54 protein-coding genes and 1 riboswitch (2 of these 55 running past the window's edge) are annotated in these 56,922 nt (G+C 66.8%); of the genes, 24 read left to right on the top strand and 30 right to left on the bottom strand.

The annotated features are described in order from the left end of the window. From rplI to rpsF, 4 genes are all read right to left on the bottom strand, one after another. Positions 1-153, bottom strand: partial view of a 50S ribosomal protein L9 gene (gene rplI / locus LK10_RS05820; RefSeq protein ID WP_043120906.1) — the 5' portion only. The gene continues 300 nt to the left of window position 1, outside the view; only the first 153 of its 453 coding nucleotides appear in the window; the start codon lies at positions 151-153; the stop codon falls past the left edge of the window. Between the two features lie 19 nt (positions 154-172). Next, positions 173-412, bottom strand: a complete 240-nt coding sequence (rpsR, locus tag LK10_RS05815) for a 30S ribosomal protein S18 (RefSeq protein ID WP_010144869.1) — start codon at positions 410-412, stop codon at positions 173-175. A gap of 62 nt (positions 413-474) precedes the next feature. After that, on the bottom strand, positions 475-1,086 hold the full coding sequence (locus tag LK10_RS05810) for a single-stranded DNA-binding protein (protein WP_043120903.1): 612 nt from the start codon (positions 1,084-1,086) through the stop codon (positions 475-477). 61 nt (positions 1,087-1,147) lie between these two features. After that, positions 1,148-1,453: a 30S ribosomal protein S6 gene (gene rpsF / locus LK10_RS05805; protein ID WP_043120900.1), complete on the bottom strand. Its 306-nt coding sequence runs from the start codon at positions 1,451-1,453 to the stop codon at positions 1,148-1,150. 273 nt (positions 1,454-1,726) lie between these two features. Here rpsF and LK10_RS05800 point away from each other — a divergent pair, with 273 nt between their 5' ends. Further along, entirely contained in the window at positions 1,727-2,401 is a 675-nt protein-coding gene (locus tag LK10_RS05800) for a DUF1345 domain-containing protein (protein WP_081998305.1), read from the top strand. A 6-nt stretch (positions 2,402-2,407) separates the two neighbouring features. Here the strand turns inward: LK10_RS05800 and LK10_RS05795 are convergent, their stop codons facing one another. The 7 genes from LK10_RS05795 to LK10_RS05765 form a co-directional block, all read right to left on the bottom strand. After that, positions 2,408-3,697: a M18 family aminopeptidase gene (locus tag LK10_RS05795; protein ID WP_043120897.1), complete on the bottom strand. Its 1,290-nt coding sequence runs from the start codon at positions 3,695-3,697 to the stop codon at positions 2,408-2,410. 21 nt (positions 3,698-3,718) lie between these two features. After that, complete coding sequence (locus tag LK10_RS05790; protein WP_043120895.1) at positions 3,719-4,450, bottom strand: glutamine amidotransferase; 732 nt, start codon at positions 4,448-4,450, stop codon at positions 3,719-3,721. Between the two features lie 178 nt (positions 4,451-4,628). After that, complete coding sequence (locus tag LK10_RS05785; protein ID WP_408021434.1) at positions 4,629-5,081, bottom strand: phage holin family protein; 453 nt, start codon at positions 5,079-5,081, stop codon at positions 4,629-4,631. A gap of 50 nt (positions 5,082-5,131) precedes the next feature. Next, positions 5,132-5,857, bottom strand: a complete 726-nt coding sequence (locus LK10_RS05780; RefSeq protein WP_043120893.1) for a response regulator — start codon at positions 5,855-5,857, stop codon at positions 5,132-5,134. Beyond that, the gene (locus LK10_RS05775; protein ID WP_231567628.1) at positions 5,854-7,170 is read right to left on the bottom strand and encodes a histidine kinase; all 1,317 of its coding nucleotides are present in this window, start codon (positions 7,168-7,170) and stop codon (positions 5,854-5,856) included. Before LK10_RS05775 ends, LK10_RS05780 begins: the two co-directional genes overlap by 4 nt. 22 nt (positions 7,171-7,192) lie before the next feature. Further along, positions 7,193-8,065 (bottom strand): ABC transporter permease subunit, encoded by an 873-nt coding sequence (locus LK10_RS05770; protein ID WP_043120890.1) that lies wholly within the window; start codon positions 8,063-8,065, stop codon positions 7,193-7,195. Further along, positions 8,062-9,054: an ABC transporter ATP-binding protein gene (locus LK10_RS05765; protein ID WP_081998304.1), complete on the bottom strand. Its 993-nt coding sequence runs from the start codon at positions 9,052-9,054 to the stop codon at positions 8,062-8,064. The genes LK10_RS05770 and LK10_RS05765 overlap by 4 nt, the downstream gene beginning before the upstream one ends. Positions 9,055-9,216: 162 nt before the next feature. Next, positions 9,217-9,387: riboswitch (M-box (ykoK) riboswitch) on the top strand. 223 nt (positions 9,388-9,610) lie between these two features. Here LK10_RS05765 and LK10_RS05760 point away from each other — a divergent pair. Then, positions 9,611-11,326, top strand: a complete 1,716-nt coding sequence (locus LK10_RS05760; RefSeq protein WP_231567626.1) for an NRAMP family divalent metal transporter — start codon at positions 9,611-9,613, stop codon at positions 11,324-11,326. A 77-nt stretch (positions 11,327-11,403) separates the two neighbouring features. Further along, positions 11,404-12,666: a magnesium transporter MgtE N-terminal domain-containing protein gene (locus LK10_RS05755; RefSeq protein WP_043120886.1), complete on the top strand. Its 1,263-nt coding sequence runs from the start codon at positions 11,404-11,406 to the stop codon at positions 12,664-12,666. 48 nt (positions 12,667-12,714) lie between these two features. Here LK10_RS05755 and LK10_RS05750 read toward each other — a convergent pair whose 3' ends face one another. Beyond that, positions 12,715-13,278 (bottom strand): hypothetical protein, encoded by a 564-nt coding sequence (locus LK10_RS05750; RefSeq protein ID WP_043120883.1) that lies wholly within the window; start codon positions 13,276-13,278, stop codon positions 12,715-12,717. A gap of 245 nt (positions 13,279-13,523) precedes the next feature. Between LK10_RS05750 and LK10_RS05745 the strand changes: the two genes are divergently transcribed. From LK10_RS05745 to LK10_RS05730, 4 genes are all read left to right on the top strand, one after another. Next, positions 13,524-14,114: a hypothetical protein gene (locus LK10_RS05745; protein ID WP_043120881.1), complete on the top strand. Its 591-nt coding sequence runs from the start codon at positions 13,524-13,526 to the stop codon at positions 14,112-14,114. An 87-nt stretch (positions 14,115-14,201) separates the two neighbouring features. Continuing rightward, positions 14,202-14,945 (top strand): YcnI family protein, encoded by a 744-nt coding sequence (locus tag LK10_RS05740; RefSeq protein ID WP_043120880.1) that lies wholly within the window; start codon positions 14,202-14,204, stop codon positions 14,943-14,945. Beyond that, positions 14,942-15,520 (top strand): copper resistance CopC family protein, encoded by a 579-nt coding sequence (locus tag LK10_RS05735; RefSeq protein ID WP_043120878.1) that lies wholly within the window; start codon positions 14,942-14,944, stop codon positions 15,518-15,520. The genes LK10_RS05740 and LK10_RS05735 overlap by 4 nt, the downstream gene beginning before the upstream one ends. Before the next feature lie 129 nt (positions 15,521-15,649). Then, the gene (locus LK10_RS05730; RefSeq protein ID WP_043121049.1) at positions 15,650-16,864 is read left to right on the top strand and encodes a S53 family peptidase; all 1,215 of its coding nucleotides are present in this window, start codon (positions 15,650-15,652) and stop codon (positions 16,862-16,864) included. Between the two features lie 209 nt (positions 16,865-17,073). Here LK10_RS05730 and LK10_RS05725 read toward each other — a convergent pair whose 3' ends face one another. From LK10_RS05725 to LK10_RS05710, 4 genes are read right to left on the bottom strand one after another with little or no spacing between them, the layout of a single operon-like run. Then, positions 17,074-18,327, bottom strand: a complete 1,254-nt coding sequence (locus LK10_RS05725) for an MFS transporter (protein ID WP_052206998.1) — start codon at positions 18,325-18,327, stop codon at positions 17,074-17,076. Beyond that, positions 18,324-20,339: a penicillin-binding transpeptidase domain-containing protein gene (locus LK10_RS05720; protein WP_408021433.1), complete on the bottom strand. Its 2,016-nt coding sequence runs from the start codon at positions 20,337-20,339 to the stop codon at positions 18,324-18,326. The genes LK10_RS05725 and LK10_RS05720 overlap by 4 nt, the downstream gene beginning before the upstream one ends. A 52-nt stretch (positions 20,340-20,391) precedes the next feature. Further along, positions 20,392-20,775: a D-ribose pyranase gene (rbsD, locus tag LK10_RS05715; protein WP_043120876.1), complete on the bottom strand. Its 384-nt coding sequence runs from the start codon at positions 20,773-20,775 to the stop codon at positions 20,392-20,394. Then, positions 20,772-21,731, bottom strand: a complete 960-nt coding sequence (locus LK10_RS05710) for a ribokinase (protein ID WP_052206997.1) — start codon at positions 21,729-21,731, stop codon at positions 20,772-20,774. The genes rbsD and LK10_RS05710 overlap by 4 nt, the downstream gene beginning before the upstream one ends. A gap of 323 nt (positions 21,732-22,054) precedes the next feature. Here LK10_RS05710 and LK10_RS05705 point away from each other — a divergent pair, with 323 nt between their 5' ends. The 13 genes from LK10_RS05705 (at position 22,055) to LK10_RS05645 (ending at position 36,401) form a co-directional block, all read left to right on the top strand. Further along, positions 22,055-23,092 carry a zinc-dependent alcohol dehydrogenase family protein gene (locus tag LK10_RS05705; protein ID WP_231567625.1) on the top strand — a complete coding sequence of 346 codons (1,038 nt, stop codon included), beginning with the start codon at positions 22,055-22,057 and terminating at the stop codon, positions 23,090-23,092. Then, positions 23,089-23,757 (top strand): DUF2291 family protein, encoded by a 669-nt coding sequence (locus tag LK10_RS05700; RefSeq protein ID WP_043120874.1) that lies wholly within the window; start codon positions 23,089-23,091, stop codon positions 23,755-23,757. The genes LK10_RS05705 and LK10_RS05700 overlap by 4 nt, the downstream gene beginning before the upstream one ends. Positions 23,758-23,759: 2 nt before the next feature. Further along, on the top strand, positions 23,760-25,304 hold the full coding sequence (locus tag LK10_RS05695; protein ID WP_043120872.1) for a sugar ABC transporter ATP-binding protein: 1,545 nt from the start codon (positions 23,760-23,762) through the stop codon (positions 25,302-25,304). A gap of 31 nt (positions 25,305-25,335) precedes the next feature. Next, positions 25,336-26,466, top strand: coding sequence for an ABC transporter permease (locus tag LK10_RS05690; protein ID WP_052206996.1), 1,131 nt, complete (start codon positions 25,336-25,338; stop codon positions 26,464-26,466). 43 nt (positions 26,467-26,509) lie between these two features. Further along, on the top strand, positions 26,510-27,499 hold the full coding sequence (locus LK10_RS05685) for a D-ribose ABC transporter substrate-binding protein (RefSeq protein ID WP_043120869.1): 990 nt from the start codon (positions 26,510-26,512) through the stop codon (positions 27,497-27,499). A 98-nt stretch (positions 27,500-27,597) separates the two neighbouring features. After that, positions 27,598-29,337, top strand: coding sequence for a dihydroxyacetone kinase family protein (locus tag LK10_RS05680; RefSeq protein ID WP_043120866.1), 1,740 nt, complete (start codon positions 27,598-27,600; stop codon positions 29,335-29,337). A gap of 1 nt (position 29,338) precedes the next feature. Further along, a complete protein-coding gene (locus tag LK10_RS05675; protein WP_043120863.1) occupies positions 29,339-29,812 on the top strand; it encodes a ribose-5-phosphate isomerase in 474 nt (157 codons plus the stop codon). Beyond that, positions 29,805-30,632, top strand: a complete 828-nt coding sequence (locus LK10_RS05670; protein WP_231567624.1) for a triose-phosphate isomerase family protein — start codon at positions 29,805-29,807, stop codon at positions 30,630-30,632. The genes LK10_RS05675 and LK10_RS05670 overlap by 8 nt, the downstream gene beginning before the upstream one ends. Before the next feature lie 9 nt (positions 30,633-30,641). Continuing rightward, positions 30,642-31,460 carry a DeoR/GlpR family DNA-binding transcription regulator gene (locus LK10_RS05665; RefSeq protein WP_043120860.1) on the top strand — a complete coding sequence of 273 codons (819 nt, stop codon included), beginning with the start codon at positions 30,642-30,644 and terminating at the stop codon, positions 31,458-31,460. A gap of 49 nt (positions 31,461-31,509) precedes the next feature. After that, entirely contained in the window at positions 31,510-32,622 is a 1,113-nt protein-coding gene (locus LK10_RS05660) for a zinc-binding dehydrogenase (RefSeq protein ID WP_043120857.1), read from the top strand. A gap of 153 nt (positions 32,623-32,775) precedes the next feature. Next, positions 32,776-33,957 carry a M24 family metallopeptidase gene (locus LK10_RS05655; RefSeq protein WP_043120854.1) on the top strand — a complete coding sequence of 394 codons (1,182 nt, stop codon included), beginning with the start codon at positions 32,776-32,778 and terminating at the stop codon, positions 33,955-33,957. A 3-nt stretch (positions 33,958-33,960) separates the two neighbouring features. After that, complete coding sequence (locus LK10_RS05650) at positions 33,961-35,214, top strand: aminotransferase-like domain-containing protein (protein WP_043120852.1); 1,254 nt, start codon at positions 33,961-33,963, stop codon at positions 35,212-35,214. After that, positions 35,211-36,401 (top strand): M20 family metallopeptidase, encoded by a 1,191-nt coding sequence (locus LK10_RS05645; protein ID WP_231567622.1) that lies wholly within the window; start codon positions 35,211-35,213, stop codon positions 36,399-36,401. The genes LK10_RS05650 and LK10_RS05645 overlap by 4 nt, the downstream gene beginning before the upstream one ends. A 303-nt stretch (positions 36,402-36,704) precedes the next feature. On the opposite strand, the gene ehuA is transcribed toward LK10_RS05645, so the two are convergent. The 8 genes from ehuA to LK10_RS05605 all read right to left on the bottom strand — a co-directional run bounded on the left by ehuA (position 36,705) and on the right by LK10_RS05605 (position 45,693). Next, a complete protein-coding gene (ehuA, locus tag LK10_RS05640) occupies positions 36,705-37,535 on the bottom strand; it encodes an ectoine/hydroxyectoine ABC transporter ATP-binding protein EhuA (protein WP_269429487.1) in 831 nt (276 codons plus the stop codon). Continuing rightward, positions 37,519-38,175, bottom strand: a complete 657-nt coding sequence (ehuD, locus tag LK10_RS05635; RefSeq protein WP_043120848.1) for an ectoine/hydroxyectoine ABC transporter permease subunit EhuD — start codon at positions 38,173-38,175, stop codon at positions 37,519-37,521. Before ehuD ends, ehuA begins: the two co-directional genes overlap by 17 nt. After that, positions 38,172-38,870, bottom strand: coding sequence for an ectoine/hydroxyectoine ABC transporter permease subunit EhuC (gene ehuC / locus LK10_RS05630; RefSeq protein WP_043120847.1), 699 nt, complete (start codon positions 38,868-38,870; stop codon positions 38,172-38,174). The genes ehuD and ehuC overlap by 4 nt, the downstream gene beginning before the upstream one ends. A gap of 33 nt (positions 38,871-38,903) precedes the next feature. Beyond that, on the bottom strand, positions 38,904-39,794 hold the full coding sequence (ehuB, locus tag LK10_RS05625; RefSeq protein WP_043120845.1) for an ectoine/hydroxyectoine ABC transporter substrate-binding protein EhuB: 891 nt from the start codon (positions 39,792-39,794) through the stop codon (positions 38,904-38,906). Positions 39,795-40,022: 228 nt separating this feature from the next. Next, a complete protein-coding gene (locus LK10_RS05620; RefSeq protein ID WP_043120843.1) occupies positions 40,023-41,459 on the bottom strand; it encodes an MFS transporter in 1,437 nt (478 codons plus the stop codon). A 166-nt stretch (positions 41,460-41,625) separates the two neighbouring features. Continuing rightward, positions 41,626-43,041 (bottom strand): amidase, encoded by a 1,416-nt coding sequence (locus LK10_RS05615; protein WP_043120842.1) that lies wholly within the window; start codon positions 43,039-43,041, stop codon positions 41,626-41,628. A 205-nt stretch (positions 43,042-43,246) separates the two neighbouring features. Further along, positions 43,247-44,482 (bottom strand): M24 family metallopeptidase, encoded by a 1,236-nt coding sequence (locus LK10_RS05610; protein ID WP_052206995.1) that lies wholly within the window; start codon positions 44,480-44,482, stop codon positions 43,247-43,249. 32 nt (positions 44,483-44,514) lie between these two features. Beyond that, on the bottom strand, positions 44,515-45,693 hold the full coding sequence (locus LK10_RS05605; protein ID WP_043120839.1) for a mandelate racemase/muconate lactonizing enzyme family protein: 1,179 nt from the start codon (positions 45,691-45,693) through the stop codon (positions 44,515-44,517). Positions 45,694-45,921: 228 nt separating this feature from the next. On the opposite strand from LK10_RS05605, the gene LK10_RS05600 reads away from it, so the two are divergent. Continuing rightward, positions 45,922-46,605, top strand: a complete 684-nt coding sequence (locus tag LK10_RS05600; protein WP_043120836.1) for a GntR family transcriptional regulator — start codon at positions 45,922-45,924, stop codon at positions 46,603-46,605. 148 nt (positions 46,606-46,753) lie between these two features. Here LK10_RS05600 and LK10_RS05595 read toward each other — a convergent pair whose 3' ends face one another. The 3 genes from LK10_RS05595 to LK10_RS05585 are packed head-to-tail and all read right to left on the bottom strand — an operon-like array spanning position 46,754 to position 52,529. Then, positions 46,754-48,244, bottom strand: a complete 1,491-nt coding sequence (locus LK10_RS05595; protein ID WP_043120833.1) for an NAD-dependent succinate-semialdehyde dehydrogenase — start codon at positions 48,242-48,244, stop codon at positions 46,754-46,756. A gap of 18 nt (positions 48,245-48,262) precedes the next feature. Next, positions 48,263-51,244 carry an FAD-binding and (Fe-S)-binding domain-containing protein gene (locus tag LK10_RS05590; protein ID WP_043120831.1) on the bottom strand — a complete coding sequence of 994 codons (2,982 nt, stop codon included), beginning with the start codon at positions 51,242-51,244 and terminating at the stop codon, positions 48,263-48,265. Between the two features lie 7 nt (positions 51,245-51,251). Continuing rightward, positions 51,252-52,529, bottom strand: coding sequence for an aspartate aminotransferase family protein (locus tag LK10_RS05585; protein WP_043120829.1), 1,278 nt, complete (start codon positions 52,527-52,529; stop codon positions 51,252-51,254). A 45-nt stretch (positions 52,530-52,574) separates the two neighbouring features. Here LK10_RS05585 and LK10_RS05580 point away from each other — a divergent pair, with 45 nt between their 5' ends. Next, positions 52,575-53,597 carry a D-2-hydroxyacid dehydrogenase gene (locus LK10_RS05580; protein ID WP_052206994.1) on the top strand — a complete coding sequence of 341 codons (1,023 nt, stop codon included), beginning with the start codon at positions 52,575-52,577 and terminating at the stop codon, positions 53,595-53,597. Between the two features lie 70 nt (positions 53,598-53,667). On the opposite strand, the gene LK10_RS05575 is transcribed toward LK10_RS05580, so the two are convergent. Together LK10_RS05575 and LK10_RS05570 are read right to left on the bottom strand one after the other, a co-directional pair. Continuing rightward, entirely contained in the window at positions 53,668-54,144 is a 477-nt protein-coding gene (locus LK10_RS05575; protein WP_043120828.1) for a RidA family protein, read from the bottom strand. A 9-nt stretch (positions 54,145-54,153) separates the two neighbouring features. Then, positions 54,154-54,657 (bottom strand): DUF3830 family protein, encoded by a 504-nt coding sequence (locus tag LK10_RS05570; protein WP_043120826.1) that lies wholly within the window; start codon positions 54,655-54,657, stop codon positions 54,154-54,156. 100 nt (positions 54,658-54,757) lie between these two features. Between LK10_RS05570 and LK10_RS05565 the strand changes: the two genes are divergently transcribed. Then, positions 54,758-55,471: a maleate cis-trans isomerase family protein gene (locus tag LK10_RS05565; protein WP_043120825.1), complete on the top strand. Its 714-nt coding sequence runs from the start codon at positions 54,758-54,760 to the stop codon at positions 55,469-55,471. A gap of 86 nt (positions 55,472-55,557) precedes the next feature. On the opposite strand, the gene LK10_RS05560 is transcribed toward LK10_RS05565, so the two are convergent. After that, the gene (locus LK10_RS05560) at positions 55,558-56,313 is read right to left on the bottom strand and encodes a maleate cis-trans isomerase family protein (protein ID WP_043120823.1); all 756 of its coding nucleotides are present in this window, start codon (positions 56,311-56,313) and stop codon (positions 55,558-55,560) included. A gap of 58 nt (positions 56,314-56,371) precedes the next feature. On the opposite strand from LK10_RS05560, the gene LK10_RS20745 reads away from it, so the two are divergent. Further along, on the top strand, positions 56,372-56,922 hold the 5' portion of the coding sequence (locus LK10_RS20745) for a RidA family protein (protein ID WP_052206993.1). Its footprint extends 4 nt past the window's final position; the window shows 551 of its 555 coding nt (coding positions 1-551); the start codon lies at positions 56,372-56,374; its stop codon lies off the right edge, out of view.

The following is a 56,922-nucleotide window of genomic DNA, read 5'->3' as shown; positions in this document are numbered from 1 at the left end:
GATCGCCTCGACGTGCGCCTCGCCACCCCGCGTCCAGCGCAGCGCGAAGCCACGCGGGAAGAGGTAGTTGCGGGCGTAGCCGTCCTTGACCTCGACAACGTCACCAGGGGTGCCGAGTCCGGTCACTTCCTGGGTGAGGATGATCTTTGCCATGGTTCTTTAGCTTCCCTTCTCAGCCGCGGCCAGCGCCGGAGTAGGGGAGCAGGGCAACCTCGCGGGCGTTCTTGATCGCCTGGGCGATCTTCCGCTGCTCCTGCACGGTCACGCCGGTCACTCGGCGGGCGCGGATCTTGCCGCGGTCCGAGATGAACTTGCGCAGCAGGGCGACGTCCTTGTAGTCGATGACGGTGATGTCAGCGGCCTTCAAGGGGTTGGACTTTGGTTTCGGCTTACGGATTTCAGCCTTGGCCATCGTGGAGCTCCTTTTGTCTCGCGGAGCCCGTGGTCATGCCACGGGATGGTTGATGTAAGTGATCAGAAAGGCGGCTCGGAGTCAGGGCCACTGCCCCAACCGCCCGAGTTGCTGACGCCCGGGGTTGCCCACGGATCGTCATTCTGCGCGCCGCCGCCGCTCCAACCGCCGGAGCCACCCTGGTTCTGCGAACCTTGGTTGCCTCCGTAACCGCCGGAGTTGCCGCCACCGAAGTTCCCCCCGGAGTTGCCGCCGCCGAAGTTGCCCCCGGCATTGCCGCCGCCGAAGTTCCCACCCTGACCGCCGGAGCGCTGGGTGCGGTTCACTTTGGCAGAGGCATAGCGCAGGCTCGGGCCGATCTCGTCGACCTCAAGCTCGATGACGGTGCGCTTCTCGCCTTCCTTGGTCTCGTAAGAACGGCTCTTGAGCCGGCCGCTGACGATCACGCGCATGCCCTTGGTGAGCGACTCTGCAACGTTCTCGGCAGCCTCACGCCAAATGGATGCGCGGAGGAACAGGGTCTCCCCGTCCTTCCACTCATTCGATTGGCGATCAAAGGTGCGCGGCGTGGAAGCCACGGTGAAGTTGGCCACGGCAGAACCCGACGGTGTGAACCGGAGTTCCGGATCGTTGGTCAGATTGCCGATGACCGTAATCGTGGTTTCGCCTGCCATGCTGCCTCCTGGTCCGAGCCTTGGACGTTCTTACGGATGAGCGAAGAGATTCACGCCAAGACTACTTGGCGGAAACCTTCTGGTCTTCAGGGCGGATGATCTTGGTGCGCATGATCGTCTCGTTGAGGTTCAGCTGACGATCAAGCTCCTGGGCCGTGGCCGGCTCAGCGGTGAAGTTGACGACGGCGTAGATCGCCTCGGTCTTCTTCTTGATCTCATAAGCGAGACGACGACGACCCCAGATGTCCACCTTGTCGACGGTTCCACCGTCGGTGGTGATCACACTCAGGAACTTGTCCAGCGACGGCTGAACGGTACGCTCGTCGATCTCGGGATCGATAAGGACCATCAGTTCGTAAGCACGCATGTGTGAACCCACCTCCTTTGGGCTAAGCGGTTGCGGTCTCTCCGCAACAGGAGGTTCATTTGCGTTTGCCAATGCTCCGCACAGGTTTGCATCCTGCGGCAGCACAGACTTCCCTATACTACCGGATCCGCGCCTGCCCTCCGGTGACTTCAACACTAGGGCCGCCCGCCGTCGTCGTCCGTTCCCCCTTCAGGGGTTGTGGACGACACGCCGTGGCGATTGGTGTGCAGGAACAGTCAGGGCTCACGAAGGTAGGAGTGCGAGGATCGCCGCATGATGACACAGCCCGGTTCTCTCCGCTCGACGCGCGCTGTGAGCGCCAGCCGCCGCATGTGGGCGATGGTCGCCCTAGGCATAGTCGCCGCGATCCTCACTGGACTCTTCTCGTCTTGGTGGCACGCCGCCGCCGCTGGCTGGGGCGCCGCGGCCCTTCTGTACGACATCTGGGTTCTCTCGAGGATCCTCCCCATGGACGCGGAACAGACGAAGAACCACGCCCGAGAAGAGGACCCGCGCAGGGGAACCCGCGACTTCCTCATCCTCTCCGCGAACGTCGCCGCAATTGTCGCCGTCATCATGGTCATGGTCTCCGGCAATCAGGACAAGGGGGCGGGAAAGGTCACCCTCGCCCTGCTCGCCATCCTCGTCGTTGCCGCGTCCTGGCTCCTGTTGCATACGATCTTCATCCTGCGCTACGCAGAGCTGTACTACAGCACGACCCAACCCGGGGGCGTCGAGTTCAACCAAGACGAGCCGCCCAAGTACAGCGACTTCGCATACCTCGGCTTCACCCTTGGCATGACGTTCCAGGTTTCGGATACGAACCTGACGACGACGCAGATCCGCACCGAAGCGCTCAAACAGGGGATCCTCGGCTACGTCTTCTCGACCGTCATCCTCGCCGCGACCATCAACCTCGTCATCGGGCTCGCGACCCAGAGCGGCTGAAAGCCCTCAACTGACGAAGAAGCGCTCGGCGACGAGCGCGAGGCGCCAAGGATCCAGCACGCCTGCGAGTTCACGCGCGGAATGCATGGAAAGGAGCGGGACGCCGACGTCGACCGTGCGGATCCCAAGCCGAGTCGCCGTGAGCGGCCCGATGGTGGAGCCGCACGGGACGTCATTGTTCGAGACGAACTCCTGGTAGGGCACCTCGGCCTCCGAGCACAGCCGCGCCCACAGGGCAGCGCCGGCGGCGTCGGTTGCGTACCGCTGCTGGGCGTTGATCTTGAGCAGTGGGCCCCCGTTGAGCACCGGGCGGTTCGCCGGATCATGCTTTTCCGGATAGTTCGGATGGATCGCGTGGCCCGCGTCCCCCGAAACGTGCCAGGAGGCGGCGAACGCACGACGGCGATCAGTCGCCGTCGTGCCGAGCCCGTCGCCGAGGCGGGCCAAGACGTCCTCGAGGAAGGGCCCGCAGGCCCCCGAGCGCGTTGACGAACCGACCTCCTCGTGATCGAAGGCGGCAAGGACCGGGATGACCGGCTCGCCGGACCACTCCCCCGTGTCCTCAAAGGCCCGGCCGAGCGCCGTGAGCCCTGCGTGGACCGAAGAGAGGTTGTCGAGCCGACCGGACGCGAGGAATTCACCGTCCGTACCGAAGACCGCGGGCTCCTGCGCGTCTGCGACCACGATGTCGTACCCTCCCACGTCTCCCGGATCGACCCCGGCCTCGCGGGCCAGCAGACCGAGCAGGTCCGCTCGGTCTGGATCGCCAAGTCCCCACACCGGGTTCATGTGCCGCTGCCTGTCGAGCTTGAGCCCATCGTTCACCGAGCGGTCGAGGTGGATCGCAAGCTGAGGGAACCGCAGGAGCGGGCCGGTCGCCACAAGGTGCTCGGCACCCTCGACCGTCACGAGGCGCCCTGCGAGACGCAGCTCGCGGTCCAGCCACGAGTTGAGCATCGGCCCGCCGTAGACTTCAACGCCAGCCTGCAGCCAGCCAAAGGCCCCGGTCGTCGGCTTGGGCTTGAGCTTGAACGAGGGCGAGTCCGTGTGGGCCCCGAGGATTCGGAACGGCGTGAGGGGTCCCGCGCCGTCGGGCACAATCCAGGCGATGAGCGCGCCGTCACGCACAACCACGTAGCCGCCCGGCGCCGTCGGCCATTCTTCGGCTTCCGACAGCACTCGGAACCCGACCTCCGCAAGGCGGCGGGCGCCCTCGTGCGCTGCGTGGAAGCTCGAGGGCGAAGCTACGACGAAACGGCCGAGATCCTGGGCATGACGATGTGCGGCGGTAGGCATGAGCCGAGTTTAGCCAGCGGGTCAGCGCGCATACCGCTCCACGAAGTTCCGCAGAATTCGCTGTGGCTCGTACACATGCGCTGCCCGGGCGCGCTGCTTGACCGCGTCCGCCTCGTCCGGTGGGAAGTAGCCGGAATGGCGATAGGCATCAATACGACGTTCGAGGCCGGGAAGGTCGAGCTCGGGGTGGAACTGAGTGGCATAGAGGTTGCGTTTGAAGCGGAACATCTGGACAGGGCAGCTCGCGGAACCCGCGAGCAGCGCAGCGTTCGACGGCAGTGTTCGCACGGCCTCCTTGTGGCCCACGAACGCGTCAAAGGAGGGCTGCAGGCCCGCGCAGAGTGGGTCGACGATACCAACCGGGGTCAGCTTCACCCGGACGGGGCCGACGGGCTCCCCGAAGCGGCGGTCCACGACCGCGCCCTCGTGCTGGCCGAGCAGCCCGACCCCATAGCAGGCACCGAAGAACGGGAAGTCCTCTTCGACGATGCGATCGAGGAGCTTGCCGATCTCCGCCTCGACGCGGAGCTGCTCGGAGCTCTTTTCCTCGACCGGATCCGACGCAGTGAACGGGCTCCCGCCGAGGATCACGCCCGAGAAGTTCGCGAGGTCAATCGCCGGGAGCGGGCCTGCCTCGGCACGCACACGCCACAGTTCCTCCGCCGCGAGGCCCCCGTATTCGCAGAACGCGCGGTACTCGTCGTCAGCGACGACATCGTGGTCGCGCGAGGCGAGGAGCAGGAACGGGCGCATGCCGACATTCTGCTGCGGCTGCCGTCTTCGGGGAAGTCGGCTCGCTGAGGGCCTGAGCGAATCGCCGCTCCAGCCCACTTCTAGGCTGCCGACACTCGGGTCGGGCGCGACGCGCCGCCATTCCGACTGATTGGGAAAACACAAGCGGGCGGGAGCGCGGGCCGAGGCGCAGACCGGGTCAGAACTTCAGCTTCGGGCGCTTGCGGCCGGCACCGAGCGGCGCCCCCACGAGGGACGAGACGATCGAGATGACGATGGCACCCAGCACGGCCGTCCAGAAGAACGAGTCCACGATGAGGTGCACGGGGGTGTACCGGCTGATCCAGGCGGTCAGCTCCAGCATCGCCGCGTTGAGCACGAGGGCGAACAGACCCAAGGTCAGCACGGTTACGGGCAGGGCGAGCCGACCGACGAGGGGCCGGATCAAGGCATTCACCAAGCCGAAGAGAGCACCGATGAAGAGGTAGCCCAGAACGAATTCGAGCGGTCCACTGGGGCTGGCCGCGCCCCCGCCGGGCAATGACCCGCTGATCTTGAGGCCGGGAAGGATGAGCGTGCCGACCCACAACGCCGCAGCGTTGGCAACGACCCGGAGAAGGAACGGACCGATCTGGCTCTTCTTGCGAACCACGCCCTACCTAATACCCGCCGGAGCCGCTGACAAACTTCAGCCGGCAAACCTCAGTAGTCCGGGTTGCTCGGGACAACGAGCCCGGTTTCATACCCGTACACAACCGCCTGAACTCGGTCCCGGAGGTGCAGTTTCGAGAGGATGCGCCGCACATGGCTTTTGACCGTCGCCTCGGACAGATACAGCCGGCGGGCGATCTCCGCATTGCTGAGCCCCTCGCAGATGGCGTGCAGCACCTCGAGCTCGCGCGGAGTGAGGTCCCGGAGGAGCGGATCCGGCTGGGCCTCCAGACCACGGCCGCCTCCACCCGCCCTCGCTCGAACGTATGTCTCGAGGAGCCGCTGCGTCACACGCGGGCTCACGACCGCGTCCCCGCTGGCCACGAGACGGACGGCCTGGACGAGCTCAGCCGGAGCGACATCCTTGAGGAGAAACGCAGACGCACCCGCTTGGAGGCCCGCAAAGGCATATTCGTCGAGGTCGAAGGTCGTCAGGATGATGACCCGTGCCGGCGACTGAGCCGCAGCGATGAGGCGCGTGGCCTCGATCCCGTCCATCCGCGGCATGCGGACGTCCATCAGAACGACATCCGGGGCGAGTTCCCGCGTGAGGCGCACCGCCTCGGCACCGTCTCCGGCCTCGCCGACCACCTCGATGCCTTCCTCGGACTCGAGGACCATGCGGAAACCGACACGCAGGAGGGGCTGGTCGTCAACGAGAAGGAGACGGAGGTTGTGCTCGTTTGAGGCCGAGAAGCCTTCCGAACCGGCTGTCATCGGTCCCCTTCCGCCCAGTGCAGCTCTGCTTCAACACGCCAGCCTCCGCCCGGGCGCGGCCCGGCCGTCAACGTGCCTCCGAAGATTGCGGCACGTTCCCGCATACCGGCAAGGCCGCCGCCGGTCCCCAGCGCGGGATCAGCGCCGTCGGGCGCCGTGCCGCCATCGTTGTCGACCCCCACCCGCACTGCGCCCGCTTCCCTGGCGACAAGGACGTCGACGCGGCCCACGCCCCTCGCGTACCGAAGGACGTTGGTGAGCGATTCCTGGACGATCCGGAAGACTGCGAGCTGGAACGCGGCGTCGTCTGGAAGGCTCTCGCCCTCCTGAGTCAGGACAACGGGCAGGCCAGCCGCGCGAAAGCCGTCGACGAGGGCCTGCAGACCGCCCGGCGTGGGTTCCCGGCCCACCGAGCCACCGTCCGCCCGCAGGACTCCGAGGACACGGCGCATGTCCGCGAGCGCGGCTCGGCCCGTACTCGAGAGTTCACCGAGCACCGAGCGCGCCCGCTCGGGATCGCGGTCAAGGGCGCGTGCAGCCCCATCGCTCAGAGCCACCATGACGGTCAGCGAGTGGGCGACGACGTCGTGCATCTCCCGCGCGATCCGGTTGCGTTCCTGCACGGAGGCAAGCTGGGCCCGCCGGATCGCCCATGCGCGCACCTCCGCCTGATGGATACGGTTCCCGCGGACCACGATCCCGACGCCGATCGCGACGAGATTCGAGAGGATGACCGATACGGATGCGACGAGGCCGATGAACGGACCGTGCTGCGCGAGGAACTCCTCGCCTGGACGGTACACGAACGCAAAGTACGCCCCGGCGGGAAGGCTTGCGGCGACCGTGACGACGAGTGCCCAGACCGTACGAACGCGAAGCGCGACGACGTACAGCGCGAACCAGACTGCTGCGCTCATGCTGCCAAGTTCAGGAGTGGCGAAGAGGACGACAGCGTCCGCCGCAACAATGCCAGCCAGAAGCGCCCAGGGCGCCCGGCGGCGCAGCATGAGCGCCGCCTGCGAGAGGAGGACGACGCCGAACTGCCACCAGAACCCGTTGCGCCCCTCTTCGATGAGGGCACTGAGCGAGAGCACAGCGCTCGAGAATACGACGAGCCCGTCCATCGCGAGAGGATGTTCGTAGAGGAACTGGCGAAGGCGGCCACGGCGGGCCGGCAGCGCGGAGATAGCGGCGACGCTTCCCCTGGAAGCGGCTGACGTGCCTGCAGCAGGCCCAGCTGCAGCGCTAGGAACGCCTGCGGGAGGTGCGACGCCTGCAGGCGTCGCACCTCCCGTCTTGATCACGCGGGACATGATGTCCATTGTGGTCCGTTCGTCACACGTCCCGCTGCCGGAGTGTGACGAACCCGGCGCCCAGCAGAGCGACAACATACGCCACGAGGACGAGCGTGCCCTGCCAAGGCTCGAGGTAAGCCGTGTTGAGGGCACTGCTGGAGCCTGCCTCGAACATCGCATCTGCCGCGTTGGTCGGCAGGTACTTGCGGGCCTCGGTGAAGAAGTCCCCGGGGATGAGCTGGAAGATGATCGGCAGCACAAAGAGAAGCGCCACTAGGGTCACGATCGCCCCGGCCGAGTTCCGCAGAAGCGCCCCGAGGGCGAGACCCATGAGAGCCACGGCCGCGACGTAGGCAGCATTGAGGAGCATGAACCGTTGCACTTCCCCGCTCGCCATATCGAGGTGGAGGTTGTAGTTGGCGAGGATCGGCTGGGCGACCAGGCCGCCGATGTAGGCGCCGACGTAGGTGAGCACAAAGCCGACGACGGCGGCGTACACACCTTTCGCTGCCAAGACCGGCCAGCGCGTGGGTACGGCCGCGAAGGTAGCGCGGGACATGCCGGTGGTGAATTCCGAGCTGATCATGAGGACAGCGAGCGCGCCGACGATGAGCTGCGCGAACGAGACGCCGCCAGCGGGGAGGTGCAGGACGGCGCTCGTCGTGTCCAACGCCTCTGCACGCGGCCCGGTCGCTCCACCGTTTTGGACGTTAGTCGTGACTTGGCCAATGCCCCACGCCTGGAGCGCGGCGAAGCCGACGAGGAGGACGACGCCGCACAGCAGCAGGATGCGCGTGGAAAGGAGCGAGAGGAGCTTGATCCGCTCGGAATTGAGGACGCGCAAGAAGTTCGGGCCCGCGAGTCGCTCCTGAGGGACCGCAGAGCGGCGGTTCGTCTGGACGGCCGTGCTCATCGCGTTGCCTCCTGTGCCTGATTGGGGGTCTTCGTCCCGAGGGCGCCGCTGGGGCTCGACGCCGGCGGCTCCTCGTAGTGGCTCGCGTCATGCGAGCGGTACTCGACGTCGTCCTTTGTGAGCTGCATGTAGGCCTCCTCGAGCGAGGCTTGGAGCGGGGTCAGCTCGTAGACGAGGATCTGATGATCGAGAGCGGTCTGGGCGATGGTCCGCGGATCGAGACCGCCGACCTCGAGGACCTCGCGCTCCGGGGCCTGGATGGTCACTCCAGAGCGGGCGAGGAGGCGCGAGAACTCTTCCGGGTGGTCGGTGCGGACGCGCGTCCGAGCCTTGCCTTGGCTCGAAATGACGTCGTCGATCGGCGCGTCCGCGAGGATGCGACCCCGGCCGATCACGATGAGGTGGTCCGCCGTCTGCGCCATCTCACTCATGAGGTGGCTCGAAAGGAACACCGTGCGGCCCTCGCTCGCGAGGTATTTCACAAGATTTCGCACCCAGACGACGCCCTCGGGGTCGAGGCCGTTGACTGGTTCGTCGAGGACTACCACCTGCGGGTCACCCAGTAGCGCGGCTGCGATGCCGAGGCGCTGCCCCATGCCCAGCGAGAAGCCCTTGACCTTCTTCTTGGCAACGGCACCGAGGCCCGTCATCTCGATGACTTCGTTGACCCGCTGCGATGGAATGCCATGCGTCGCTGCCAGTGCCGAAAGGTGGCTGTAGGCAGTGCGGCCGGGATGCACTGCGCGAGCCTCGAGCAGTGCGCCGATCTCACGCAGGGGTGCTCGGTGCTTCTGGTAGGGCGCGCCGTTGACGGTGACCGTTCCGCGTGTTGGGGCGTCGAGGCCCATGATCATCCGCATGGTCGTGGACTTGCCTGCACCGTTCGGCCCGAGAAACCCGGTAACCCTGCCGGGCTGAACCGTGAACGTGACCCCGTCGACCGCAGTCTTGGCGCCGTAGACCTTCGCCAGGTCGGTTGCCTGGATCATGTCCCCTCCTGAGATAGCTGACGATTCCACGCTAGGACCGGAGGGGCCGGCGCGCGACGCTCCGCGGGATGAACCTGAACGGCCCGCATCCTCCTCGAGGACTAAGGGATGGCGCCTTTCTGGGTTGCCCCCTGAGGTTCGGCGTGTATCATCGCCGCGCAAGGTGCCGTTCGTTAGCTGAGGCTCCTTCGCGGAAACAAGCCAGCGACCCTAAACGTCGAGAGACGCCACCGGTCAGGACAGGCTGCCCCGGGCTAAGGGGCAACCCCGATTGGCTCCCTCCCAGAGAGGGTCACGACGCGAAGTGCCAAAGGTCTTACGAGGAAGGGCACCCCGGGCGATCTGCCCGGGGCCTCCCCAGGCACGTGAGAAGCGATGCAGGAGGTGGTTCGCCTTGTCGAGTGGCGATAGTAATACCTCCCCGCGCGCCTTCTGACGGAAGTTCGTCAGCAGCACCTCTTCCCGCCCCGCATGCCAATGACGGCCCGACCTTGGGCCCTTTTCGGTGTGCCCGCTTCACGATTGCCCGGCCACCGCCGGGAGGAAGCAGGTCCCTGTGATCAAGACCCCGCTGAACTCTGCCCGCCGTCCACACCCCGGCAAGTTGGCCAGAGCCACACCCGCGCCGCACTCGGTTGCCTCCCCGAGCGTGGCCGCCGTGCTCGACTCCGCCCACATCGGGGACATCAAGGGCGCCTTCGGCACGATCCGCGTCGACGACACGCCGGGGCAGTCGAGCTGGAAGGCACGGCTCAAGACGCTTCTGGCCATCATCGGGCCCGGCCTGATCGTCATGGTCGGCGACAATGATGCGGGCGCCTTCGGCACCTACACCCAGGCTGGGCAGGACTACGGCACGGGCCTCCTGTGGACGCTCCTTCTCCTCGTCCCAGTGCTGTACGTGAATCAGGAGATGGTGCTCCGGCTGGGCGCCGTGACCGGCGTGGGGCACGCCCGGCTCATCGTGGAGCGCTTCGGGAAGTTCTGGGGCGCGTTCAGCGTGATCGACCTGTTCATCCTCAACGCCCTCACGATCGTCACGGAGTTCATCGGCATCAGCATCGGCCTCTCGTACCTTGGCGTCCCCAAGATCCCGGGAGTGATCGTCGCCGCCCTCGTGGTCGTCGGCGCTACGAGCACCGGCTCGTTCCAGCGCTTTGAGCGCGTGTGCATGGTCCTCGTGTTCGGCTCGCTGCTGCTCGTGCCCATCTTCTTCATGTCCTCTCCGGACTATGGCCAGATCGCCCAGGGCTTCCTCATCCCCGGTGTGCCCTCAGGCTCGAGCATCTCGGACGTGACCCTCCTGATCATTGCGATCGTCGGCACGACCATCGCTCCATGGCAGCTGTTCTTCCAGCAGTCGTACGTGATCGACAAGCGCATCACTCCGCGCTACATGAAGTACGAGAAGGCTGACCTGTGGATCGGGATTGTCATCGTGGTGATCGCCGCTGGGGCAATCATCTCCTTCACCGCCTTCACCTTCGCCGGCCGCCCCGAGTTCGGCCAGTTCACTGATGCGGGAGGCGTTGCCGAAGGCTTGGGGAAGTACGTCGGCCACCTTGCGGGCGTCCTGTTCGCTCTGGCCCTCATCGACGCCTCGATCATCGGAGCCGCCGCCGTGGGCCTCTCGACCTCGTACGCGCTCGGCGACGTCCTCGGGCTCAAGCACTCCCTGCACCGCAAGGTCAGCGAGGCCAAGGGCTTCTACGCGGCCTTCGCCGGGATCATCCTCATCTCGGCGATCGTCGTCGTCATTCCCGGCAGCCCGCTTGGGCTCCTGACCGTCGGTGTCCAAGTCCTCGCCGGCGTGCTGCTGCCGTCCGCGACCTTGTTCCTCCTGCTGCTGTGCAACGACAAGGCCGTCATGGGCCCGTGGGTCAACGGGAAGGCGATGAACGTCTTCACTTCGATCGTCATCGCGATCCTCGTGATCCTCTCCGTCGTCCTCACGGCGGCGACGCTCTTCCCAGGGATTGACGGCAGCGCGATCATCGCGATCCTCATCGGCGGAGTCGTGTTGGCCATCCTCGCCGGCGCAGCACTCGCTGCCCTGAGGATCCGCGCCCGGGCGAGGGGCCAGCTCGCGGTGGCGCCCGCCGTCGACCGCTCCCAGCGACTCACGTGGCGCATGCCGCCGCTGGCCCTGCTCGAACGCCCCCAGCTCTCGCTCACGCGCCGCGTCGGCCTCGGAGTGCTGTGGGTCTACCTGATCGTGGCGATGATCCTCGTGATCGTCCGCGTCGTCCAGCTCGCCCTCGGCAGCGCCTGACAGACCTCCTCTCCAGCGCGCGGGGTGACGTACAGTCACCTCGAGACGCAGCTGCACCGTGCACCGAAAGGCACCCGATGACCGCCGCCCAGGCCGCTTCCCTGTCCCTCTCCGCCCTCCTGCGCCAGCCCGTCACCGACTCCGACGGTCACCGCATGGGCACGCTCGCTGACCTCATCGTCCGCCTTCGCCACGACGACTATCCGCTCGTGACCGGGCTCGTCGTCGCCGTCGGCGGGACGCGCGTCTTCGTCTCCGCGGCGGACCTCGCGGCACTCGCCCCCGACCGGGTCCAGCTGGCCGCGAGCAGCCTGGACCTGGGCGAGTTCCGCCGTCGCGAAGGCGAGGTGCTCCTTTCCGAGGACGTCCTCGGACATCGGCTCATCGACGTCTCCCGCGTCGCGTTCGTCAAGGCCTACGACGTCCAGCTCTCCCCTGTTCTCGACGGCTGGGCAGCTACCGGCCTCGACGTCCACCGCCGTCGCTGGCTCAGCCTCGGGCCGCGCCACTCCGCCCACCCGCCGCGGGACTGGAAGGACTTCGAGCCCCTCATCGGCCACGCCGAATCCGCTCAGGTCCGCATGGCCACCGGCCGGATCCCCGAGCTCAAGGCAGCCCAGATCGCCGACATCATCGAGGAGGCCACCGAGCACGAGCAGGACGAGCTCCTCGCCCAGGTCCACGAGAACCCCGAGCTCGAGGCCGACGTCTTCGAAGAGCTCGATGAGGACCGCCAGTCCGAGCTCTTCAAGGACCGCTCCGACACGGAAGTCGCCGAAGTCCTCGGGCGGATGCAGGCCGACGACGCCGCCGACGCCCTCATGGACCTCCCCCAGGAGCGGCGCGTCCCCGTGCTCGACCTCCTGCCCGAGCCCCAGCGCGCTCTGGTCCACCGCCTCCTCGGCTACCACGACCTCACGGCCGGCGGCCTCATGGGAACAGACTTCCTCGCGCTGCCCGCCACCACGACCGTAGCCGATGCCCTCACCGCCGTCCGCGGTGCCCGCCTGCTCCAGCCCCAGGCACTGACGGTGATCTACACGCTGGCTCCGGACGGCACCCTCGCCGGCGCACTCAGTCTCGTCCACGCGGTGCAGGCTGAGCCCGCGAACGTGCTCGCCGACGTCGCGGACGACGACGTCGTGGTCGCCCACGCGACGGACGACGTCGTCGATGTCACCACGCGCATGGCCGACTTCAACCTCCTCGCGATGCCCGTCCTCTCCGAGGACCGCCACATCATCGGCGTCGTCACGGTCGACGACGCGCTCGAGGCCGCGATCCCCGAGGACTGGTCACGTCGTGAGTCGAACCACCGGGAGACCGGCTCCGAGGGCTGACCGCCGCCCCTGCGGCCGATGACGCTTCGGGGTCAGCGCGGTTTGCCGTCAGGCGATCGCGAAGAAGGCCACGGCCAGGGCGGCGGCCAATAGGGCCTCCGTTATTCCGGTGCTCCTCGGGACTCGGATGTCCTTGCTCTCCGCTGGCACGGCGAACGTCGCCAGCACCCATCCGATTGCCGTGATGAGCAGGACGACGGCGGCCAGCAGGTCCAGAATGATGACGCCGAGCTGATTCGCAGGATGATGTGTGGCCGAGACGCCGTCCCGTGCCACAGAGATCAGCACCCAGCCAGCCGACAGCGTGATCAAGGACCGGAACGCAGCCGTTCCCGTACCTGATCGGTCTTCTGCACCCGTCCCACGCAGGCCGAGGCCGATCCGGGCGACGAACCAGAGCAGCACCGCCGCGAGCACCGCGCCCACCAGCATGGGAGCAAACCTTGCCCAGCCGGCTCCAATCCCTAGGACCGTGGCGGCGATCAGAAACCGCCCGCTCTCGTCCACGCGGGCCAACCCCGAACGCGCCCGGAACACCTGTACGGCACACGCCAGCGCCGCGGCGCCAGACAGGCATAGAAGTGCGGTCACGATGAACCCGTTGGCGAACATGCGGATTGGCCTCCCTGGTCGGACATAGTGCACACACTTCGTGGTGCGAGCGACGTGCGGGCCTTCCGAGCGGGGACTCTAGCGGCGGAATCTGGATGGCGGCTGGAGGCCTCTCCCGTCAGCGCAGGCAAGGTGGGAGGCAGCGCACGCAAGGCAAGGGTAGGTGGATTCCTCTCCGTGCTCCCCCACTCCGTAAAGTAGTGGGGACGCCGTTTCCGGCGGCAATGAGTGAGAGGCGGTGTGGCATGCGTGCGCTGTTCAGGCTCTCGCGCGCCGTCGTGGTCTCCTCGAGCACCGTGCTCCTCGCTGCGGGCGGCCACCTCGCCGGAGGCGGAAGCCTGCCCGACCCGCTCGTCGTCGTCGGCATCCTTGCGCTCGTGACCCTGCCGGTCATGGCACTCGCGGGGCGGAAGATCTCGCCACCTATGATGTTCGCCATACTCGGGGTGGGGCAGTTCGGGCTGCACAACGCGTTCGAAGTCCTTTCGGCATCAGCGTCGAGCGCATCGACACTTTCAGTGGCCTCCGGCCACGTTCATCTGATGGGGGCCATCTCCAAGCCGGCCCATGCCGCCCCTATGGCCATGGACACGGGTCACATGCTGCTCGCGCATGCCATCGCTACCGTCCTGACGGCGCTGCTCCTCGCCCACGGGGAATCGGCCGTCTGGGCACTCCTCGCGTGGCTCCGCCCGCTCATCCGGCTTCTCGTCGCGGCCTCACCGTCGCCGGAGCCTCACGTCCCGGCCTTCATTGAGGATGCGCTCCCCCGCGCATGGCGCAGTCTGCGCCTCCCCGCGCGGCGTGGGCCGCCGCGGGCCTTCGCCGTCGCCTGAGACGGCCCCGCCGCCCGCTTACGCGGGTTCCTCCATCCACGCGCCCGGGCCAACGCGCGCCCGGCGAGACTGAAGGCCACCATCACCATGCACAAGACCATCCGCCGCAGCCTGAAGACGATCGGCACCGCCGTCGCCACCGCGGCTCTCATCGCGACCGGCGCCGCCGCTGCCTCCGCCCACGTCAGCGTGGACCCAGATGACCCGGCGGCTAACGGCTACACCCACCTGACGTTCAACATGCCCAACGAGTCCGCCACGGCGAAGACCAACAAGCTCGAGGTCAAGCTGCCGACCGACACCCCCTTCACCTCCGTGTCGGTCAAGCCCATTGAGGGCTGGACGGCGCAAGTCATCACCACCACGCTCCCGAAGCCGGTCACGGTCGAGGGGTCAACGGTCACGAAGGCTCCGACCTCGGTCGTGTGGACCGCTAACGATGCCGCGCACGAGATCGGCCAGAACCAGTACCAGGCATTCGCCCTCTCGGTCGGCATCCTGCCCGCGGCAGGGACGAAGATCGTCCTCCCTGCCATCCAGACCTACACCGACGGCACGGTGGTCAACTGGGACCAGACCCAGCAGGACGGCCAGCCGGAGCCTGACCACCCCGCGCCGTCGTTCACGACGACGCCGGCCGACGACGCGAGCCCCGCACCCACCGCGAGCGCGACGCCGGTGGCCCAGGGCGCCGGCACCGCGACCCCTGCTTCCCAGACGAACGACGCAACCGGGACGTGGGGACTAATTCTCGGCGCCATCGGCGTGATTCTCGGAGGAGCGGCCCTCGGCCTCGTCCTCAGCGGACGTCGGAAGGCAGCCAAGCCGTGAAAAGCGGCTTTCGGATCGTCGCGCGCGCCGTCGCGGTCTTGGGGGTGGCCGCTGGCCTCGCCCTGCCCGCGGCGGCCGCGCAGGCGCACGACGTGCTTGAGGCGACCAATCCTGCCAACGGCTCGACGGTCGCAGCCGTGCCCGACGCCGTGGTCCTGACCTACGACCACACTCCGATCGCGATCGGCACCGAGATCCAGGTCAAGGACGCGGCTGGTACAAATGAGGCCGACGGCGCAGCGAGCGTTGTCGACAACAACGTAACCCAGGCGATCAAGCCCGGGGCCCCGGCCGGGAAGTACACGGTAGTGTGGCGGGTCGTCTCCTCGGATTCCCATCCCATCGAGGGGACCTTCACGTTCACTGCGAAGGCAGCCGGCGGCGGGACCTCGAGCGCGGGAGCGACGAGCGGCGACAATGCGACGGCGGCTGCCACGGCGTCGTCGGCCGCGGCCTCCGATTCCTCGGGCGGCTTCCCGGTCTGGACAATCCCCGTCGGGGTCGTCGTCGTCCTCGCAATCGCGGCCCTCGCCTGGTTCGTGCGGCGAGCCCTCGCCAGGGCGGCCCAGGAGTAACAAAGCTGGGAATAGGCTGGGAATCCTCCTCCGCCCCTGTGATCCCCGTTACGGATCTGCCATAGTCCAGCAGACCGTCTTGACAGGTCCGTCAAAACTTCCGGCGGTCACTGGACAAAGGGGATGTCGGTGAAGAGAAGATTCTTCGCAGCAGCGGGCTCGGCCCTGCTGCTGGTCGCGGGTCTCGCCGTAAGCTCAGCACCAGCGTGGGCAGCGCCCGGCTCGCCTGCCCGCGGTGATCGCTCCATTCAGGTATGTGCGACGCCGCGGGCCGGCGATGCTGCATGCACTGCCCGCCAGGCCCTGGACCCGTCAGGGCACGTCGTCTCGAACGCGAGCGCTCCGCCGGCCACGGGCCTCACGCCGTCCCAGCTGCAGAACGCTTACCACCTGACGGGGACAGCCTCGGGTGGACGGACAGTCGCAATTGTCGACGCGTACGGATACCCGAACCTCGCGCGGGACCTGGCGACGTACCGCTCGCAGTTCGGCCTCCCCGCTTGCACCACGTCCAACGGGTGCCTCCGCGTGGTCAACGAGACGGGCGGCACGAGGCTTCCCAGATTCAACCTCGGCTGGGCGCAGGAGCAGTCGCTCGACGTCGACGCCGTCTCCGCGGCGTGCCCCGACTGCAAGATCGTCGTGCTGCAGGCCAACACCGCGTCCTTCAGCGACCTTGGCACCGCCGTTCAGACGGCCGCGAAGCTGCCCGGCGTCGTCGCCATCTCGAACAGCTACGGCGGATCCGACGCGGCTGATTCGACGTACGGGAAGTACTACAACTTCCCGGGGATCGCGGTGACCGCGAGCGCGGGTGACAACGGCTACAAGGGCGCTTCCTACCCCGCGTCGTCGAGCTACGTCACCGCGGTGGGTGGCACCTCGCTTGCCGCGGCAGCCAACGCCCGCGGCTGGAGCGAGACGGTTTGGAGCGGCACGGGGTCCGGCTGCTCCAGCCTCAACGCCGCGCTGCCGGCCGCCTCGGCGGACGGCACGGGCTGTGCTGGGCGCGCGATGAACGACGTCGCCGCGGTCTCAGACCCGAACTACGGCGGCCTCGCCGTCTACTACCCGACGTCGAGCGCCAACTCGAGCTGGGGCCAGTTCGGCGGCACGAGCGAAGCCTCCCCGATCATCGCCTCGGTCTACGCGCTGAGTGGGAACACTGGCTCGGCTGCTGCCGGCACGTACGCGAACGCGGTGCCGTACAGCCACGCGAGCAGCCTGTACGACGTCAGCAGCGGCAGCAACGGCACGTGCTCGCCGTCGCAATGGTGCACCGCCCGCACGGGGTGGGACGGGCCGACGGGGCTCGGCACGCCCGACGGCGTGAGCGGCTTCTAATCGTTTGATGGTCAGGTCCCGCGGGTTGCGAACCCGCGGGACCTGACTTTTGAACGGGCGTGACTAGCAGGAGGTGACCAACAAACGAGGCGCCACCCCCAGGAGGTGACCAACGAACGAGGCACCACCCGCAGGAGGTGACCAACGAACGAGGCACCACCCCGCAGGAGGTGACCAACAAACGAGGGGGCACGCGCGGGAGGTGACCATCAGACGGGGGGTTTGCGCGTGGCCCCCGCGAGCACGAGGGAGACCGCGATGGGTACGAGGATCGCGAGGAGCGCGTGCCGGAGTCCCAGGTGGTCGCCGAGGAAGCCCAGGAACGGCGGGCCGGCGAGGAACGCGATGTACCCGATTGTGGCCACCACTGAAACGCGGGCGGCGGCGTGCCGTGGATCATCCGAGGCGGCCGACATTCCCATCGGGAACGCGAGCGCCGCACCGAGGCCCCAGAGGAGGGCCCCGATGGCGGCCAGCCAGTAGGAGCCCGCGAGCGAGTAGACCGCGAGGCCGATGAGGGCCGAGACCATGCTGAGGCGCAGCGCGACCACGCGGCCGAGCCGGTCAATGATCCGGCCGCCGAACCAGCGAGCGAGCGTCATCGCGCCCACGAACAGCGCGAAGAGCGCCGCGCCCCCGGACTGGCTCGTGCCGAGGCCGTCGACCGAGCCCTTCGCGATCCAATCGTTGCCCGCGCCTTCCGTGAGCGTCGCCCCGAGGACGACGACGCCGATCAGCAGCGTGCGTACGTCCGTCCACGCGGCGCGCGCCCCGCCCCGTTCCTTGCGCTCCGGAGCCGGGGACCCGCCGTCGTTCGGTGACTCCGGCTGAGCCGCCGAGTGCGCGGTGAGCGGCAGGAAGTGCCGGGGGACCAGAACCATGATGACGAGGACGGTGAGCATGATCGCGGCGAGGTGCAGCGGGAGCGGCACACCAAGAGCGCTGAGTCCCGCCCCGACGATGGCGCCCAGAAACGCGCCGCCGCTGAAGCCTGCGTGGAACTGCGGCATGACGGTCCGGCCGAGCCGGTGCTCGACGTCGGCCCCCTCGATGTTCTGCCCGACGTCCCAGAGGGCGATCCCGATCCCGAATACCGCGAGGCCGACGGCGACGAGCAGCACAGACACGATCAGCAGGCCGAGGGCGAGCATGCCGCCTGCGATGACGGCGAGGAGACCTCCGAGGCGCACCGTCCGGACGATCCCCACCCGGCTCGAGATGGGGCCGACGAGCGGCATCGAGCACAGCGACCCGATCGCTCCGACGAGGAGGACGAGCCCCATCTCACCGGTCGAGAGTCCGAGGGTCTGGGTGACGGCGGGGATTCGAGCCGCCCAGCTGGCGAAGATGAACCCGTTGGTCGCAAAGATGATGAAGGTCGCGATCGCCGCACGCCGCACCGTGGCTCGGTCCACGGAGGCCGCAGAGCCGACCGCCAGATTCTGATCGCCTTCGGGGGTCATTGGCTCGCCTTCGTGAGGAAGTTGGTCAGGAGCGGGCCGGAGATCGTCGCGCCCAAGCCGCCCTCGTCCACGAATACGGCGACCGCCAGATCCCCGTGGATCCCGATGATCCACGCATGGGTCTTAGGCGGGTTGTCGCTCCCGAATTCGGCGGTGCCGGTCTTCGCGCCGACGGGGGCGCCGGGGACAGACAGCAGGAAGCCCGCATGGCCGCTCGTCACGACGGCGCGCATCATCTGCTGGAGCGGGGCGGCCTCTGCTGGGGTGATCGGCTTGGCTGCGGCCTGCGCCGGGCTCGCCGACGCGCTTTGGATTGCCGAGGTCGTCGCACTTGCCGGCGCACCGGCCGATGTCGCCTGCTCCCCCTCGCCCGCGTTCAGGACGAGCCGCGGCGAGACGAGGCCACCCTTCTGGACAGAGGCAGCCATGACCGCGGCGGAGAGCGGCGACATGAGGATCTGCCCCTGGCCGATCATCGAGGCGGCATGCTCAGTCGTCCCCGCCGTCGCTGGGACCGAACCCATGAACGCGTCCGCGCCGAGCTGGGGGGCATCGATCGCCAGGCCGAGCGACGTCGCCGCCGATTCGAGCTGCGCTTGGGAGACTTTGTCGCGCTGCGAGATGAAGGCCGTGTTGCACGAGTGCGCATACGCGTCCTCGAGCGTGATCGTGCCGAGGTGGTCCTCCGGGTAGCCCGTCGCGTTCTGGAAATTCTTCCCATCGACGGTCAGGGTCGGAGTGCACTGCACTTTGAGGTCAGGGGTCGCGCCTTGCCGGAACAGGGCGAGCGAGTCGACCGTCTTGAAGATCGAGCCGGGGGCGTACTGGCCGAGCATCGCAGTGTTGTAGCCGTTGCTTCCCGGGCCACTTGCCGCCGCGAGCACGGAGCCGTCCGAGGGGCGGATCGCCACGATGGCCGACGCCGGTCCGACCGAAGCGAGGGTGTCATCGGCGAGCTGCTGGAGCTTCGGATCGAGCGTCGTGCGGAGGGGCGTTCCAGCCTGGGCAGGGGCTGTGAACAACGCGCGCGGCTGAACAGCGGACGACGACGGGCTGGGGCTCGCGCTGGCCTGCCCACCTTGGGAGGACGCCCCGTTCTGGTTGACCGCGAGGACCGTCACGCCGTCCTTGCCACGCAGCTGATCGTCGTACTGCGCTTCGAGCCCGCCCTGCCCGGTCTGATCGCCCGCGTTCAGCTCGCCCTTGGACTTCTGGATCTGCTCCGCAGTCGCGTCCCCGACAGTTCCGAGCACGGCTCGGGCGAACTCGCGCGTCGGCGCAAGCGGCAACGTGCCGCCGAGGGCGAAGGCGCCTGGGACGGCTGCGATCTGCTCGTCAGTCGGCGTACGGCCGGGGACGTCACGCAGAACGATGGCCTGCACGAAAGCCTGTGGGCCGGAAGCCGCAACCTGCTTCGCGTATTCGGCGGGGTCGATGCCCACGAGGGACGCCAGGGCGCGGGCGGAGGAGTCGAGTTGGGAAGCGGGCGTCTTGGCCTTGTCGATTCCCACGCGCTTGACGGGCCGTTCCGTGACGAGTTGGGCATCGTTGGCACCGAGGATGTCCCCGCGGGGAGGCGCCGTCGTCTTGAGCTCGAGGACCTCGCCCGCCTGGAGTCCCGGCGCGAGGAGCCCTGGAGACCATTTCACGGCCCAGTGGCCGCCCGACTGGTCGACCTCCGCCGTCGTCGTGTACTTCCATTCGCGCCCCGAAAGCTCCCAACTGAAGTCGAAGGGCACGGTCGTGGTGCCGTTCGACGTCGTCGCCTGGCCCGAGGTCACTGTCGGCTTGACGTCGCCGAGGCCGGCGACGATGCCCTTGAGCTGGGACTGCGCGGCGGACGCCTCGGTGCCTGCGAGCGCTGCGTGCGAGACATCGAGCGACGAGAGGCCACTGCTCAGATCCTTTGCCGCCGCCTCGGCCGCGGCCTTCGACCCGTCGTCGCACGAGGTCAGGACGGCCCCGAGCAGGACGGCGGACAGGACGAAAGAAGCGGTGCGCATGTTCCCCACCGGCTCAGCCTAATGGTGGGCCGGTGCGGTTCCTAGGAGGTCCCTGTAATGGCTAGAAGGGCACGCCGCAGCGCAACGCGACATTGGCGTAGGGCGTGGCTTCCCCGGTTCGGACTAGGACCTTCGCCTCTGAGGCGAGGCGCTTGAACTGCTCGTGCGGAATCGCCGCGACTCCCGGGAGGCGGCTTTGGACCCACTCGTCGACGACGGTTCCCCTGCCCTCTTCCGCGATGACAGCTGACTCGATGACGAGCTCGTCCGTGAGTGCGTCGAGCACCTGGGTGAAGCTCGGCACGCCGAAGACGAGTGCGAGATCGACTATCGGGCCGCTGAGTGGAAGCGGGAGGCCGCAGTCCGCGACAACTACCACATCGCCGTGGCCAAGGGTCGCGATCGCCGCGCTCAGCGGGCCGTTCAGAATTCCGCGCTTCTTCATGCCGTCCTTTCTGGAAGCGGATCCCCCCGCCAGGGGTACGAGGGTTGGGCACCCGGGCGGCAGACGGCGTACGAGCCCACCCGCACAGCGAAGGCAACCGCCTCACTCAGGGATGCGCCGCCCGCGAGACTCGCGCTCAGCGCACCTACGAATGCATCGCCGGCGCCCGTGGTGTCGACGGGTTCCACTCGAGGTGCGGGAATCCTCACCACCGAGTCCCCCTCGGAGAAAACGGCTCCGGCGGCGCCGAGCGTGATGACAACTGAACGGACGCCCTCTTCCAAGAGTGCTTCGAGCACGCTTTCCTCAGTTCTCAAGCCCTCGGCTGCTCGGCCGAGCACCTCGAGCGCGAGCCGCCCTTCGTGCTCGTTCACAACGAGCGGATCGGCCCGAAGGATGAGCTGCCTTTCCAACGGGATGACGGGAGCGAGATTGAGGACGAGGCGCGCCCGGGTCGCCGCCGCGGCGGCAGTTGCGGCCTCGGACGGGACTTCGCCTTGGAGCACCAAGACGGCCGACTTCCGGAGCAGATCCGACTGGGTCCCGATCAGTGCGCTGTCCACTCGGGCGTTCGCACCGGGAATGACCACAATGGAGTTCTCGCCGGTCCGCTCGTCCACCGTGACGAAGGCTTGACCCGTGGGACCGGGAACCCTTGCTATCCCGGTCACATCGACCCCGGCCTCCCGAAGTCCGCTTGTGGCCACCTCCGCATAGCCGTCTTCGCCCACGGCCCCCACGAAGGCGACGTGAGCGCCGAGGCGTGCAGCGGCTACGGCCTGGTTCGCCCCCTTCCCGCCTGGATGCACCGCGATCGACTTGCCGATCACGGTCTCGCCGGGCAGGGGGTGCGCGGCGACCCGAAGGGCAATATCAGCGTTGATCGAGCCGACCACGGTAATTAGTGCATCCCCAGGAGTCCCGGCCGCTCCCAACAGGCCTGTCTCGTGCTCCATAGACCATCCTCGTCTGCCGGTCTGAACCCGACCCATCGGGCGGTAAACGCGCACTCCGAGAGTGCTGCTGATTTTTATCACATTCTCCGCGAGCAAGATAACAGGAGTCCCAGAACCGCCTCGCGAGCGGCTGTTGACACCTTCCGTGCCTCTACCTATGGTGTATCTAACACGAGCATGCGAGCAAGATCACATGAACTTAACATGAGTCTGATCCCTCGTATGGGCCATTCACGGACAGTTCGCACCAACCGCCGATCCGCAGGATGAGCTCAAGTGCTGAGGTCAAAGGTCGTCCGCCGACGGGGGCGAGAACGGGAGCAATGATGCGCGCAGTTGTATTCAAGTCCGAGGGCAATCTGGCACTCGAGGAGAGGCCGAAGCCCACTCCCGGGTACAAGGAGATCCTGATCGAGACGGCTGCGGTGGGTATCTGCGGGACAGACACCCACGTTTTCGACGGGGAATTCGAGGGAACCGTCTTCCCCCTCGTACCTGGCCACGAAGCCACGGGCACCATTGTGGAGCTGGGTGAGGGCGTGAACGACGGCGTCTTTGACTTCAAGGTTGGCGATCACGTCGCCGTGAACCCGAGCACGACGTGCGGCGAATGCGAATTCTGCCTGAACGGCCACCAGAACCTCTGCCGGTTCTGGAACGGACTCGGGGTCGTGGCCTCCGACGGTGCCTCGCAGCAGTACTTCACTGCGCCAGCCAGCAACGTCTACAAGCTCAAGTCGGAAACCGACCTCTACGAAGCCGCGCTCATCGAACCGCTCGCCTGCGCAATCCGGGGATGGGACGTTCTTCCCCGCCGCCTCGGCGACCACGTCCTCGTGTACGGCTCGGGGACGATGGGCCTTCTCATGGCGCAGCTGGCCAGGAAGGCAGGCGCGGCTACCGTGACGATCGTCGACCTCAACGAGGATCGGCTCAAGACCGCCGAGGAGTGCGGAATCGAGTTCCGCTACACGACGCCGGACAACGCGGACCGGGAGAAGTGGGACGTCGTCATCGACTGCACCGGCAATATCCGCGCAATCGAAGACGCGCTGACCCGCGTGAAGCCCGCAGGCTTCTTCCAGGACTTCGGCGTAGCTCCGGCTGATCGCACTGCCCAATTCTCACCCTTCCGGGTCTATCGCGACGAGATCTCGATCGTCGGGACCATGGCGGTCCTGAACTCCTTCGGGCGGGCAGTCGAGCTGTTCGAAGCAGGTGCGATCAACGCCAAGGCAATGATCAGCCATTCATTCACTCTCGACGACTATTCGGAGGCGCTGGACATGTTCCGCAAGGGTGAAGGGCGCAAGCTGCAGATCCGCCCCAACGACACCGAATCGCGGGTGCTGATCGGATGAGTACCGTCGCCTCACGTGTCGCGGCCAAGAGGAAGGGACTCAACCCTGCCGCGAAACGCTGGATCTGGGTCGGCCTCGTGATCGTCCTCCTGCTGGCGATGTTCTTCAGCACGAAGATCGTGCCGGCGGGATCTGGGGCAGCCCAAGGACCCGCCGCGTTCAACGCCGCCGACTACGGCAAGAAGCAATTCCCCAAGCAACAGGCCTTCATCGACAAGAACGCCGTGGATGCGGCAACTCTCGCTGCGGCGGTTCAGAAGGACCCGACGACGGCCGCGCAGAAGTACGGCAAGTCTTCCGACGGCGCGACCTACGTGATCCCAGTGAAGTTCACCGGCGTCGTCGGCCAGATCCCCGCCGACGGCTACACGCCGATCACCGTTCCAGGACTCCCACCCGAAGTCAAGATCGGTCTCCAGCTCGGCCCCGCAATCAACGGCACTGATCTTCGTGACGTGACAGGTGACATCACCTTGAACAACTTCGAGAACCAGATCCAACTGCAGGATGCTGGCGCCGCCATAAACGACCAGCTGAAGGCAGAGCTCAAGAGCGTCAACGCACAGTCGCTGACCGGAAAGACAATCCAGGTCTACGGCGCCTTCACGCTGATCAACCCCCAGCAGTGGAACGTCACACCGTCTCGCATCACCGTGGAGAAGTAGCCGTGTCAGAGCAGAGCCGGCCGGCCCGGCAGCCTGAAGGTGCCCCGGTGCTCTCCGCTCGGGACGTGGTCAAGACGTACGGCGCGACCCGTGCCCTGAAGGGCGTGAACTTCGACGTCCACCGAGGCACGGTGACCACCCTGTTCGGCGAAAACGGCGCGGGCAAGTCCACCCTCATGAAGATCCTCTCCGGCGTCGAGCAGCCCACCTCGGGCACAATCATCCTGGACGGGGAAGAGGTGACGTTCGCCGACACCAACGACGCCCGGGACCACGGCATCTCGATCATCCATCAGGAGCTGAGCCTCGCTCCCAACCTCTCAGTGCGCGACAACCTCTTCATGGGGTCCGAGCTGCGCAACGGCCTCGGCGTCGACTACAAGGAAGAGGAACGGCGCAGCCGAGACGTGCTCGCAGAGCTCGGCCTCGAGATCAATCCCCTGACCCAGGTCTCCGAGCTGCGGCTCGGCCAGCAGCAGCTGGTCGAGATCGCACGCGCCCTGTTGGCCGACTCCCGCATCCTGATCATGGACGAGCCCACCTCGGCGCTCTCGGCCGCCGAGGTCGAGATCCTCTTCGGAGTCATCAACGATCTCACCTCACGTGGGGTCTCGATCGTCTACATCTCGCATCATCTCGAGGAAGCCCTCCAGGTCACGGACTACGCCGTCGTCCTGCGAGACGGGTCGATCACGGCAAACGGCCTTGCGAAGGACATCGACCTCGAGTGGATCGTCCGGAACATGGTCGGCGAGAACTTCGACCTCGGCTCTCCGCCCACGGGCTACGAATTCGGGCAGGTAGCGCTGGACATTGACGAGATCAGCGTGGCCGATCCGAAGGAACCGGGCCGGTTGCTCGTCGACCATATGTCCCTCCAGGTCCGCGAGGGGGAGATCGTATGCATCTACGGCCTGATGGGCGCGGGCCGCACCGAACTGCTCGAGGCTGTCGCCGGGAGGATCCCCATGGTGAGCGGCAGCGTGCGGATGCGCGAGGACGAGATCTCGAAGCTGAGCCTTCGGGAGCGTCTCGCTTCCGGTCTGGGACTTGTTCCCGAGGATCGGCAGCGCGACGGGCTTGTGCAGACCATGACGGTCGGGCAGAACATCTCCTTGGCCAGCCTCGGCACATTCGTCAGGGGGCTGTTCGTCTCGCGTGACCTCGAGCGATCGCACACCGAGGACGCCATCCGGGACGTACGAGTCAAGACAGCTGGCGGCAACGCACTGATCGGCTCGCTCTCCGGCGGCAACCAGCAGAAGGTCGTCATCGGCAAGATCGTCTCGACCGGACCGAAGGTACTGCTGCTCGACGAGCCGAGCCGGGGCATCGACGTCGGGGCCAAGGCAGAGGTCTTCAGACTGATCGCCGAGCGCGCCCGTGAGGGCCTCGCGGTCGTCTACTCGACGAGCGAGGTAGGGGAATGCCTGAGCATCGCCCACCGGATCATCGTCATGCGACGAGGCAAGATCGCGGCCGAATTCGGCCCGTCGGTCAGCAAAGAAGAGATCATGGCCAGCTCCGGCGAAGCAGTGCTGGCGTAGGAAATTGTGACTAATCCAAAGGAAATCCAGCATGGCTGAAGCAGCGGTGTCGCGCCGGCGCAATCCCTTCGAGGGCCTCACGATCGGCGCGGTCCTCCTCGAAGCGCGGGCGTTCCTCGCACTCGTGGTGATCTTCATTGTCTTCTCGCTCCTTGCCCCGAATGCGTTCCCGACTCTCTCGAACATCATCGTGATGTGCCAGCAGGTCTCGGTGTACGCGATTCTCTCCGTCGGCATGCTCGTCGTGATCCTTGACGGTGGCATCGACCTGTCCGTCGGCTCGACCCTGGGGCTCTCCGGCATGGTCGCGGGCCTTGCCCTCCAGGGCTTCCCAATCGGCGGCGTGGTCCTCTACCCGCCGGTGTGGGTCGTCGTCGTCATAGCGGTGGCGACTGGAGCCCTGATCGGACTCATCAATGGCGTGCTGGTCGCGCGTCTGAACGTCGCACCGTTCGTCGCAACGCTCGGCACGATGTACGTGATGCGGGGCCTGGCCTCGCTGACCACGAACGGCCTGACGGTCAACAACCTCGGCGGCCGCCCCGATCTCGGCAACACCGGGTTCGAGTGGCTCGGCTTCAACTCCCTCCTCGGGATCCCGGTCGGCGTGTGGATCCTCGTCGTCGTCGCCATCGTGGCGAGCCTCCTGCTGAACCGCACGGTCTACGGTCGGTGGCTCTACGCGTCGGGTGGCAATTCCCGCGCTGCCGAGCTCTCCGGCGTCCCGGTCCGCAAGGTGCGGGTCCGTGCTTACGTCATCTCAGGGGTGTGCGCCGCCATCGCCGGCGTGATCCTCACGAGCGAGCTGACCTCGGCCGGCCCCACTCAGGGCACGTCATACGAGCTGACCGCGATCGCCGCCGTCGTCATCGGTGGCGCCTCCCTCATGGGCGGCAAGGGCACAGTGCGCGGGACCCTCCTCGGCGCTTTCGTCATCGGCTTCCTCGCCGCCGGGCTCACGATTGTCGGCATCTCCGCCTACGTGCAGACGGTCTTCACCGGCGCCGTGATCGTGCTCGCCGTCCTCCTCAACGGCATCCAGGTCAGGCGACGCCGCCGCGCCGGCCGCGAGGGCGCCGGATCGCCCCCGCTGCCACCCTCGGCACCCGAGAACCAGAACGGCGACGCAGTCCCATCAGCCGTCAAGAACAAGGCCGTCTGAGCCCCTCAGCCGGAAGCAAAAGAAAGAGAGCGAAGGAATCCATATGTTCCGCAAAGCTATTGGCGCAGCACTGGCGCTCGGCGTCACAGCGGCCGTCGCAATGACCGGCTGTTCGGGTGGAAGCACCTCCGGGTCCGGATCCTCGGCTTCCTCCAGCGGCAAGGCGGGCGGCCTGATCACGATTGTGGTCAACGACCCCTCGAACCCCTACTGGCTCACTGAGGGCAACGTCGCGAAGGCCGAGGCCGAGCACCTCGGCTACCAGGCAACGGTCGCTGCGTCGAAGGGTGACGTCAACACCGAGTCCACGATCATCGACACGGCGATCGCCAACCACTCCGCCGGCATCATCCTCGACCCGGCGAACGCGGACGGCTCGATCGGCAACATCAAGCGCGCGATGAACGCTAAGATCCCCGTGTTCCTGGTCAACGCCGAGATCAACCAGACCGGCGTGGCGCTGGGCCAGCTCGTCTCCAATAACGCCCAAGGTGCCGCCATCGGAGCCCAGCAATGGATCAAGGCGGCCGGCACGCAGGGCAGCTACGCGGAGCTGTACGGGCTTCCGTCGGACAACAACGCGGCGACGCGTTCGAACGGTTACAAGACCGTCATCTCCCAGTACCCGGGGTGGAAGGAAGTCGCCAAGCAGACGGCGAACTGGGACCGGGCCCTCGGCCAGCAGAAGATGCAGTCCATCCTGCAGGCGACGCCCAATATCAACGCCGTGATCTCGGGCAATGACGAGATGGCGCTCGGCGCGATCGCTGCGCTGAAGCAGGCCGGCAAGACCAACGTCATCGTCGGCGGGTTCGACGGCTCCCCGGACGCGGTCAGCGCGGTCAAGGACGGCTCGCTCGCCTACACCGTCCTGCAGCCTGTGGCGACCTTCACCAAGAAGGCCGTTGACGAACTCGACGCGTACATCAAGAACGGGACGAAGCCCTCGCAGGAAAAGCAGTCCTTCGACTGCATCCTGATCACGAAGGCCAACGTCGACAAGATGACGGCGCCGTTCACCTACTCCGGCTGACCGCGCCAAGATCACAACGTCCGGCCGCCGGCTCGTGCGGCCAAGCGGGGGCGGATGCACCGAGCGTCCGCCCCCGCCCCAGCCCACTGAGAGGGACCATGAGCTACGTAATGAACGACGCCGCGTCGTTCGCCGACGAGTCCGCTGACGGGTTTGTCGCCGCACACCGCGATCTCGTCCGCCGCGTGCGCGGAGGGGTCGCCCGTGCCACTGCAACTCCGCCCGGCCAGGTCGCCGTCGTCATTGGCGGTGGCTCGGGACACTACCCGGCCTTCGCAGGGCTCGTCGGCCCGGGGATCGCCCACGGCGCGGCGATGGGGAACGTGTTCGCCTCCCCCAGCACACAACAGGTCGTCTCCGTTGCCCGCGCGGCCGCGTCCGACGCGGGGGTGCTCTTGACCTACGGCAACTACGCCGGAGACGCGCTCAACTTCGATCAGGCCCAGGACCAGCTGCGTGCCGAGGGCATCCCGTGCCAGACCGTGCGCGTCACCGACGACATCTGCAGCGCGCCCGCTGGCGAGCAGGAGAAGCGAAGGGGGATCGCCGGGGATCTCGTGGTCTTCCGTGCCGCAGGATGGGCGGCGGAGCAGGGGCTCGACCTCGAGTCCGTGGCCGCCGTCGCGGCCCGCGCGAATGAGCGCACCCGCTCGATCGGGGTCGCATTCTCCGGCTGCACCCTCCCCGGCGCCGACGAGCCGCTCTTCACCGTTCCTCCCGGCACGATGGCCGTAGGAATGGGCATCCACGGAGAGCCCGGGATCGAGACCGTTCCGATGGCCACCGCCCGGGACCTCGCCGAACTCCTCTCCAGCCGCCTCCTCGCCGAACGTCCCGAGACCGCCGGCGGGACGAGCAAGGTCGGAGTCATCGTCAACGGGCTCGGCTCCGTCAAGTCGGAGGAGCTCTTCCTCCTGTACGGAGCCCTCGTGCCGCTCATGGAGCAGGCAGGACTCACGATCGTCGACCCCGAGGTCGGCGAGTACGCCACCAGCTTCGAAATGGCCGGGCTGTCCCTCACTCTCGTGTGGCTCGACGACGAACTCGAGCAGGCATGGCGCTCCCCCGCCTACACCCCCGCCTATCGCAAGGGGACAGTCGAGCTCAGTACAGTCGCCACGGCCCTCGCCCCCGAGGAAGCAGCCTCGGACGTGGAGGCGATCGCAGCTGCCTCCGAGGAAGCGGCCGCAGCAGGCGTGCAAGTCCTCAAGGGCCTCGACGCGATCAAAGATGTGATCGACCGCGAGGCCGACGAGCTGGGCCGCCTCGACGCGATAGCCGGCGACGGCGACCACGGGATCGGCATGCAGCGCGGCGCCAGAGCCGCCGCCGAAGCGGCCGCTGCCGCAAGTGCCGCCAATGCTGGTCCCGGCACCGTCCTGGTCCAGGCGGGAGACGCCTGGGCGGACAAGGCTGGCGGCACCTCCGGCGCACTGTGGGGTCTGGCCCTTCGGACCATGGGACAGCAGATTGGCGACGCCGAGGCGCCCGCGGCGGGTGCCGTTGCCGCAGCGGTGTCGGCCGCCCGCGAAGCGGTTCAGCGCACGGGCAAGGCCGAAATCGGCGACAAGACCCTCGTGGATGCGCTCGTCCCCTTCTCCGAGACGCTCGCAGCCCTCACCTCCGAGCGACGCGGACTCGCACAGGCCTGGGCCGAAGCCGCAGCGGCGGCAACCAGCGCCGCACGGGCCACCGCTGACCTCCTCCCCCGATTGGGCCGTGCACGGCCCCACATGGAAAAGAGCTTGGGCACCCCAGATCCCGGTGCCGTCTCGTTCGCCCTCGCCGTGACGGCGGTGGGCGCTGTCCTCGACGCATACGACCTGAAGGAGAATTGATATGAGCCGCACATGGCGAATCGTCGTCGGATCCGATGGCGCCGGCTACGACTACAAGGAGACCCTCAAGGCGGACCTCGAGAAGGACCCGCGGGTGTCCGAAGTCATCGACGTGGGGGTCGACGCCGAGGACGATACTGCCTACCCCTCAATCGCGATCGCTGCCGCGGAGAAGGTCCGCGACAACGAGGCGGACCGCGCACTCCTGGTCTGCGGCACCGGGCTCGGCGTGGCCATCGCCGCCAACAAGGTTCCGGGGATCCGCGCGGTGACGGCGCACGACAGCTACAGCGTGGAACGGAGCGTGCTGAGCAACAACGCCCAGGTCCTGACGTTCGGCCAACGGGTTGTGGGACTCGAGCTCGCACGGCGCCTCGCGAAAGAGTGGCTCGGGTACGAGTTCGACGAGAATTCCGCCTCTGCCAAAAAGGTTGCGGTCATCGACGGATACGAGAGTACGGGCTCCTGTGACTGAGCCTGCTCCTCCGTCTCCTGGGGCGCAGGACGCTATCCGGCCGATCATCCTCGGGGTGAGCTTCAAGCTCTATCTGGACGTCGACAGCACGGTGCAGTGGGCGAAGACCGTCGCAGGAATCGTCCGTACGCATCCGGCGCTCAAGGACGGAGGAGTGCGCCTATTCGTGCTGCCCTCCTTGCCCGCGGTACCCGGCGTCGTCGAGGCTCTCCGGGACACGCCCGTAGGGGTGGGTGCGCAGGACCTGTTCTGGGAGGATCGGGGCGCATTCACCGGAGCGGTCAGCGGCACGGACCTTCGTGCCGTGGGGTGCACTTACGCCGAAGTTGGCCACGCCGAGCGGCGCGCGCTGTTCGGCGACGACGACGAGATTGTCCGGCGGAAGCTTGCTGCCGCGCTGAGGAATGGCTTGACGCCAATCCTGTGCGTCGGCGAGACGGTGAAGTCGGACCCGGAGACGGCGGCTCGCGAAACGGCGGCCGAGCTCGAAGCCGTGACGAGGGAGCTTCCGGCGGCCGACGGCGGTCACGACCTTATCGTCGCCTACGAACCCCGGTGGGCAATCGGGCAGGCGGAGGCAGCCGACGCCGACCAGGTGGGGACCGTGATTGAAAGGCTGAGGCAAGTGCTCGAAGCTGACGGGCGGGTCGGAGCCTCCTCCGTCCTCTACGGCGGCAGCGCCCAGCCGGGAACCCTTTCAACACTGCGAGAGAGGACGGACGGCCTCTTCCTCGGGCGATTCGCACACGATCCCCACCGGTTCGGGCTCATTCTTGACGAGGCTGCCGCGTTGCGTGATTCTCAGCTCAGAACTGGGTGAGGAGACAAGATGACGCTGAAACCGGACGAGTCCTCGACGGCCGTACGTCAGAGCCGGCAATTGCAGCGCCAGCGGGCGATCAGCGACGCCGTCATGGCGGAAGGCGCTATCCGCATCGAACAACTGGCAGAGCGCTTCGGCATCAGTGTGATGACCGTCCATCGCGACCTCGACGAACTGGAGAATCGGGGCCTCATCCGGAAGAACAGAGGAGTCGCGACGGCCCTCTCGACCGCGTTGGTCGAGTCAAGCGACGTCTACCGTTCGAGCAGGCAGCTCACCGAGAAGGAGGCCATCGCCCACGCGGCGCTGGAATTCATCGAGCCGGGCCAAGCAATCATGCTCGACGATTCGACCACCACTCTGCATGTTGTGCCACACCTGAAGGACCGAGCTCCGCTGACGGTAATCACGAATACCCTCACCATCGTCAACGATCTCCGTGGGACCAAAGGGATTTCCCTGCTCGCGCTCGGCGGTCAGTACTACAACTGGTGCAGCGCCTTCATGGGGCGCATGACCATCGAGGCCATCTCCTCGCTCCGCGCGGATCTCCTGATCATGTCTACATCCGCGATCACCGACGACATCGCCTTCCATCAGACCCAGGAAACGGTAGATGTAAAGCGCGCGATGTTCGACGCCGCCGCCAAGCGAATTCTGCTCGCGGACCACACCAAATTCGAGAAGCGCGCCCTCCACGCAATGCTGTCCCTCGAGCGTTTCGACGCCATCATCGTCGACGCCGGCACAGACAGGGAGCACATTGCGCGGCTGCGGGACAAGGGAGTCCATGTTCTGGTCGCCCGGCGAAACCACAGGCAATAACTGCAGCCAGCACGATCAACAGGCTTGATTCGAAAGGAAACGAAACAGAATGACAAGTCTTGCTGAAGGTGTCGACACCAGCGGAGCACTGCCGACGACGATGCGCGCCGTCGTCTGCCACGGGCCTGAGAATTACACCCTCGAACAGGTCCCGGTCCCGCGCCCCGGCCAGAACGAGCTCCTCATCCGAGTCGAAGCCGTCGGCGTGTGTGCGAGCGATGTCAAGTGCTATCACGGGGCCGCCAAGTTCTGGGGCGACGAGAACCGCCCTTCCTGGGCGGAGACCGGAATAATTCCCGGACATGAATTCGTCGGCATCGTCGTGGCAGGAAGCGAGGAAGAGCTCTCACGGCGCCGCCTATCCCTGGGCGAACGCATCGTGTGCGAGCAGATTGTTCCGTGCGAGGAATGCAGGTACTGCCGCCGGGGGCAGTACTGGATGTGCGCCCCGCACGAGATGTTCGGCTTCCGCGGATTCAACGGTGCGATGGCGGAATACCTCTTGGTGCCGGCCCGGGCCCGCGTCCACGCGGCGCCGTCGAGCCTTCCTGCTCATCACGCCGCCTTTGCCGAACCCCTCTCCTGCGCCCTCCACGCAGTCGAACGCGCCGACATCAAGTTCGAGGACGTCGTCGTCGTCGCCGGGTGCGGCCCAATCGGCTTGGGGATGATCGCAGGAGCCCGCGCCAAGAACGCCGCTACGGTGGTCGCCCTCGACATGGCCGACGAGAAACTCGCCCTCGCGAAGAAGTGCGGCGCCGACGTGACCATCAACATCTCGAATCAGGATGCCATACAGATCGTCAAAGACCTGACCGAGGGCTATGGGGCCGACGTCTATCTTGAGGCAACCGGCCACCCCTCCGCAGTGCCCCAAGGACTGAACATCCTCCGCAAGCTCGGCACGTACGTCGAGTATTCCGTCTTCCGGTCCGAAGCGACCGTCGACTGGTCCATCATCGGGGACGACAAGGAGCTCAACGTCCTCGGAGCCCATCTCGGCCCCCACTGCTGGCCCGCAGCCCTGAAACTCCTCGAATCAGGCGCTCTGCCGATGGACGAGATCTGCAGCCACCAGTTCTTCCTGGAGGGATTCCTCGACGCGATCAATCTGGTCGGGAACCCGACGGGAGGTTCGGTCAAGGTCTCGATCCTCCCTTGAACCCAGCTTCGGCCGCCCCGAAAGTGACTGCGGTGGCGTAGCGATCCGCCCCTCAACTGCCAATCGCTGCGCCATGGGCAGCAGATTTGTGTGAGTCCCGTCACGCCGGTAGATTGTCAACAAAGGAACGAAAAGACGTCTATCGGAGGCACCGTGTTGTTTGCTGAAGGGGAATATGGCACCCGGCTCTCGAAGGTGCGCGAGCGGATGGCGCGCCAAGGGCTCTCCGCCCTGCTGGTCACCGATCCGGCCAATCTCTACTACCTGACCGGCTACAACGCGTGGTCCTTCTACACTCCCCAGCTCGTCTTCGTTCCGGCTGAGGGTCCGATGGTGCTGTTCACGCGTGCGATGGATGCTGGCGGAGCCTTCCGCACGGCCTGGCTGCCCCAGGAGTGCATCGTCGGGTACCCGGAACAGTACGTCCATCGCCCCACCGTTCACCCCTTCGACTGGGTCGCGTTCTCGCTTCGAGAGCGGGGGCTCGTCGCGGGCGCATCAGGAGGCTGTGTGGGGCTCGAGATGGACTCGCATTTCTTCTCTCCCAAGGCCTACCGGGCACTCGTCCATGCCCTTCCCGAATGGACGTTCGTCGACAGCTTCGAGCTGGTCAACTGGGTCCGCTCCGTGAAGTCCCCTGCCGAGATCGAACTCATGCGGAAAGCAGCGAGCGTCTGCGGCGCAGCCATGCAGGCCGCTGTCGAAACGATCGACGTCGGGACCCGGCAGTGCGACGCCGCGGCCGCTATCAGCCATGCCCAGATCTCTGGAAGTGACGGCGTGGGCGGCGACTATCCGGCGATTGTCCCCATGCTGCCCACGGGAGAGGCCGCGGACACTCCTCATCTGACGTGGAGCGAGGATCGCTTCGAAGCCGGGCAGGCCGTCGTCGTCGAGCTTGCCGGCGCACACCAGCGCTACCACGCCCCTCTCGCGCGCACCATCTCGCTCGGCAAGGCTCCAGAGCGCCTGTCCTCGCTCGCAGACGTGGTGGCCGAGGGCCTCGACACCGTCATCGACTCCGTCCGCCCCGGCGTCGCCGTGCGGGACCTCGCACACGCTTGGAACAAGACCCTCGCCAAGTACGGCCTCGAGAAGCCCTCCCGCATCGGCTACTCGATCGGCGTCGGCTACCCGCCCGACTGGGGCGAGCGCACGATCTCGATCCGCAGCGAGGACGAGACCGTCCTCGCCGAGAACATGACCTTCCACCTGATCGGCGGGATGTGGATGGACCATTACGGCTACGAGCTCTCGGAATCGATCCGGGTCGCGCCCAGCGGCGCGGAAGTCCTCACGAGCTTCCCGCGCGAACTCATCCAGAAAGGACGGTGAGCCATGTCCACCGAGAACCTCGCACTGCTCTCCCGCGAAGGCCTCCCCCTCGCCGAACGCGCCGGAAGCCTGGTTGGCTCCGTCATCGACTCGAGCACCTCCCTCCTTGCTTCGATGAAGCACGACATCGTCCGCTTCGCGATGGGATCGCCCGCCAATGAGGCTGTCCCGCTCGAGGAGTTCCGGGAGATCGCGGACACGGTGATGGGCCACGACACCTTCACGTACGGCGCGACGGAAGGGGAACCCCGGCTTCTCAGCGCGCTGGTCGAATATCTCTCAACGACGAGCGATCCCACCGACGAAGACCGAGTGACCATCACCGCGGGCGGAATGCAGGGGCTCGACCTCGCCTGCAAGATCTTCATCAACCCCGGCGACCTGGTCATCGTCGAAAGCCCTACCTACACCAACGGCAGCGCGACCGCGCTGAGCTACGGGGCCCAGCTCCTCGAGGCTCCGCTCGACGAGAACGGACTCGTCGTCGAGGCCCTTCCCGAACTGGTTGCCGCCACGGGCAGGACGCCCAAGGCCATCTACACCATCCCGAACTTCCAGAACCCGTCCGGGACTACGCTCTCCCTCGAGCGCCGCGAACTGCTGCTTGAGCTCGCCCACGAGTGGAACGCCGTCATCATCGACGATGACCCCTACGGCCTCCTCCGCTTCGAAGGCGAGGACCTCCCGAGCCTTCAGGCGCTCAGCCCGGGCGACCCCCTGCTGTTCTCCGTCCGCACCTTCTCCAAGATTCTCGCGCCGGGGCTCCGAGTGGGATGGGTCGACACTCACCCCGCATTGCGGCAGCTCGTCATCAACGCCAAGCAGGCCATGGACACGTGCACGAACGTCCCGGCGCAGCACATCGTTGCCGAGTTCATCCGGCGTGGGCGGCTCGACACCCACTTGGGCGATCTCCGCGCCGAATACCGACGGCGGCGGGACGCCATGCAGTCCAGCATCCGCCAGCATCTGGGCGAGCGCGTCACGACGACGAACCCGGAAGGCGGCTTCTTCCTCTGGCTCACCCTCCAGGGAGCCGACGCGCAGATCTCAACACGCCGGCTGTTCGAGACCGGCCTCGCCGAGGGCGTCGCGTTCATCCCGGGGCCTGCACTCTCGGCAGAGGGCAGGTTCGACGACGCCCTGCGGCTCTGCTTCGCCACGAGCACCCCCGAGCGGACCGATCAAGGGATCCAACGGCTCCGCCGAGCCATGGACATCGAGCTTGCGCGGCTGGAGGGCGGTACGTGCGCGTGAACACTTCGTTCGAGGACGACGTCCTCGAACTGATCACCGAAGCGGATCTCGTCTCGCTCACCGCCGCCCTCATCGCCGCCGCTGGCGAGAATCCCGGGGGAACCGAGGATGCCACGGTGAAGGTGCTCGAGGCCTTCTGCCTCGGTGCGGGCCTGGTCACCGCGACTGAATCCGTCGCGCCCGAACGCCCGAACTTCACCGCCGTCCTGCCCGGAGGAAGCAGCCCCGGCCTGCTGTTCCTCGGGCATTCCGACGTCGTTCCCGCCGGCGACGGCTGGGAACACCCGCCGTTCGAGCCATACGAGCGCGACGGCAGGCTCTACGGCCGCGGCTCCACGGACATGAAGGGCGGGCTAGCCGCCGTTGCTGTGGCGCTCAAGGCGCTCAAGGAGGCAGGGGTTGAGCTGCCCGGTGCGGTCATGTTTGCGTGCACCGTCGACGAGGAGGACCTCGGCATCGGGATCCGCGAGTACACACGCGTCCACGCCGGTGACGCGAATTTCTCGGGCTGCATCGTCGCGGAGCCGACCGACCTCGGGACAGTGATCGGCTGCCGCGGAGACAGCTACATCGAGTTGGCGATTCAAGGAAAGTCCGCTCACTCGGGGCGCCCCGCGGATGGCCGGAATGCGATCGATGCCGCCGCGCGAATCATCGAGCTCCTGAGGGAAGACCACCGCGAACTGCAGATGCACCAGGACCCCCTCCTGGGTGCGGGCAGCTGGAACGTCGGCCTTATTCGCGGCGGGAGCGGCACCTCGATGGTGGCGGGCGAATGCACCGTCTCGCTAGACCGGCGGCTCATGCCCGACGACGACGCCGGCGCCATCCTCGCGGCGCTCCAGCAGCGGATCATCGATGCGGGCATCTCAAGGGACGGGATCTCTGTGAGCGCTTGGGTCTCCATGGAGATGCCCGGGTTCCGGACAGCCGAGGACCATCCGCTTGTCAGGGATGCCGTGGCCGCCCTCGCCGATTGCGGCTTCGAAAGCGGCATCGGTGGCTGGACGGCGGCGTGCGACGGCGGCTTCATCGCTCGCGACTTCGGCGTACCGACGATTGTGATGGGCCCCGGCGGTCTCAACGACCAAGCCCATCAGGTCAACGAATCGGTCAGCATCTCCGAGCTCGTGACGGCGGCGAGGGCCTACGCGCTCTTGTGCCTCCGGCACAGGCCTGATCAGTAGAGGCCTCCGGCACGGACATTAGCTCCCTCCGATAACTGCCGGGATCAGTCGCGCGGCCCCGCTGTTGGAGTCTCACCAGTTTCCAAGCCATTCACGGCACGACTCGCTGCGGTTCCGTTCCGCCACGCTGGCCGGGTCAGCTAGAAGCTGGTGAGAGTCCGGCGTGCGTAGCGGCCAGACGGGGGCTAGGGACAGGAAGAGCGGTGGTCGATCGGCCACCGCTCTTCCTGTCCCTCTGCTCCTCCTGAGATGGGGCGCCGGCGTCAGCGCGAATGGGGCGCCGGCGTCAGCCCGAATGGGGCATCAGCGTTGGAGGACTGCTCGGAGGAACGTCCTGGTCCTCTCCTCGAGAGGGTTCTTGAAGATCTGCTCGGGCGCACCGCTCTCAACCGCACGTCCGTGATCGAACATCACGACGCGATCGGAGATCTCTTCGGCGAACCGCATCTCGTGCGTGACCATGAGCATCGTCATGTCCGTGCTCTGCGCGAGATTCCGGATCACGTTGAGCACTTCGCCAATCAGCTCAGGGTCGAGGGCTGACGTGGGCTCGTCGAAGAGCATGACCTTCGGCCGCATCGCGAGGGCCCGGGCGATGGCCACGCGCTGCTGCTGGCCGCCCGAAAGCTGCGGCGGCGTGTGGTTCATGTGTTTGCTCAGGCCCACGAGATTGAGCAGGTCGGCTGCCCTCTCCCGCGCTTCTGCCTTCTCCATGCCGAGAACATGGATGGGCGCCTCGACGACGTTCTCAAGCGCCGTCATATGCGGAAAGAGATTGAACTGCTGGAACACCATGCCGATCTTCCGGCGCGTCTGCCGCAGCTGGCGCGTCTCCTTCGGCTTCTCGCCCGGCGCCACATTCCAGAGCACGTCACCGTCCACGCTGACGAGGCCCTCGCTCGGGCTTTCCAGCGTCATCAGGATGCGGAGGATCGTCGTCTTCCCGGAACCGGATGGACCGATGATGGAGACCTTCTCGCCCGGCTGTACGTCGAAGTTGAGCGACTTGAGGACGTGGTTCGAACCCCAGCTCTTGCTCACGTTCTCGAAGGCGATGATCGGGCCTGGCTTCGCGAGCTCCGACTCGGACAAGGCGCCGGTCTGGAGGGGAACCGGCTCAGTGCTGGGGCGCATAACGCCGCTCCAATCTGTTGACGAGACGTGACGATGGGTAGCTGATGATCAGGAACAGGATGGCCGCGATCGTGAGCGGTTCCAGGTAGCGGAAGTTCGAGCTCCCGATGGCCTGGGCCGTCCCGAGCAACTCCACGACTGTGATGGCCGAAAGGACCGCCGAGTCCTTGAACATCTGGATGAGGTAGTTGCCCAACATGGGAACCACGGTCCTGAGAGCCTGGGGAAGAATGATGCGCCCCCAAACCCTCGTCGCGGGAAGCCCGAGCGCCGTGCAGGCCTCCCACTGCCCGATGTGCACGCCTTGGATCCCGCTGCGGTAGACCTCCGCCATGTACGCGCTGTAGTTGATCCCGATCACGATCGCCCCTGTGGTGAAGGCATCGGCGCTGATCCCGTAGTCCGGCAGCACGAAGAATGCGCAATAGGCCTGAACAAGCAGCGGGGTTCCACGGATGAAGACGACGGCGAACGTGACCACTTGGGATACAACCGGGATCGCCAGACGGCGCAGGATCGCGAGTGCGAGGCCGAGGAGTGCGGCGATGAGCGTTCCCAGGAGTGTGATCTCGACCGTGACGACGAGTCCCTGAAGCAGCTGCGGGATGATCGAGACGGCGAAGGCGTTGTCCCAGATCATGCCGTCCCCGCCTTCATGAACCGCCGCTCTGCCCGCCAGGCCGCCTTGGCCTTGCGGTCAAGGGCGAAGCGCCGCTCAAGGAAGCCGGTCAGCAGGGTCAGAATCGACGAGAGCACGAAGTACATCACCAGAATGGTGAGGAAGACCGCCGTCGTCTGGCCCGTCGTGTTCCGGATCATCTGGGCACGGAACGTGAGGTCCGCGACCGTGACGAGCGAGACGAGCGAGGTGTTCTTCAACAGGTCGACCATGACGTTCCCGAAGGGCGGGAGCATCGCCGGGATCGCCTGCGGGATGATGACCCGGCGAAGGCGGAGCGCCGGGCCCATGCCCAGAGCGGTGCAGGCCTCCGTCTGCCCCTTGGGACGGCTTGCAATTGCGCCCCGCACCACTTCCGCCGCGTAGGCCCCCTCGTTGAAGCCGAGGGCAAGGACAGCTGCCGTCATCGGGTAGAGCTGGATCCCGAAGAACGGGAGTGCGAAGAAGAACCAGAACATCTGGACGAGCAGCGACGTCCCGCGGAATACCTCGACGAAGACTGCTGCCGGCACCCGGAAGAACCAGTGGGTCGAGAGGCGTCCAAGCCCCGCCGTGAAAGCGACCAGAACGCACACGACTCCGCCGAGAGCCGTGACGAGGACGGTCGTCCACATCCCCTGCCAGAGCAGCGGCCAGTACTCAACGACTGCAGACATGGGAGCCTCCGATCGTCCGCGTGCTGGCCGGGATCATCCTGCGGTCTGGCATAGTTCCTGCGCCGTCACGCCTTGGACGACGGTCGGGTCAAAGCCCCACTTGTTGAGGATGTCGGCGAACTGGCTCGTCTGCTTGAACGCCGCAAGCTCCTTGTTGTAGGCGTCGTGGAATGAAGCGTCGGTCTTCCTGAAGGCGGCACCCGAGCCCGTGCGAGGGGCGTCTTTAAGCGGGGCCGTGACCTCGAAGCCCGCGTCATCCTTCGCGAGCGCACGAAGGGAGAGCGTCGGGAGCAGGAAGGCATCCGCACGGTTCGCCTTCACTGCCTCGATTCCGCTGCGGCCGTCGCTTACCTTGACCTGCTGCGAATCCGGAACCTTGGCCGTCTTGAGGATGCCCTCTTCGAACCCGCCTGGAAGCACCGCGATCTTGAGGCCAGAGTTCGACGTGACCGCGGCAATAGACGTAATGCCCTTGGGATTGCCCTTCGGGGTGGCGAAGGACTCGGTCGAGACGATGACGGGCTCCGAATAGTCCACCTGGCCACAGCGCGGCTGCTTCATGAAGAGCCCTGCGGCAATGACATCCCAGCGGTTCGCGTTGAGCCCGGGGATCATCGAGGCGTAGGGGGTGACAACACCCTGAATGTCCTTGATGCCCATCCGCTGGCACACCGCCCTCAGCACGTCAGGCTCACAGCCGCTCACTGTGCCGTCCGTGTTCACCTGAGTGTAGGGCGGTTCATTTGCGATGGCGACCCGCAGAAAGCCCTGCGACTTCGCGGTGTCCAGGAGGTTTCCATTCGGCGACGCTGCCGGTCCCCCTGAAGGAACGCTCGAACACCCACTGGCCCAGCCAGCCAAGGATGCTCCAAGGGCGGCCACTCCTGCACTTCTCAAGACGCTTCTTCGCGACAACTCGATCATGTCAGCTCCCTTTCAGCCGGCCCACGTTGGCCGACGGCGGCAAGAGACCGCCTCACGTTGTGACTTGCATTACAAACCTATGGACAGTATGTAGCATTGTCAACAATATGACCGTGTACCTTTCGACAAAAAAGCACGGTCGCGGACCCGAAGGTCCACGACCGTGCTCGCATCCCCTTGCTGGACTGGCAGGGAGGTCAGGTTGACCAGTCAGGCTGGCCGGGAGGACTACTCAGGCTGCGTCTGAGCGCGCGATCCCCTGAAGCCGACGACGGTCTGCGGCTTCGTCTCGGGAAGCTCCCGGCCCCGCAGGGAAGCACCTACCGTCTCCTTCATGAACCGCACCGAAATCACGCCGATGATGCAGGCGAGCATCATGTAGAACGCGGGGAAGAGTGCGTTGTGGGTCGTGTCGATGCCGGCCTGGTTCAACAGGGGCGCGGTGCCGCCGAAGATCGACGTCGAGATGTTGTACGTGATGGCGAACCCCGCGTAGCGGACATGAGCGGGGAACATGGCGGGGAACGTCGCCGAAATCGTTGCCAGCTGCGGGATGAACAGCAGGCCGAGAACAGCGAAGCCGATCAGGGCGGCCCAGAATCCGTGCGCCATGAGCATGAACATCGGCGCCGAGAGCACGAAGAGTCCAATCAGGGACGCGTACCACATCGGCTTCCTGCCCACACGGTCGGAGAGGGCACCCGCGAAGGGGATCACAAGCATCATCACGAACTGCGCGATGAACATGATCATCAGGACCGTCTGGTTGGGAAGGCCCGCCTCGCCCTCGAGATAGGTCGGCATGTAGGTGAGCAAGGTGTAGTCGACGATGTTCAAGGCGATCACGAGGCCGGTGAGCGTCAGCATGCTGGGCCAGTACTTGGCCACAAGGTCCTTGAGGCTCGAGGTCGCCTTGTCTTCAGCCTTCCCCTCGCGCTCGAGCTCTTCGAAGACAGGGGTCTCGGCGAGACGGGTGCGGAGGTAGAGGCCGATGGCGCCGAGCGGGACAGCGCAGAGGAAGAGTACGCGCCAGCCCCAGTCGTTCATCGACTGGGTTCCGACCGTGGCCTCGCCCAGCAGACCGAGCAGGGACCCAAGAGCGAAGCCGGAGAGCGTTCCGAACTCGAGGAAGCTTCCGAGGAAGCCGCGCTTGTGATCAGGTGCGTATTCGGCCATGAAGGTCGCGGCGCCGCCGTACTCACCGCCGGTGGAGAAGCCCTGGATCGCCCGCAGGATGATCAGCAGCACGGGGGCCAGCAGGCCGACTTGGGAAGCAGTGGGCAGGACGCCGATGAGGGCCGTCGCCGCCGACATCAGGATGATCGTGAGGGCGAGGATCCGCTTGCGCCCGAGGCGATCGCCGATCGGACCCCAGAACAGGCCGCCCAACGGCCGGATGAGGAACGAGAAGGCGAAGGTGCTCAGCGTCAGCAGGGTCCCGGCCTGGCCGGGGAAGAAGTTGTGGGTGATGTACGTGACGGAATATCCGTAGACGCCATAGTCGAACCATTCCGTGGCGTTGCCAATGGCCGATGCCGCGACGGCCCGGCGGATGGTGCGGGCGTCAGGCTCGATGTGAACGGTCCCCGCGGATGCCGCAGCTTCCGCAGGTGCTGCTGGGCGCTGACCCGCCGTTGGGTGCGCCGCTCGTTGTTGCCGATTCATGAGTGCCTCCAGATGGAACTGCAGGGCATGCAGCCCCGCTTTCGGAATTGGCGATAGAAAAACGTTAGATGGGTCACAGTAGGATTGTCAACGATCCTACTGGTACTCACAGCAACAAGAAGGCCCTCTGGAGGAGCCAAGAGCTCTCCAAAGGGCCTTCATATGCCTAGTGGGCTGCCGCCCGGACAGGCGCGGGAAGGGCGCTTCGCCAATCCGCCGCCGACTCGTAGGCTTGTGCCGCCCGCAGGACCAGCCGGTCAGAATGTCGTGGACCGATGATCTGGAGCCCCGCGGGGAGCCCAGCCGAGGTAAATCCACAGGGGACGCTCATAGCCGGCTGCTGAGTCATGTTGAACGGGTAGGTGTAAGGCGTCCAGCTCGTCCAGTACTCCGAGCTCCAATCCTCAGGCACGTCCCGACCGCGGGAAAATGCCGGGATGGGAAGGGTCGGAGTCAGGAGAAGATCGTAGGTCTCGTGGAAGAGACCCATCCGTACGCCCAGATCCATACGCACGGCCGTCGCGTCGAGGAAGTCTGAAGCGCTGAAGACTCCTTGTTCCTCGATGCTGCGGCGCAGCCCTGGGTCGATGCGCTCGAATGCAGCTGCCCCGTAAGGCTCGAGCACCTTCGCGGCGCCCGCAAACCACAGCACGTGGAACGCCTCAACCGGGTCCTCGATCCCCGGATCCACTTCCTCTACCTGCGCTCCGAGGCCCTCGAATGCAGCGGCGGCCTCCCGGACAAGCGCTTCGATCTCCGGGTCATTCCGTCCGAACCCAAGCGTTGGCGAGAAGGCGATCCGAAGCCCTTCGACGCCGTCGTGCAGGCCTTCCATGAAGGAACCCTGCGGCGTCGGGAGGGCGGACCAATCCCTAGCGTCGAATCCAGTGATGACGTCGAGGAGGAGAGCGCTGTCAGCCACGGTACGAGTCATCGGACCGGCGTGGGCGAGAGTGCCGAACGGGCTGGCCGGGAACATCGGGACGAGGCCATACGTGGGCTTGATCGCCACCGTGCCAGTGAAGGCGGCAGGGATGCGCACGGAGCCGCCCCCGTCCGTGCCCACAGACCAGGGGCCCATTCCCATTCCCACGGCGGCCGCGCTGCCTCCGCTCGATCCGCCAGAGGTGAGCCCTGGGGCACAAGGGTTTCCCGTGGATCCGTGGCGAAGTGAGTCGGTGACCCCCTTCCAGGCGAACTCCGGCGTCGTCGTCTTCCCCAGCAGGACCGCGCCGGTCTCACGCAGCCGCGCCACGCAGGGCGCATCCTCGTTCCACGGCCGGTCCTCGTCGATGAGCTCCGTCCCCCGCAGCGTCGGCCAGCCTCGTGTGTAGAAGATGTCCTTGATAGAGGTCGGGACCCCGTCGCCCGGCCCCAGCGGGGAGCCGGCCGCCCAGCGCTTCTCAGACTCGGCCGCATCTGCGAGCGCCTCCTCCGCATGGACGGAGACGAAGGCATTGACGCTCCCGTTGCCCTCCTCGATGGCATCGAGCGCAGCTCGCGTCGCCTCGACGGGCGAGATCTCGCCCAGACGGTATCCATCCAGCAGTTCGGTAGCTGTCAGCAGGGCCAGATCGTTCATTGTCCCTTCCTCTCTTCTTCGAGGGCCCATCCTCCGGTTCGGTTGCCCACGGCCCTCGGCGATCCTCCGCGCGGGCCCTGGCCCCTGTAGTAGACAGTAGGCCCGAGCCGCTCGCCCTTGTTCCAGTAGACCTCGGCGTACTCCTCAAGGGGAGCCTTCGAGGTCCTTGGCGCTGAAAGACGGTCCTGTCGGGTTCGCGCGCGCATCAGGAAGGGACCACGATGGGGTCGCGCCGAGTAGTCGTCAGGATCTCGCCGCCGTTCGCCGTAACGAGCATGGTGTCGGAGATGACGTAGTCGGCTGGTTCCTGGTCGAGGATCCAGGAGAGAACGTGGAAGACCATGCCCTCTCGGATCTCCGTGGTACCGCCGGCCCTCAGGCCTGCCACGCTCGCCCCTCCGACCCAGCTAGGCGGGAAGCCGATGCCGATGGCGTACCCGCAGTGATGCCTGCGGTAATTCGAGTGGCCCAGCCCGGAATCAATGACCCTCTGCCAAGCCGCGTAGACCTCACCGTTCACGTTGCCCGGGCGCAGCGCCTCACGGACGGCCTCGAGACCGGCCGAAGCGATGTCTGCGGCCCTTTCCGTGCCCCGGGGCGCTTCACCGACATAGGCCATGCGCGTCAATGGCGCGTGGTACCGCGCGACGGATGCAGAGAGCTCCATGAAGACCGCGTCCTGAGGCTGGATGACGCGAGGCCGCCACGTGACGTGCTCCTGGAGAAGGAGGTCTCGCGAGCGAATCAAGGGGGCGAACCCGGGGTACTCGCTGCCGGCGAGCATCATCTCGCGGTAGACGGCGGCCGCGACCTCACGCTCGGACACCCCCGCCGCGACCGTGCCAAGGCCCGCCTCGATAGCGAGCGACGACGCGCGGGCGGAACGCCGCACGTGCTCGATCTCGGCCGGACTCTTGACCTGGCGGAACGCCTCGACGATTCCCGAGCCATCCACGAGCTCAAGGCCCTCGAGTCGTCCACGCAACGGCTCCCACACGTTGAGCGGGAAGCACATCGAGGATTCCTCGACGCCAACCTTGGCCCCCTGACGGACGGCCGAGGCGACAGCGTTGGCCGCCACCTCAGCCGGGTCCTCGTAGTCTGCGAACGCGATGTGGCGGCACTGCGGGATCTGCGCCGAGATCGTAGCGCCCTCCATCGCGCGGGCGACGACGAGCGGCTCGCCCTCGAGCGGGAGAACCAGCAGGGTGAAAGCGAAATAGCCCTGGTGGTTCAGTCCCGTGAGGTAGTAGAGGTTCTCGGGGCTCACGAGCAAGAGTGCTTCCAGGCCTCGGCGCTGCATCCCCTCCCGGACGCGCTCCACGCGCAGGTCGAATTCCTCCCGTGAGAAGAAAGAAGCCTCAGGGTCGACAAAGGGGGTCGGAGCGACGGCGGGAGGCATGCCTGCCGTGGGCGCCGGCGCCGAAGACTGCGGAGTCATGGTGCTCGCTCTCTTTCAGGTCTGCCAGCTGGTCAGCGCTTCGGCATGAGCGGAGTGCTCGCGATCTTCTCAGACTCATGGAACGAGAAGTTCTCAGCCTCGCTCTCGTACAGCTCCGCGTACTTCGCGACGCGCTCGGCGTCGAGCTCGATCCCGATGCCGGGCTTCTCGGGAACCGCGAGGCAGCCGTTCTCGTACGGCAGAGGGCTTGCGCCCGCGATGATGTCGTCCGCGAGGAACGAACCGTAGCCCTGGTTGGCGTAGATGAAGTTGGGCGTCGAGGCCATGACGTGGACAGCGGCGTAGGCCGCAACCCCGAGCTCGCCCAGGCTGTGCTTGAGCACCGGAAGCCCGGCAACCTCGCACAGGCCTGCACCTCGCTTGAGGTTAAGGAGACCGCCGTCCATCTGGTTGTCGACCGAGACGACGTCGGCCGCGCCGGCCTTGATGAGTTCGAGCTGGTCGTAACGGGTCCAGGAGGCCTCGTTGGCGAGGAGCGGGGTGTTGATCCGTCCCCTCAGGTAGGCCATCTCGGCGAGGTTGCGGCCTGAGATGGGCTGCTCCACGAGCTCGAGCCCGAAGCGCTCCATCTCACCGACGATCCGGATTGCCGCGGCCGCTGACCACGCCTCGTTCGCGTCCACGCGGATCTTGGCGTCGGGGCCAGTGGAGGCCCGGATCGCCTCAACACGCTCGATGTCCTGGCTCGGCTCCATCGAACCGACCTTGATGTAGAAGGTGCGGAAGCCCTCGGCGTAGCCCTTCGCGGCGTCGTCGGCCATCTCTGAGGCGGGCTTGTGGCTCAGGTAGTAGAAGAACTCGACCTCGTCGCGGACTCGACCGCCGAAGAGGTTGACGAGAGGCTGGCCGCTGACCTTGCCCACGATGTCCCAGCAAGCCATTTCGACAGCCGCGATCGCCGTGCTGGTCGACTTCACGTGGTGCCACGTGCCGATGATGTTGACGCGCTTCATGATTCGCTCGACATTGAAGGGGCTCTCCCCTATGACGAGCGACTCGATGGACTTGAAGACCGCCAGCACAATGTCCGCGGACGGGTATGCTGCCGCTTCGCCGAGTCCAACCACTCCTTCGTCCGTCTCCATCTCCAAGAGAATGCTGACCATTCCGCGGCGTCCTCCGAACGCCCAGATCTCGTCCTCGACGAACGGAACGGCAACGGGGGTGGCGCGAAGACCGGTAATGCGCACGGCAATCTTTCCTAACTCTTGGATGGCTTGAAATGAGGGTTTGAGTCGCGGATGCGGGATCCTGTAGCCCCAACCTAGGCTGTAGGATTGTCAACAACAATACCTTTGGAATGTGATCCGCGCCACTCTTTTTGCCGGTCAAACTTCCCCTCCAGGTGCGCAGGGTCACGTGTTATGATTGTTGACAATCGGCCCATCTTGGGGGTCTCACTAGATTGAGGAGAGGGCATGGCCCAGTTGCTCACGCCGGTAGTGCAGGAGACAACTCCCGCACTCATTGCCCGCCAATTGCGCAGGGCGATCGGTCAAGGAGAGCTCGCCCCCGGCGAGCAGCTCAACGAAGCAGAATTGAGCCGTCACCTCGGGGTCAGCCGAGGGCCCTTGCGGGAGGCGATGCAACGCCTCACCCAGGAGGGCCTCCTCGTCAGTATCCGCAACCGCGGCGTCTTTGTCATCGAAGTGACGGACGACGACGTGCGCGACATGTACCTTGCGCGGGCAGCCGTTGAGCGCGCAGCAGCGGCCCGCGTGATCCAGCTCGATGCGAAGGACGGCGGAAAGCAGCTCCTCGAAGTGACCAAGAGAATGCGCAAGGCGGCGAACGACGACGACGCCGACGCTCTCACCGAGACGGACGTGGAGTTCCACGCACTTCTCGTAGCCCTCGCGAAGAGCCCGCGCCTCTCGCGGATGCACAACACGCTCATGGTCGAGACACGCATGTGCATCACCGCGCTCGAGACCCGCTACGCCTCGCACTTCGTTCGTGCGGATGAGCACCACGAGATCGCTGCCGCGATCAGGGACGGGAACGCGGAGGAGGCAGACCGGCTCCTCGTCGCCCACATGGACGACGCCGTGGCTCGGCTCATGGAGGCCCCCGAAGAGGCATCGACTGCAGAACCCGCCTGAGCCTGAGACGCTTCCTTCCCGCGCCGTCAGGCCATAGACGAAGACAGAACCCAGAGACACACGACAAACGGCAAAAGCGAAGGCTCCCGACGGATCTACCGTCGGGAGCCTTCGCCGTAAGAGCGTCGCTGTGGGCTCCGCTGCGGACTTACGCCTTCGGAACCGCCATGTACTTGTACTCGAGGAACTCCTCGATCCCCACACGACCGCCTTCGCGCCCGAGGCCAGAGGCCTTGACGCCGCCGAAGGGCGCGGCGGGGTTCGAGACAATCCCGGTGTTGAGCCCGACCATGCCGACCTCGAGAGCCTCCCCTACGCGGAATCCGCGGTCGACGTCCTGGGTGAAGAGGTAGCCCACGAGGCCCCACGGGGTGTCGTTGGCGAGGCGGAGGACCTCATCCTCGGTGTCGAACGGCACGACCGGTGCCACCGGGCCGAAGATCTCCTCGGTCATGAGGTCCGCCTCCGGCGAGACGTCGGAGAGGACCGTGGGCGAGTAGAAGTAGCCACGGCGATCGGGCCGGCTACCGCCACAGACGACGACGGCGCCCTTGCCCACCGCGTCGTCGACGAGCTCCTGGACCTTCCGCAGGGCCTTCTCCTCCACGAGGGGGCCGACGTCGGTCCCCGGCTCAGCACCGTCCCCGAGGGAGAGCGCGCCCAGCCGGTCCGCGAGCTTGCGGGCGAACTCGTCGGCCACCGAGCGCTGGACGAAGAGCCGGTTGGCGGCCGTGCAGGCCTCGCCCATGTTGCGCATCTTGGCCGCCACCGCACCCTCGACCGCGCGATCGAGGTCTGCGTCCTCGAACACGATGAACGGGGCGTTGCCGCCGAGCTCCATGGACGAACGCATGACGTGCTGCGAAGCCTGCTCGAGCAGGCGCACGCCGACCGCGGTCGAGCCCGTGAAGCTGACCTTGCGGGCGATCCCGCTGGACATCCAGGGCGAGACGACTTCGGAGGCCTTGGTGGTGCAAACGACGTTAAGGACACCGTCGGGCAGACCGGCCTCGACAAGGATGTCGACCAGGGCAAGGGAGGAGAGCGGGGTGAGGTTCGCCGGCTTGAAGACCATCGTGCAGCCGGCGGCGATCGCGGGACCGATCTTCCGCGTGCCCATCGCGAGCGGGAAGTTCCACGGGGTGACGAGCACGCAGGGGCCGACGGGTTCGCGCGAGACGAGGATCCGGTTCTTGCCGTCGCCCGTCGTCGTGAGGTCGCCGCCGATCCGGACGGCTTCTTCCGAGAACCAGCGGAAGAACTCGGCCGCGTAGGCGACCTCTCCCTTGGCCTCGGCGAGCGGCTTGCCCATCTCCGCCGTCATGATCAGGGCGAGCTCGTCCTGCCGGGCCATGATGAGGTCGTAGGCGCGGCGCAGGATCTCGCTGCGCTCACGGGGGGCCGTCTTGGCCCATTCCTTCTGGACGCGGCCTGCGGTCTCGATGGCCCGCTGAGCATCCTCCGGGCCGCCGTCGGCAACGGTTGCGATGACTTCCTCGGTCGCCGGATTGACGACGTCGAAGCGGGCGCCGGAGGCGGCTTCGCTCCACTGCCCGTCGATGAAGATTCCGGTGCTGATCTTGGCGATCGCCTCGCGTGCCTTCTCTGAGGCGCGGAGGTCGCTGAGGTTAGTGGTCATAGGAGTTCCTCTGCTTCCTTACTGTGGCGTTGTGACTTGCCCAAGGGGGCGTTGTGACATGGCGATTTGGGTAGTGGGAGGCTGCGACAGCCTCGCGGTTCCGGGGTCCAGGATCTGCGCGAGGTGCAGGCCCGGCCTCGAGGAATCGAGCTGGTCCACCTGTCTCGCGCACGAGAATCCGTCGGTCAGCACGGCAACGTCTCCCTCGGCGCCCCGCAGAGCGGGTGCGAGGGCGTTCTCCGCGACCTGCATGCTGACCTCGTAGTGCTGGGCCTCGAAGCCGAAGTTCCCCGCGACGCCGCAGCAGCCCTCGGCGTCGACGATGTTCCGCACGCCGGCTGCCTTGAGCGCTGTCCGCTGGGCCGCGGCCCCGAAGACCGAGTACTCGTGGCAGTGCGTCTGGAGCACAGCCTGCTCCGGCACGGGCTTCCCAGGGGAGGGCTCCCAGCCGGTGGAGACCCGGTCGGCGACGTGCGCAGCGAAGCTGCGCACGCGTGCCGCGACCCGCTTGGCCTGCTCGGTGTGAACCAATTCGGGCAGGTCCTTGCGCAAGGCAGCGGCGCAGCTGGGTTCGACGACGACGATCGGCCGGTCGGTGCCGTCGTCGAGCGCTTCGGCAGCCTTGGAGAGCAGCCGCTTCGCCGTCCCGAGCTGGCCCGTGGAGATCCAGGTGAGCCCGCAGCAGGCGTCGGCGGAGCACTCGACCGGCTGGCCTGCGCCCGCGAGCACTCGGGCAGCCGCTCCGGCGACCTCGGGCCGGAAGCCGCGCGTGAACGTGTCCACGAACAGCACCACCGAATCTGCGCCGTCGGCCCCACCCGCCGTTAGCACGCCGGCCTCGGCCACTTCGCGGCGCCACTCGCCCGCCCCCGCGAACCGCGGGAGGGCTCGCTTGGTGGTGAGTCCGCCCGCCGCGGCCGCGACCTTGCCGAGCGGCGTCGCGAGGACGGCGTTGACGAGTGCCGAAAGACGGCCGGTGAGCTTGAGCCAGCGCGGGAGCCAGCCGAGGGAGAAGTGCGAGAGCGGACGGATCCGGCCGCTGTAGTAGTGGTCGAAGAACTCCGACTTGTACGTGGCCATGTCCACCCCCGCCGGGCAGTCGGTCGAGCAGGCCTTGCACGCGAGGCACAGGTCGAGCACCTCGCGGACCTCCTCGGACTTCCAGCCCTCCTCGACCGTGCGGGCGCCGCGGACCATGTCCTGCAGCACCCGGGCCCGGCCCCGCGTCGAGTCCTTCTCGTCGCGGGTGGCCCGGTAGCTGGGGCACATCACCCCGCCGCTGTCCGCGCGGCAGCGCCCGACGCCGATGCAGCCCTGGACCGCGTGGACCCACGGGTCCGTCCCGTGCGATGCCGAGGAGGCCGGGTGCAGGTCGAAGCTCGTGCGCCATTCGCGCTCCGGCACGCCTGCCAGGGCGAGGTGGGCATCCATGGGGTCCGGGTCCGTCATGGACCCCGGGTTCAGGATCCCCGAGGGGTCCCACAGCCGGCGGGCCTCGGCGAACGCTGCCATCACGGCGGGCGAATACATCAGCGGCAGCAGCTCGGAGCGGGCGCGGCCGTCTCCGTGCTCCCCGGAGAGCGAACCCCCGTGCCGGACCACGAGCTCCGCGGCGCGGCGAGTGAACTTGCGGAAGACCTCCCTGCCCTCCTCGCTGCGCAGGTCGTAGGTGATGCGGATGTGCATGCAGCCCGCGCCGAAGTGCCCGTACATGACCCCCGTCAGCCCGTGCTCGGCCAAGAGTCCGCGCAGGTCCGCGAGGTAGTCGGCCAGACGCTCCGGTGCGACTGCGGAGTCCTCCCAGCCGGGCCACGACTCGCCCCCTGATGCGAGGCGCGAGGACAGGCCGGCGCCGTCCTCCCGGACACGCCAGAGCGATGCCCGTTCGGCAGGGTCCGCCGCGGCACGGCCCTGCACGAGCCGCCCGTTCTCCGCGAGCCGGGCGAGGAGACGGTCCGCGAGGGCGCGCACCGAGCCGGGATCGTCGCCGTCGAGGTCGACGAAGAGCCAGGCATGGCCCTCCGGCAGGCCCAGGACGGAGTCCGGCCCCCGGCGATGCCGCATCGTAGCGACGATCGCCTCGTCGGTGCCCTCCACGGCGGCCGGGGAGAACTCGAGGATCGCCGGGATGTCGCGGGCGGCGTCGACGACGTCCTCGTAGCCGAGGCACACGAGCAGCGCCGCCGCTGGCTTGGGCACGAGCTTCATGCGGGCGCCGACGACGACGGCCCACGTCCCCTCGGAGCCGACGACGGCCCGGGCGATGTTGAACTTCTTCTCCGGCAGGAGGTTCTCAAGGTGGTAGCCCGAGACCTGCCGGGGGATCCTGCCGAGCTCGAGCCGGAAGCTGCCCAGGTTCTCCTGCGCGAGCTGTTCCAGAGAGCGGGTGAGGGCCTGAGCGCGGCCGGCGGAGAAGCTATCGGCGGGATCGGTGGCCCGCAGTCCCGTCTCGGTCGCCGTCACCCGCGCCCCGTCGGAGGTCACGAGGTCGATCTCGGCCACATGGTCCGAGGTGCGGCCGTAGCGCACGGAGTGGTTGCCACAGGCGTCGTTGGCGATCGCTCCCCCGACCGTGGCGCGGTTCTTGGACGACGGGTCCGGCGCGAAGGTGCGCCGGCCGCCTGTGGCACGCTCCACCTCGCGGGAGAGCACGGCCAGGATCACCCCGGGTTCCACGTCCACTGTCCCGGCCTCCTCGTCGATGGCGAGAACCCGGTGCATGTGCCGCGAGAAGTCCAGGACGAGCCCGGGGCCGACGGCGTTGCCCGCCATCGAAGTCCCGCCACCCCGGGCGATGACCGGCGTGCCGCTCGCACGGCACGCCCCCACTGCGGCCACGACATCCTCCACCGTGCGCGGAAAGGCGACGGCGACGGGCTCGACCCGGTAGTTCGAGGCGTCATAGGAATACTCCGCACGCCGCCGCGGCGACGCATCCACGGGCACCCCGGCCGCCGCAAGTTCGCCGAGGAGTGAGGTTCGGGTGCGCGTTTCCAGCATCCGAGCCTCAGGACTGAGCGGCTGCGGGGACCGCCCCGGTGACCGTCGCAACGGCGGCCTCGAAGCGCTGCAGGCCGAGGGTGATCTCGTCCTGCGTGACAACGAGCGCGGGGATGAGCCGGACGACGTTGCCGGACGGGCCGCACGTAAGAGTGAGGAGACCCTGCCCGGTCGTGGCCTGCTGGACCGCGGCAGCCGTCGCAGCGTCCGCGGTCCCGTCCTCAAGGGTGAACTCGATACCCTGCATGAGGCCGAGGCCGCGCACGTTCCCGATCGCGGGGAAGCGGCTCTGGATTTCCTTCAGGCCGCTCTGGAGCTCATCGCCGCGGACGCGGGCGTTCTCGACGAGGCCTTCCTCCTTGACGACGTTCAGGGTCGCAACAGCCGCCGCGGCGGAGACGGCGTTGCCGCCGTAAGTCCCGCCTTGGGACCCGGGCCATGCCTTGGCCATGGTCGCGGTAGGCGCAGCAATCGCGGAGATCGGGAAGCCCGAGGCGATGCCCTTTGCAGTGATGAGGATGTCCGGAGTGGCGGACGAGTGCTGGTGACCCCAGAACTTTCCAGTGCGGCCGATACCGGCCTGCACCTCGTCGAAGATGAGCTGGATTCCGTGGCGGTCGGCGCGCTCGCGCAGCCCTTCCATGAAGGCAGGCGGGGTCGGCAGGTAGCCGCCGTCGCCCAGCACGGGCTCGATGAGGAAGGCGGCAGTGTCATTGGGAGCCGTGCGAGTCTGGAAGAGGTAGTCAAGTTCCTTGAGCGCGAACTCGACGGCGGTCTTCTCGTCCCAGCCGTAGCGGAAGGCGTAAGGGAACGGTGCCATGTGGACGCCGGGCATCAGTGGCGAGAAGCCCGCCGAGAAGCGGGTGCCCGCCGTCGTCAATGACGCGGCCGCGACGGTGCGGCCATGGAATCCGCCCTGGAACACCACGATGTTGGGGCGCCCCGTCGCCATGCGGGCAAGGCGGATAGCAGCCTCGACCGCTTCCGAACCGGAATTCGCGTAGAAGACGGAGTCGAGGCCGGCCGGGAGGACGTCGCCGAGCATCTCGGTCAGCTCGAGGAGCGGCTTGTGCATGACGGTCGTGTACTGGGCGTGGATGATCTTGCCGACCTGCTCGCGCGCCGCCTCGACGACGCGCGGGTGGCAGTGGCCCGTGCTTGTCACACCGATGCCAGTGGTGAAGTCGAGGTAGTCCTTGCCGTCCGTGCCGTGGATCCAGCTTCCGAGGGCGTGGTCCACCACGACCGGGGTGGCTTGCTTGAGGATGGGGCTGAGAGTCGTCATGTCGACCATTCTGATGGGCCAATTGAATGATTGTCAACAATAATCATGTTGCGTAAGGTTGAGGATGTGAATGAGCTCAAGGATTCCCCCGTCCGCCGGGAGCGACCCAAGGTAGTCGTATTGACCTCGCCGACCACCACTCCCCCCTACAACCTTGAGAAACTCGAGGAACAGGCCGAGCTCGTCTGGGCCACGGCGGACTCATTGCCGGACGCCTTGCCCGGCGCGGAGATCCTCTTCGTCTGGGACTTCTTCTCGACCGCCCTCCGGGACGCTTGGGACCACGCAGATTCCCTCCGCTGGGTCCATGTCGCCGCCGCAGGCGTGGATACCCTCCTCTTCGACGGCCTGCGCGACTCCGACGTCGTCATCACGAACGCCCGGGGAGCTTTCGACGGGCCCATCGCGGAGTTTGTCCTGGCCTCGATCCTCGCCCACGACAAGCTCCTGCATGAGAGCAAGGACCTCCAGCGGCAAAGCGTCTGGCGGCACCGGGAGGGCGCGCTCACAGCCGGCAGCCATGCCCTCGTTGTCGGCACCGGCGGCATCGGGCGTGCCATCGCGCGCCTCCTGCGCGCCGTCGGAATGGAGGTCATGGGCGCGGGCCGATTGGCGCGCGACGACGATCCCGACTTCGGGACCGTGGTCCCGACCGAAGAGCTGGCCCGCCACGTTGCCTGGGCAGATCACCTGGTCCTGATCGCGCCCCTGACCGAGCAGACCCGCGGGATCGTCAACGGAGAGGTCCTCGCTGCGATGAAGCCCACAGCGCACCTCGTGAACGTTGGCCGGGGACCGCTCGTCGACGAGCCAGCCCTCGTCGACGCCCTTCGCTCGGGTTCGATCGCAGCAGCATCGCTCGACGTCTTCACCGAAGAGCCCCTTCCCCCGACGCATCCCTTCTGGGGAATGCCCAATGTCCACATCTCCGCCCACATGAGCGGCGACGTCGTCGGTTGGCGGGATACCCTTGCCGATCAGTTCGCCGACAACCTCGTGAGGTGGCGCCGGGGCGAGGAACTCGCGAACGGAGTGGACAAGCAGCTGGGCTACGCGCGGGGACGCTGACGATCTCGCGAGAAAAGCAAACGGGTGGGGCCGGAGAACTCGGCCCCACCCGTCGTCTTGACGAAATGGATCAGATCTCGACGACCATGCTGATCTCTACGGGTGCCCCGAGCGGGAGTTCGTAGACGCCCAGCGCGGCCCGCGTGTGCCGACCGGCTTCGCCGAAGCACTCCTCCAGCAACTCGGAGGCCCGATTGGCCACGGCGGACTGCTCATGGAAGCCCTCGGCCGAGGCGATGTAGACGGTCATGTTCACGATTGACACGATCCGGTCCAAGCTGCCGAGGTCTGCCTTGAGGGAGGCCAGGCAGTTGAACAGTGCGATCTCGGCGGCTTCCCTGCCACGCTCGATGTCCACCTGTTCGCCCAGTTTGCCCTCCACGAGCATTCGCCCCTCCCGATAGGGGGTGTTGCCCGAGGTGAAGACGAGGTTTCCCACCCTTTTCACCAGAACATAGCTCGCCACGGGCTGCTGAACGTCAGGTAGCCGGCGCTCAATCTCGCGAAGGGCCTCGCGCTCTCCTGTGGGAGTTGCGTTGATCGACATCCCGCGGCCCTATTCTTCCTCGGCCCGCTCGATCACCATGCGCTCGCCCCGGGCGCCGCCCATCCAGATGTCCTGGCTCGCGGCGGCGAGTTCTTCGAGCCCCTCGACGATGGTCCCGTACACGTTGCCCGGGACCCAGCCGACATCACCGTTGAGGAGGAGGTTGTTGCGCCCATAGAAGTAGGCGAGATCGATCAGGAGGCGGCTCTCGTTCGTACCCGCTTCGGTCTCGTAGCCGTAAGCAGGGTTGTTCAGCACCCCTTCGAAGGTGAAGTAGCAGAGGTCCCCAGGGATGGGCGTGATCGTCTGGTTCTCCGGCCCCGGCTCCTCCTGGGCGAACGGCGAGACGAGGGTGTAGATCTCATTGCGGGCGAACTTTCCGTGGAACACGTCCCCCTTGAGCGGCAGCGCCTGCCAAACGGCCTCGGCCGTCCGGGGTGCCTCCTCGTCGAGCAGCCGCGCACGGGCTGTCACGCCGCGCTTTTCCAGAGTGATCGTGATGAAGCGGGCCATCGTTCTCCTAGCCTCTCCGGCGTCGTCAGGACGCCTGTGATTGTCTACAATCCAACTGTAGACTTTAGTGGACCACTCGCAAACCCATCAGGAGGGATTCATGAGCACCGTCGCCATCCTCTACCCGGGCCACAGCGCCGAAGACGAGTTCGTCGAGCTCGAAGGCATCGTCGCCGGGGCCCGCTTCCCCGTGATTCACACGTGGGAGGGCAGTACCGACCACGACGTCGACGCGCTCCTCAAGCTGGGATCCCGCGATCTCCTCGAGCCCCCGTCGAAAGAAGCCGGCGAGGCGGGTGCAGACGCAGTCATGTGGGCCTGCACCTCCGGCAGCTTCGTCTATGGGTGGGATGGCTGCGCCGAGCAGGCCGGGTGGGTCGCTGCCGCGAGCGGTGCGCCGTCGTCGTCGACCTCTCTCGCGTTCGCTGCAGCGCTCCGCCATCTGGGACTGTCGCGGGTCAGCGTTGCCGCAACCTACCCCGAGGACGTGGCCTCCCACTTCGTGGAGTTCCTCGGCAAGGGCGGGATCACTGTCACGACGCTGTCCACCTACGACGTCCCGAGCGGCGAGGACGCCGGCCTCCTTGGTACCGACTGGGTTCTGGACGTGGCAAGGGCCGCCGACATCTCTGGCGCAGAAGCCCTCCTGATCCCTGACACCGCACTCCACACCCTTGCGATCATCAGCGAACTCGAGGCGGCGCTCGGCATCCCCGTGCTCACGGCGAACCAAGTGACGGCCTGGCAGGGGCTCAAGCTCGCCGGGCATCCCGCCACCGCCGAGGGCCTGGGAAGGCTGTTCGAAGCCCGCTGAGATCCTCACCGAGGCGGGGTGAAGCGGGCCAAAAGCGGACGACGACGGCTGGCCCCCGAAAGGGCGGGCCGTCGTCGTCCGCTGCGTCAGGCCGCGAGGCTGCCGCTTGCCTCCGCAAGCCTGGCGCCGCCGGGGAGCGACAGGCCGAGGCGGCGCAGGCCGGCCCAAGCCGTCACCTGGTTCGCCGTCACGATCGGCTTTCCGAGCTCCTGCTCAAGGGGCTCGATGATTTCGAACGTGGGCAGGTTGGTGCAGGCAACGAACACCGCTTCCGCGGCTGGGGAGTCCGCTCGGCGGACGAGATCGGCCGTCACGCGGTAGGGAACGTGCCAGATGAGCTTGTCGAGGCCCAGACCCTCGCAGCCGGTTACGGCTCGGCCTCCTTCAGCCAAGAAATCCTCAAGGCGGACAGTGAGCTCCGGCAGGTAGGGAGTCGCGACCGCGAGGCGCGTTATCCCGAGAAGGTCCAGTGCCTCGATAAGAGCCTCGGAGGTGCTCACTGCTGGCGCATCGAGCTCCTCGGAGATGGCCTGGGAGATCCTCGCTGCTCCTGCCACCCCGTTCACAAAGCTTCCCGACGTGCATGCATAGACGGCCGCCTCGGGCGAGATGGCCTTGAGGCAGCGGGCCGTCGGGCGGATCTCCTCGTCGTCTCCGATCGTGGCCGCCATGGTCGCGTCGACGACGAGGGGATGAAACGGTGTGCGCGCGAACGCGAGCGTCACCTCTTCGGGCATCCATCGCCACAGCTCACGGTCGAGCGCCATGTCATAAGGGCTCACGACCCCGAGGACTCGCTGGACTCCCGGGCCTTCTGGATCAAAATCTGTTGCGCTAGTCACACTTCATCTTCCCATAATGTCTGATCGTCAACAATAATCAGAGGGGAAGGAGAATGCTGTGACCCATGACCCGGATGTCGCCCCTCAGGGGCTTGCCCCTCAACGGCCCGCCCTGTTGGATGCCTACGCGGCGGCCCTCCCGCCGGCCCCTAGACCCGCCGGGAGCTACACCCCTGTCACCGAAGCGGGCCCGCTCGTCTTCACCGCCGGCCACACTCACGCGATCGAGGGCGCTCTTGATTTCAAGGGATGTGTGGGGACCGACGGCGGGCCTAGCCTGGATGACGCGCGAGAGTGCGCCCGCGCCGCCGTCCGGAACTGCCTGGCAACTCTGAACCGCCATCTGGGAGGCCTGGACAGGATTGAACAGGTCGTTCAAATGACCGGGTACGTCGCGGCCAGCCCGGACTTCGAGGACCACCCGCGAGTCCTGGACGCGGCCTCAGAGGAGCTGATCACCGTCTTCGGAGAGCGAGGACGCCCGTCACGGGCCGCCGTCGGCGTCGCAAGTCTCCCCGGCGGGGCGGTGGTCGAGGTGAGCCTGACCGTCTCGGCTCGCCCCGCCACAAGGGGGCCCGAAGTGACGGACTCCGAAGTGAGGAAGAAGCA

It is taken from the genome of Sinomonas humi (assembly GCF_000802235.1).
GTDB lineage: Bacteria > Actinomycetota > Actinomycetes > Actinomycetales > Micrococcaceae > Sinomonas > Sinomonas humi.
This window is presented reverse-complemented; position numbering and strand designations above follow the sequence as displayed.

Coding starts and splice junctions, on each gene's coding strand:
- LK10_RS05620 (WP_043120843.1), bottom strand. CDS start 41,459: ATGAATCGGCAACAACGAGCGGCGCACCCAACGGCGGGTCAGCGCCCA.
- ehuA (WP_269429487.1), bottom strand. CDS start 37,535: ATGCGCCCCAGCACTGAGCCGGTTCCCCTCCAGACCGGCGCCTTGTCC.
- LK10_RS05775 (WP_231567628.1), bottom strand. CDS start 7,170: ATGTCCCGCGTGATCAAGACGGGAGGTGCGACGCCTGCAGGCGTCGCA.
- LK10_RS05725 (WP_052206998.1), bottom strand. CDS start 18,327: ATGACCCCCGAAGGCGATCAGAATCTGGCGGTCGGCTCTGCGGCCTCC.
- rpsF (WP_043120900.1), bottom strand. CDS start 1,453: ATGCGTGCTTACGAACTGATGGTCCTTATCGATCCCGAGATCGACGAG.
- LK10_RS05580 (WP_052206994.1), top strand. CDS start 52,575: ATGTTGCGTAAGGTTGAGGATGTGAATGAGCTCAAGGATTCCCCCGTC.
- LK10_RS05660 (WP_043120857.1), top strand. CDS start 31,510: ATGACAAGTCTTGCTGAAGGTGTCGACACCAGCGGAGCACTGCCGACG.
- LK10_RS05795 (WP_043120897.1), bottom strand. CDS start 3,697: ATGCCTACCGCCGCACATCGTCATGCCCAGGATCTCGGCCGTTTCGTC.
- LK10_RS05745 (WP_043120881.1), top strand. CDS start 13,524: ATGCGTGCGCTGTTCAGGCTCTCGCGCGCCGTCGTGGTCTCCTCGAGC.
- LK10_RS05610 (WP_052206995.1), bottom strand. CDS start 44,482: ATGACTCCGCAGTCTTCGGCGCCGGCGCCCACGGCAGGCATGCCTCCC.
- LK10_RS05765 (WP_081998304.1), bottom strand. CDS start 9,054: ATGATCCAGGCAACCGACCTGGCGAAGGTCTACGGCGCCAAGACTGCG.
- LK10_RS05700 (WP_043120874.1), top strand. CDS start 23,089: ATGAGTACCGTCGCCTCACGTGTCGCGGCCAAGAGGAAGGGACTCAAC.
- LK10_RS05740 (WP_043120880.1), top strand. CDS start 14,202: ATGCACAAGACCATCCGCCGCAGCCTGAAGACGATCGGCACCGCCGTC.
- ehuD (WP_043120848.1), bottom strand. CDS start 38,175: ATGATCTGGGACAACGCCTTCGCCGTCTCGATCATCCCGCAGCTGCTT.
- LK10_RS05585 (WP_043120829.1), bottom strand. CDS start 52,529: ATGACGACTCTCAGCCCCATCCTCAAGCAAGCCACCCCGGTCGTGGTG.
- LK10_RS05750 (WP_043120883.1), bottom strand. CDS start 13,278: ATGTTCGCCAACGGGTTCATCGTGACCGCACTTCTATGCCTGTCTGGC.
- LK10_RS05665 (WP_043120860.1), top strand. CDS start 30,642: ATGACGCTGAAACCGGACGAGTCCTCGACGGCCGTACGTCAGAGCCGG.
- ehuB (WP_043120845.1), bottom strand. CDS start 39,794: ATGATCGAGTTGTCGCGAAGAAGCGTCTTGAGAAGTGCAGGAGTGGCC.
- LK10_RS05685 (WP_043120869.1), top strand. CDS start 26,510: ATGTTCCGCAAAGCTATTGGCGCAGCACTGGCGCTCGGCGTCACAGCG.
- LK10_RS05755 (WP_043120886.1), top strand. CDS start 11,404: ATGACCGCCGCCCAGGCCGCTTCCCTGTCCCTCTCCGCCCTCCTGCGC.
- rpsR (WP_010144869.1), bottom strand. CDS start 412: ATGGCCAAGGCTGAAATCCGTAAGCCGAAACCAAAGTCCAACCCCTTG.
- LK10_RS05590 (WP_043120831.1), bottom strand. CDS start 51,244: ATGCTGGAAACGCGCACCCGAACCTCACTCCTCGGCGAACTTGCGGCG.
- LK10_RS05705 (WP_231567625.1), top strand. CDS start 22,055: ATGATGCGCGCAGTTGTATTCAAGTCCGAGGGCAATCTGGCACTCGAG.
- LK10_RS05790 (WP_043120895.1), bottom strand. CDS start 4,450: ATGCGCCCGTTCCTGCTCCTCGCCTCGCGCGACCACGATGTCGTCGCT.
- LK10_RS05770 (WP_043120890.1), bottom strand. CDS start 8,065: ATGAGCACGGCCGTCCAGACGAACCGCCGCTCTGCGGTCCCTCAGGAG.
- LK10_RS05570 (WP_043120826.1), bottom strand. CDS start 54,657: ATGGCCCGCTTCATCACGATCACTCTGGAAAAGCGCGGCGTGACAGCC.
- LK10_RS05575 (WP_043120828.1), bottom strand. CDS start 54,144: ATGTCGATCAACGCAACTCCCACAGGAGAGCGCGAGGCCCTTCGCGAG.
- LK10_RS05675 (WP_043120863.1), top strand. CDS start 29,339: ATGAGCCGCACATGGCGAATCGTCGTCGGATCCGATGGCGCCGGCTAC.
- LK10_RS05680 (WP_043120866.1), top strand. CDS start 27,598: ATGAGCTACGTAATGAACGACGCCGCGTCGTTCGCCGACGAGTCCGCT.
- LK10_RS05600 (WP_043120836.1), top strand. CDS start 45,922: ATGGCCCAGTTGCTCACGCCGGTAGTGCAGGAGACAACTCCCGCACTC.
- ehuC (WP_043120847.1), bottom strand. CDS start 38,870: ATGTCTGCAGTCGTTGAGTACTGGCCGCTGCTCTGGCAGGGGATGTGG.
- LK10_RS05800 (WP_081998305.1), top strand. CDS start 1,727: ATGATGACACAGCCCGGTTCTCTCCGCTCGACGCGCGCTGTGAGCGCC.
- LK10_RS05780 (WP_043120893.1), bottom strand. CDS start 5,857: ATGACAGCCGGTTCGGAAGGCTTCTCGGCCTCAAACGAGCACAACCTC.
- LK10_RS05565 (WP_043120825.1), top strand. CDS start 54,758: ATGAGCACCGTCGCCATCCTCTACCCGGGCCACAGCGCCGAAGACGAG.
- LK10_RS05615 (WP_043120842.1), bottom strand. CDS start 43,041: ATGAACGATCTGGCCCTGCTGACAGCTACCGAACTGCTGGATGGATAC.
- LK10_RS05650 (WP_043120852.1), top strand. CDS start 33,961: ATGTCCACCGAGAACCTCGCACTGCTCTCCCGCGAAGGCCTCCCCCTC.
- LK10_RS05595 (WP_043120833.1), bottom strand. CDS start 48,244: ATGACCACTAACCTCAGCGACCTCCGCGCCTCAGAGAAGGCACGCGAG.
- LK10_RS05690 (WP_052206996.1), top strand. CDS start 25,336: ATGGCTGAAGCAGCGGTGTCGCGCCGGCGCAATCCCTTCGAGGGCCTC.
- LK10_RS05710 (WP_052206997.1), bottom strand. CDS start 21,731: ATGGAGCACGAGACAGGCCTGTTGGGAGCGGCCGGGACTCCTGGGGAT.
- rbsD (WP_043120876.1), bottom strand. CDS start 20,775: ATGAAGAAGCGCGGAATTCTGAACGGCCCGCTGAGCGCGGCGATCGCG.
- LK10_RS05810 (WP_043120903.1), bottom strand. CDS start 1,086: ATGGCAGGCGAAACCACGATTACGGTCATCGGCAATCTGACCAACGAT.